This is a genomic window from Chishuiella changwenlii, from assembly GCF_900142565.1.
Classification (GTDB): Bacteria; Bacteroidota; Bacteroidia; order Flavobacteriales; family Weeksellaceae; genus Empedobacter; species Empedobacter changwenlii.
This window is the reverse complement of the sequence record NZ_FRBH01000006.1, coordinates 1-57,671: the sequence shown is the minus strand read 5'-3', so window position 1 is coordinate 57,671 and position 57,671 is coordinate 1. Positions and strand designations below refer to the sequence as shown.

Annotated in this window: 48 protein-coding genes and 1 rRNA gene (1 of these 49 running past the window's edge); 21 read left to right on the top strand and 28 right to left on the bottom strand. The window is 29.5% G+C overall.

Annotated features, from left to right (window positions below):
* Window positions 1–287, bottom strand: the beginning of a protein-coding gene (locus BUA86_RS08135; protein WP_072931588.1) for a metal-dependent hydrolase. 394 nt of this gene lie to the left of the window's left edge; 287 of the gene's 681 nt are visible here — the first part of the coding sequence; the start codon lies at window positions 285–287; its stop codon lies off the left edge, out of view.
* A gap of 14 nt (window positions 288–301) precedes the next feature.
* A complete protein-coding gene (menA, locus tag BUA86_RS08130; RefSeq protein ID WP_072931586.1) occupies window positions 302–1,228 on the bottom strand; it encodes a 1,4-dihydroxy-2-naphthoate octaprenyltransferase in 927 nt (308 codons plus the stop codon).
* A gap of 88 nt (window positions 1,229–1,316) precedes the next feature.
* On the opposite strand from menA, the gene BUA86_RS08125 reads away from it, so the two are divergent.
* Window positions 1,317–2,153, top strand: coding sequence for a glycoside hydrolase family 25 protein (locus BUA86_RS08125; RefSeq protein WP_072931584.1), 837 nt, complete (start codon window positions 1,317–1,319; stop codon window positions 2,151–2,153).
* 173 nt (window positions 2,154–2,326) lie between these two features.
* On the opposite strand, the gene BUA86_RS08120 is transcribed toward BUA86_RS08125, so the two are convergent.
* The 6 genes from BUA86_RS08120 to BUA86_RS08095 all read right to left on the bottom strand — a co-directional run bounded on the left by BUA86_RS08120 (window position 2,327) and on the right by BUA86_RS08095 (window position 9,826).
* The gene (locus BUA86_RS08120; RefSeq protein ID WP_072931581.1) at window positions 2,327–2,950 is read right to left on the bottom strand and encodes an SGNH/GDSL hydrolase family protein; all 624 of its coding nucleotides are present in this window, start codon (window positions 2,948–2,950) and stop codon (window positions 2,327–2,329) included.
* A 28-nt stretch (window positions 2,951–2,978) separates the two neighbouring features.
* Window positions 2,979–3,803 (bottom strand): hypothetical protein, encoded by an 825-nt coding sequence (locus BUA86_RS08115; RefSeq protein WP_072931580.1) that lies wholly within the window; start codon window positions 3,801–3,803, stop codon window positions 2,979–2,981.
* A 104-nt stretch (window positions 3,804–3,907) separates the two neighbouring features.
* Window positions 3,908–4,804: a hypothetical protein gene (locus BUA86_RS08110; protein ID WP_072931578.1), complete on the bottom strand. Its 897-nt coding sequence runs from the start codon at window positions 4,802–4,804 to the stop codon at window positions 3,908–3,910.
* Window positions 4,805–4,982: 178 nt separating this feature from the next.
* A complete protein-coding gene (locus tag BUA86_RS08105) occupies window positions 4,983–5,648 on the bottom strand; it encodes a hypothetical protein (RefSeq protein ID WP_143147275.1) in 666 nt (221 codons plus the stop codon).
* Between the two features lie 141 nt (window positions 5,649–5,789).
* Complete coding sequence (odhB, locus tag BUA86_RS08100) at window positions 5,790–7,028, bottom strand: 2-oxoglutarate dehydrogenase complex dihydrolipoyllysine-residue succinyltransferase (protein WP_072931574.1); 1,239 nt, start codon at window positions 7,026–7,028, stop codon at window positions 5,790–5,792.
* 11 nt (window positions 7,029–7,039) lie between these two features.
* Entirely contained in the window at window positions 7,040–9,826 is a 2,787-nt protein-coding gene (locus BUA86_RS08095; RefSeq protein WP_072931572.1) for a 2-oxoglutarate dehydrogenase E1 component, read from the bottom strand.
* A 158-nt stretch (window positions 9,827–9,984) separates the two neighbouring features.
* Here BUA86_RS08095 and BUA86_RS08090 point away from each other — a divergent pair, with 158 nt between their 5' ends.
* Window positions 9,985–11,136 carry a sensor histidine kinase gene (locus tag BUA86_RS08090; protein ID WP_072931570.1) on the top strand — a complete coding sequence of 384 codons (1,152 nt, stop codon included), beginning with the start codon at window positions 9,985–9,987 and terminating at the stop codon, window positions 11,134–11,136.
* Between the two features lie 34 nt (window positions 11,137–11,170).
* Here BUA86_RS08090 and BUA86_RS08085 read toward each other — a convergent pair whose 3' ends face one another.
* Window positions 11,171–12,544, bottom strand: coding sequence for a hypothetical protein (locus tag BUA86_RS08085; protein ID WP_072931568.1), 1,374 nt, complete (start codon window positions 12,542–12,544; stop codon window positions 11,171–11,173).
* 314 nt (window positions 12,545–12,858) lie between these two features.
* Here BUA86_RS08085 and BUA86_RS08080 point away from each other — a divergent pair, with 314 nt between their 5' ends.
* Window positions 12,859–13,107: a type B 50S ribosomal protein L31 gene (locus tag BUA86_RS08080; RefSeq protein WP_072931566.1), complete on the top strand. Its 249-nt coding sequence runs from the start codon at window positions 12,859–12,861 to the stop codon at window positions 13,105–13,107.
* Between the two features lie 135 nt (window positions 13,108–13,242).
* Window positions 13,243–14,415, top strand: coding sequence for a proline dehydrogenase family protein (locus BUA86_RS08075; RefSeq protein WP_072931564.1), 1,173 nt, complete (start codon window positions 13,243–13,245; stop codon window positions 14,413–14,415).
* 55 nt (window positions 14,416–14,470) lie between these two features.
* On the opposite strand, the gene BUA86_RS08070 is transcribed toward BUA86_RS08075, so the two are convergent.
* Together BUA86_RS08070 and BUA86_RS08065 are read right to left on the bottom strand one after the other, a co-directional pair.
* On the bottom strand, window positions 14,471–15,409 hold the full coding sequence (locus BUA86_RS08070) for an SDR family NAD(P)-dependent oxidoreductase (RefSeq protein WP_072931562.1): 939 nt from the start codon (window positions 15,407–15,409) through the stop codon (window positions 14,471–14,473).
* Window positions 15,410–15,422: 13 nt separating this feature from the next.
* Window positions 15,423–15,815, bottom strand: a complete 393-nt coding sequence (locus BUA86_RS08065; RefSeq protein ID WP_072931560.1) for a VOC family protein — start codon at window positions 15,813–15,815, stop codon at window positions 15,423–15,425.
* Window positions 15,816–15,892: 77 nt separating this feature from the next.
* Here BUA86_RS08065 and BUA86_RS08060 point away from each other — a divergent pair, with 77 nt between their 5' ends.
* Window positions 15,893–17,071: an MFS transporter gene (locus tag BUA86_RS08060; RefSeq protein WP_072931558.1), complete on the top strand. Its 1,179-nt coding sequence runs from the start codon at window positions 15,893–15,895 to the stop codon at window positions 17,069–17,071.
* A gap of 3 nt (window positions 17,072–17,074) precedes the next feature.
* Entirely contained in the window at window positions 17,075–17,824 is a 750-nt protein-coding gene (locus BUA86_RS08055) for a DeoR/GlpR family DNA-binding transcription regulator (protein WP_072931556.1), read from the top strand.
* Window positions 17,825–17,905: 81 nt separating this feature from the next.
* Here BUA86_RS08055 and BUA86_RS08050 read toward each other — a convergent pair whose 3' ends face one another.
* Window positions 17,906–18,202 carry a cupin domain-containing protein gene (locus BUA86_RS08050; RefSeq protein WP_072931554.1) on the bottom strand — a complete coding sequence of 99 codons (297 nt, stop codon included), beginning with the start codon at window positions 18,200–18,202 and terminating at the stop codon, window positions 17,906–17,908.
* A gap of 93 nt (window positions 18,203–18,295) precedes the next feature.
* Between BUA86_RS08050 and priA the strand changes: the two genes are divergently transcribed.
* Window positions 18,296–20,821 carry a replication restart helicase PriA gene (gene priA, locus BUA86_RS08045; RefSeq protein WP_244891554.1) on the top strand — a complete coding sequence of 842 codons (2,526 nt, stop codon included), beginning with the start codon at window positions 18,296–18,298 and terminating at the stop codon, window positions 20,819–20,821.
* Window positions 20,822–20,880: 59 nt separating this feature from the next.
* On the opposite strand, the gene BUA86_RS08040 is transcribed toward priA, so the two are convergent.
* The 6 genes from BUA86_RS08040 to BUA86_RS08015 form a co-directional block, all read right to left on the bottom strand.
* Window positions 20,881–22,212 carry an ankyrin repeat domain-containing protein gene (locus tag BUA86_RS08040; RefSeq protein WP_072931552.1) on the bottom strand — a complete coding sequence of 444 codons (1,332 nt, stop codon included), beginning with the start codon at window positions 22,210–22,212 and terminating at the stop codon, window positions 20,881–20,883.
* Window positions 22,213–22,216: 4 nt separating this feature from the next.
* Window positions 22,217–23,419 carry an ankyrin repeat domain-containing protein gene (locus tag BUA86_RS08035; protein ID WP_072931550.1) on the bottom strand — a complete coding sequence of 401 codons (1,203 nt, stop codon included), beginning with the start codon at window positions 23,417–23,419 and terminating at the stop codon, window positions 22,217–22,219.
* Window positions 23,420–23,706: 287 nt separating this feature from the next.
* Window positions 23,707–29,787, bottom strand: coding sequence for an alpha-2-macroglobulin family protein (locus BUA86_RS08030; RefSeq protein ID WP_083580325.1), 6,081 nt, complete (start codon window positions 29,785–29,787; stop codon window positions 23,707–23,709).
* Window positions 29,788–29,942: 155 nt separating this feature from the next.
* Entirely contained in the window at window positions 29,943–30,455 is a 513-nt protein-coding gene (locus tag BUA86_RS08025; RefSeq protein WP_072931546.1) for an IS1096 element passenger TnpR family protein, read from the bottom strand.
* Between the two features lie 3 nt (window positions 30,456–30,458).
* On the bottom strand, window positions 30,459–31,880 hold the full coding sequence (locus tag BUA86_RS08020) for a CCA tRNA nucleotidyltransferase (protein WP_072931543.1): 1,422 nt from the start codon (window positions 31,878–31,880) through the stop codon (window positions 30,459–30,461).
* A gap of 31 nt (window positions 31,881–31,911) precedes the next feature.
* Complete coding sequence (locus tag BUA86_RS08015; protein WP_072932024.1) at window positions 31,912–32,460, bottom strand: L-threonylcarbamoyladenylate synthase; 549 nt, start codon at window positions 32,458–32,460, stop codon at window positions 31,912–31,914.
* Between the two features lie 43 nt (window positions 32,461–32,503).
* Here BUA86_RS08015 and BUA86_RS08010 point away from each other — a divergent pair, with 43 nt between their 5' ends.
* Complete coding sequence (locus tag BUA86_RS08010) at window positions 32,504–33,496, top strand: glycosyltransferase family 2 protein (RefSeq protein WP_072931541.1); 993 nt, start codon at window positions 32,504–32,506, stop codon at window positions 33,494–33,496.
* Window positions 33,497–33,657: 161 nt separating this feature from the next.
* On the opposite strand, the gene BUA86_RS08005 is transcribed toward BUA86_RS08010, so the two are convergent.
* The 3 genes from BUA86_RS08005 to BUA86_RS07995 form a co-directional block, all read right to left on the bottom strand.
* Window positions 33,658–34,701 (bottom strand): glycosyltransferase, encoded by a 1,044-nt coding sequence (locus tag BUA86_RS08005; protein ID WP_072931540.1) that lies wholly within the window; start codon window positions 34,699–34,701, stop codon window positions 33,658–33,660.
* A gap of 3 nt (window positions 34,702–34,704) precedes the next feature.
* Window positions 34,705–35,529 (bottom strand): DUF5672 family protein, encoded by an 825-nt coding sequence (locus BUA86_RS08000; protein ID WP_143147274.1) that lies wholly within the window; start codon window positions 35,527–35,529, stop codon window positions 34,705–34,707.
* Between the two features lie 196 nt (window positions 35,530–35,725).
* The gene (locus BUA86_RS07995) at window positions 35,726–36,841 is read right to left on the bottom strand and encodes a glycosyltransferase (RefSeq protein WP_072931536.1); all 1,116 of its coding nucleotides are present in this window, start codon (window positions 36,839–36,841) and stop codon (window positions 35,726–35,728) included.
* Between the two features lie 111 nt (window positions 36,842–36,952).
* On the opposite strand from BUA86_RS07995, the gene BUA86_RS07990 reads away from it, so the two are divergent.
* Window positions 36,953–37,732, top strand: a complete 780-nt coding sequence (locus tag BUA86_RS07990) for a lipopolysaccharide kinase InaA family protein (protein WP_072931534.1) — start codon at window positions 36,953–36,955, stop codon at window positions 37,730–37,732.
* On the opposite strand, the gene BUA86_RS07985 is transcribed toward BUA86_RS07990, so the two are convergent.
* From BUA86_RS07985 to BUA86_RS07970, 4 genes are all read right to left on the bottom strand, one after another.
* The gene (locus tag BUA86_RS07985; protein WP_072931533.1) at window positions 37,733–38,638 is read right to left on the bottom strand and encodes a GYDIA family GHMP kinase; all 906 of its coding nucleotides are present in this window, start codon (window positions 38,636–38,638) and stop codon (window positions 37,733–37,735) included. It lies immediately after the preceding gene.
* Between the two features lie 4 nt (window positions 38,639–38,642).
* A complete protein-coding gene (gene fabD / locus BUA86_RS07980; protein ID WP_072931531.1) occupies window positions 38,643–39,521 on the bottom strand; it encodes an ACP S-malonyltransferase in 879 nt (292 codons plus the stop codon).
* A 74-nt stretch (window positions 39,522–39,595) separates the two neighbouring features.
* On the bottom strand, window positions 39,596–40,657 hold the full coding sequence (locus BUA86_RS07975; RefSeq protein WP_072931529.1) for a glycosyltransferase family 9 protein: 1,062 nt from the start codon (window positions 40,655–40,657) through the stop codon (window positions 39,596–39,598).
* Between the two features lie 169 nt (window positions 40,658–40,826).
* On the bottom strand, window positions 40,827–41,642 hold the full coding sequence (locus BUA86_RS07970; protein WP_072931527.1) for a 2,3,4,5-tetrahydropyridine-2,6-dicarboxylate N-succinyltransferase: 816 nt from the start codon (window positions 41,640–41,642) through the stop codon (window positions 40,827–40,829).
* A 92-nt stretch (window positions 41,643–41,734) separates the two neighbouring features.
* Here BUA86_RS07970 and ruvX point away from each other — a divergent pair, with 92 nt between their 5' ends.
* The 12 genes from ruvX to lysS all read left to right on the top strand — a co-directional run bounded on the left by ruvX (window position 41,735) and on the right by lysS (window position 54,437).
* Entirely contained in the window at window positions 41,735–42,148 is a 414-nt protein-coding gene (ruvX, locus tag BUA86_RS07965; protein WP_072931525.1) for a Holliday junction resolvase RuvX, read from the top strand.
* A gap of 43 nt (window positions 42,149–42,191) precedes the next feature.
* Window positions 42,192–42,767: a peptide deformylase gene (gene def / locus BUA86_RS07960; protein WP_072931524.1), complete on the top strand. Its 576-nt coding sequence runs from the start codon at window positions 42,192–42,194 to the stop codon at window positions 42,765–42,767.
* Window positions 42,768–42,787: 20 nt separating this feature from the next.
* Entirely contained in the window at window positions 42,788–43,384 is a 597-nt protein-coding gene (locus BUA86_RS07955; protein WP_072931522.1) for a DUF5606 family protein, read from the top strand.
* 10 nt (window positions 43,385–43,394) lie between these two features.
* Window positions 43,395–44,159: a nucleoside triphosphate pyrophosphohydrolase gene (gene mazG, locus BUA86_RS07950; RefSeq protein ID WP_072931520.1), complete on the top strand. Its 765-nt coding sequence runs from the start codon at window positions 43,395–43,397 to the stop codon at window positions 44,157–44,159.
* 346 nt (window positions 44,160–44,505) lie between these two features.
* Window positions 44,506–46,500: an excinuclease ABC subunit UvrB gene (gene uvrB, locus BUA86_RS07945; protein ID WP_072931519.1), complete on the top strand. Its 1,995-nt coding sequence runs from the start codon at window positions 44,506–44,508 to the stop codon at window positions 46,498–46,500.
* Window positions 46,501–46,519: 19 nt separating this feature from the next.
* Window positions 46,520–47,323: a DUF4846 domain-containing protein gene (locus tag BUA86_RS07940; RefSeq protein WP_072931517.1), complete on the top strand. Its 804-nt coding sequence runs from the start codon at window positions 46,520–46,522 to the stop codon at window positions 47,321–47,323.
* 95 nt (window positions 47,324–47,418) lie between these two features.
* Window positions 47,419–48,579, top strand: a complete 1,161-nt coding sequence (locus BUA86_RS07935) for a cysteine desulfurase family protein (RefSeq protein WP_072931515.1) — start codon at window positions 47,419–47,421, stop codon at window positions 48,577–48,579.
* Window positions 48,579–49,097: a CvpA family protein gene (locus BUA86_RS07930; RefSeq protein ID WP_072931513.1), complete on the top strand. Its 519-nt coding sequence runs from the start codon at window positions 48,579–48,581 to the stop codon at window positions 49,095–49,097. The genes BUA86_RS07935 and BUA86_RS07930 overlap by 1 nt, the downstream gene beginning before the upstream one ends.
* Before the next feature lie 109 nt (window positions 49,098–49,206).
* Window positions 49,207–50,583, top strand: a complete 1,377-nt coding sequence (locus BUA86_RS07925) for a DNA recombination protein RmuC (protein ID WP_072931511.1) — start codon at window positions 49,207–49,209, stop codon at window positions 50,581–50,583.
* Between the two features lie 32 nt (window positions 50,584–50,615).
* Window positions 50,616–51,554, top strand: coding sequence for a hypothetical protein (locus BUA86_RS07920; RefSeq protein ID WP_072931509.1), 939 nt, complete (start codon window positions 50,616–50,618; stop codon window positions 51,552–51,554).
* 68 nt (window positions 51,555–51,622) lie between these two features.
* The gene (locus BUA86_RS07915; protein WP_072931507.1) at window positions 51,623–52,630 is read left to right on the top strand and encodes a hypothetical protein; all 1,008 of its coding nucleotides are present in this window, start codon (window positions 51,623–51,625) and stop codon (window positions 52,628–52,630) included.
* A gap of 103 nt (window positions 52,631–52,733) precedes the next feature.
* A complete protein-coding gene (lysS, locus tag BUA86_RS07910; RefSeq protein ID WP_072931505.1) occupies window positions 52,734–54,437 on the top strand; it encodes a lysine--tRNA ligase in 1,704 nt (567 codons plus the stop codon).
* Window positions 54,438–54,539: 102 nt separating this feature from the next.
* Here the strand turns inward: lysS and BUA86_RS07905 are convergent, their stop codons facing one another.
* The 3 genes from BUA86_RS07905 to rrf all read right to left on the bottom strand — a co-directional run.
* Window positions 54,540–55,937 (bottom strand): alkaline phosphatase, encoded by a 1,398-nt coding sequence (locus tag BUA86_RS07905; RefSeq protein ID WP_072931503.1) that lies wholly within the window; start codon window positions 55,935–55,937, stop codon window positions 54,540–54,542.
* A gap of 29 nt (window positions 55,938–55,966) precedes the next feature.
* A complete protein-coding gene (locus tag BUA86_RS07900; RefSeq protein WP_072931500.1) occupies window positions 55,967–57,172 on the bottom strand; it encodes a GTP-binding protein in 1,206 nt (401 codons plus the stop codon).
* Between the two features lie 411 nt (window positions 57,173–57,583).
* A 5S ribosomal RNA gene (gene rrf, locus BUA86_RS07895) occupies window positions 57,584–57,671 on the bottom strand; the annotation flags it as partial.

The following is a 57,671-nucleotide window of genomic DNA, read 5'->3' as shown; positions in this document are numbered from 1 at the left end:
GAAAACTTTCCTCCAGTGTTCATTCCATGTGCTTTTAATCCTTTTACTGCATAATATCCTGCTATTTCTGCATTAGAAATAATCGTTGCATCAGTTAATTTTGCTAAAGCTTCAACATCATATACATGATCTTGATGTGCATGTGTAACAACAATGTAATCTGCTTTTAGTTGATTAAAATCTATATGCTTAGCTAATTCATTTGGTGTAATAAATGGATCAACAATAATATGTTTTCCATTCGCTTCAATTGCTAAAGAAGCGTGCCCTAAATATTGTATTTTCATATTGTATTATTTAATTAACGAATTAATGTATCGATAAATTCAAAACCAATTAAGCTATATCCTAACAAAACTGCAAAGAATAAAGCTAACATAGCTACTTGTTTAAGAAACGGATCAAAATCTTTTGGATTTTTAACTGCAAATATTTGACGACGAATAGCATTTGCAAAAAAGATTAAAACCAAAAATACAAAACCAGATATTTTACCAGATTTTAATGGAGACATTGTTACGTACAAAGCACTAAAAACAAAAGGCAATGTCATTAAAGTCATTTGGTAATATTTACTTCTCTGAAAACCTAATCTTGAAGCGACTGTAATTTTATTATTCTTAATATCATTTTCAACATCTCGCATATTGTTTAAATTTAGAACAGCTACGCTCCAAAATCCCATAGAAGCTGCTGGTAATAAAATTTCCCACTGAAAAGATTTCGAATATAAAAACTCTCCTCCTGTTACAGCTAAAATCCCGAAAAATAAGAATACAAAAACATCTCCTAACCCAATATAACCGTAAGGCTTTTTTCCCATTGTATAAGCCATAGCAGCTAAAATAGAAGCAACACCTAAACCAAAGAATATATAAATGTAATTTAAATTATCTGGATAAAATGAGACATACAATAATGCACATACACAAATAATAGAAATGATAACCATAATCGCAATTGCAGTTTTCATTTGTCCTTTTGTAATTAGACCAGAGGCTACAGCTCTTTGTTCTCCAATTCTATTGGCATCTGTTCCTTTTACTGCATCTCCATAATCATTAGCAAAGTTTGATAATATCTGAAAAGCTAATGTTGTAAGAAGTGATAAGAAAAATATATCGTTGCGGAAAATCCCTTCTGATTTGGCTATAAATCCTGCCAATAATAATCCACTTAAAGAAAGTGGTAATGTGCGAAGCCTTGCGGCTAAAATCCATTTTTTCATAATGAACAAATATAATGAAGATTTCTTTTTTCTATCATTGATTTTTGTACTAATATTGTATAAGTAATATCTATTTCATCTGCCAAAAATGTCACGTAAAAAACATAGAGGAACTCCTCTCTATAAACAAATTAGTTTATCTACTTATTTTATTGGTTTTCTTATTTTATGTCTTCTTTATTTTGCTTACAGATACAGACATGGAATTCATTATTACATGACTATTATAGAAAAGACATTTAAGGGAGAAAAAATTGCAGATGATAAGGTCACCAAATATGATATTCGAAATATTGAGGTGATGGATAATTATTATTTAAAAACTTTTGGTATTGATGTTTCGCATTATCAAGGCGAAATAGATTGGAACAAGATGCACACGATTTATCAGCTTTATCCTATAAATTTTGCTTTTATACGTTCAACAATGGGAACTTCTTCTATTGACGAAACTTTTGAAGAGAATTGGAAAGGTGCTAAAGAAAATAATATTTTACGTGGTGCTTATCATTTTTATCGACCAGATGAAAACTCGACCTTACAAGCTCAAAATTTCATTAAGCAAGTACATTTAGAAAGTGGTGACTTACCTCCCGTTTTGGATATTGAAACTTTGCCAAGAACACAATCTATGGAAAGGTTAATTGAAGGAATTAAAAATTGGTGTAGAATTGTAGAAGAACATTACAATGTAAAACCGATTATTTATACGTCTGACAAATATTTTGAAGATTATTTAAACGAGCATTTTAAGGAACACTACATTTGGATTGCGAATTATAATTTCTGGACAGAAAAAATGAAAGGTCATTGGGATTTTTGGCAATTCACAGAGAAAGCAACTATAGAAGGAATTAAAACCAATAAAGTTGATGTTAACATCTACAATGGTACTATAGACGATTTGCAAGGAATTACTTTGTAAAAGTTGTTATGTTTTTTATGTTGTAAAGTGTTTAGGTTATTTAAATAATGTTATCTATTCTTATCGCGTTGAGTCTTTCGAAACGTTATAAGTTCTTTGTATAATTAGGTTTTGTTTTTACATAAAAAACCATAATAAACTTTTAAGTCTTTAAATCTTATGTCCTAAGTCTATTAAAACAAATACTCTCTTACAATTGGCTTTATATATTCTGCTATTAATTTGTAACCAACTTCATTTGGATGAACTCCATCTTTAGAAAGTAAACTTTCTTTATCTTCTTTGAAAAGAGTATAAACATCCAAGAAATTTACTTTTTCTTCTTTTGCTATTTTCTCTATTGATTGATTAAACAACTCTATCTTTCCAGTTGATCTAAATTTTCCAGATGGTACAATTACGCCATCTATTTGTTTAGAAATTGGAATAATACTTATTAAATAAACTTTATCCGTGTATACTTTTGCTTTCTTTACAGTCAATTGCAAATTAGCTTCAAAATCATTTAAAGAAACCAATTCTTGATTATCTTTTATCGCTAAATCATTGGCTCCATAAAAAAGAAAAACCAAATTATTATCGGGAGATAAACGTGCTTCAATTTCTGTGGTAAATCTATTTAATAATCCAAAAGTTGTCTCACCTCCTATTCCTAAGTTAAAACAATTTACTTCTTCTGCATTATTTGTGTAGTATTCTGTATGACAAAATCTTTTTAAAAAATCTACATATCCGCCCAAAATACCATCGTATTCACCGTACGTAATACTATCGCCAAAAAATAAACAGTTTGTCATTATTTCTTCTTATTAAATATTATTATAGTTATTTTTTTAAATCAACTTTACTATTAATATAGTGATAATCTAGTTTATAATAATATGTACTTTCTAACTTATTATCTACATATTCTTTTATTGTGACTTTTGTAAAGTTATTTTTTGATAATGATCTATCAAAAAATTCATCTAATAAGAATAATTGTTTAAATGGATTTGATGAATTGTCATAATCTTCTAAAATTTTTACAGATTTATTTTTTAATCTTGATGAAACTTCATAAGTATTCAAATCATTATCAACGACCACATTTTGTTTTACTATACTATCCAAATTTCCAACAGAATTAAAATAGAACAACCTTTCTATCCCCTCTTTTTCATAAGTTTGCTTTTCAGGATATTTATTGTAAGTTAAAATTTTAGCTAGTTGATTATTATGATAAGTATACTTTTGATATTTTTTTATACCACTTTCATTATTAATACTATCTTCTACAGAACTGATAACAATATTACCATTCATTATAAAATTAGTCTGTGTAGGATACTCGTAATTTCTTAAATTATTTCTAGATTTTCTCAAAATATTATTGCTAGAATAAGTGAACTCAGTTAATTTATTAAAAATAAATGTATAGTTTGCACTGTAAGGATCTGCAAAACCTCCTCCTTCAAATCTATTCAATTTACCATCTTTATAAGATAACTTCAGTTGATTGTTTTCTCCAGGAACTATGATATAAAAATTATTTTCAAATAAATATTTTACATGAATTGAAGTTGGTAAATTATTTTCTTTATTTGAATTACTATCATCATCAGTACAAGAAAAAATTAAAAATGGAATAAATAATAAAAGTTTTTTCATAGGAAAATTAATAAGGCGCAAAATTAATTTAAAATTCAAAACTATAAAAGTCGTTATGGCGAATAACTAAATTATAATTTTATAATCTAATTAAACCCTATCTTCTATTCCCAAATTTTCACATATAGATCTTCGTATTCTTCAACATCTATTACTTCGAAGCCAACTCTCTCTAAAAAGAACTTTTTACCTTGAGAAATAGGCTTTTCATTTCTTTTATACAGATACCAACCTTTGTGTTTTCTGTTTGGAAACTTCTTAAAATATCTAAATCGTTCAATTAATAACCATCGCAAGAAAGTTTCATTTTCTCCTAAATCTAATCCGAAAATAAACAAAGACTTATTGAAAATAATATGAAGCCAAGTCTTATAACCATTCCAAAGTTCAGCATTTTTCCCACTATACAATCTTCCATCTTTTCCTCTGTGAATAAGATTTCTGGCACGTTCCACACTTCCCATGTAATGACCTAAACCAAGTCGAATACTTCTATGATAATTAATCATTCCATTGATGTACCATATTCCAAAACCACTAATAGGAGATTCGAGCTTTTCTAAACCATGATAAGTTGACCATGGATAGAAATCTGTAAACGAAGTATCATCTATCTTGAATAATTCACAATTTATGGTTTTTGACATTGTATCTTCAAAATTAGTCGTTAATAGTGGAGCATTAAGATCAGCTATTTTTTCTGTTATTAATTGATGATGAGTAAGAGGTTCCCAATCTGTCAATAAATTTGTTACTTTTTTCTGTAAATTTAAATCCTTTACATTTTCTAATTCTAATATATCATAAAACTCGGTTGTGGAAATTCCTTCTGGCCGAATAGAAAGAGTATGTAAAGAAACTTGGTGCCATAATTCAATTAGTAAATCTTCCCAAGACAACGCATTTGGATTATTAGGATAACGGTTTATTCCGTTTCCTATAACAAAAGCAATATCTGTTCTATTGTTATGAATAATATTTTTTATTGTAGTGGTTTTCATAAAGTTTCTAATGAAAAAATTTATTTAAGCAATTTACTTTAATATCGTTAATAATACAAAATAGAAAAATTTATAAAATTTTCCACTCATTACTCGTTACTCATTACTCATTACTTAAAATGTAAAGCACAAAAAAAGCCATTCTTTCGAATGGCTAAATTATAATTATGTGATAAAATTATTCTTTTTTTGATAAGTCTACTAAATAACGCAGTTCTAGTCCAAAACCAAGACCTTGATTACCGTATTTTCCTATACTTGAATTCATTTTAGAAATTCCTGCATCTCCATGAAAATCTACAAAAGCTAAAAGTTTATTTTGGATAATAACACGTTCTACTCCTATTTGATATAAGAAAGCAACTTCACTTTCTTTAGGTACTATATCATAACTTAATTTATGAAAATAATAGAATTGTGGAGCTTCATCATTATAATAATTTTTAGTATCCATTTTATTAATTCCAATACCTATATTCATTGTTAAAATCCAATTTGTAGTGACCTCTCTTGCTACACCAAACATTAACCCAAAACCATCAGTATTAATTTTTATTTGTTTACTAGAATCATATTCACTTCTAGAACCTTTTTGTTGATTATTATAAAATGCTGTCAATCTATAATTCATCACCTCACTTGGTTTTCTAAAATTATAAACAGCTTGGAAACCATATTCAACATCCCAAAGAGCATCTCCAATAACTGCTCTTCGTCTTTCACCGACTTCTCTATCTACAATATTATTAAAACGGTACCCTATAGTTGGTCCAAATTCTATTTGTTGTGCTTTTAAATTTGATAATGACATTAAGCACAAAAATGTAAGTAAAATTTTATTCATAAATTTCTTTCTTAAAACAAGGCAAAAGTATTAAATAGAAATAATATTAATTGTTATTTAAATAGTTATCTTTTTTACACAAAAAAAGCCATTCTTTCGAATGGCTTTTATATTTATGGATTTGTTAGAATCGTATTCTTATTATAATTCTAAAGCACGTTTAGCATCTCCACCCATTAATAAATTTAATGGATCTTCAACAGCTTCTTTTACGGCAACTAAGAATCCTACAGACTCACGTCCGTCAATCACACGGTGATCGTAAGATAATGCAACATACATCATTGGAGCAATAACAATTTGTCCGTTTTTAACAACTGGACGCTCAACGATATTGTGCATTCCTAAGATACCAGATTGTGGTGGGTTGATGATTGGTGTAGACATCATAGACCCAAATACACCACCATTAGTAATTGTAAATGTACCTCCTGTCATTTCATCAACAGAAATTTTTCCGTCACGTACTTTGATAGCTAAATCTTTAATAGATTGCTCAACACCACGGAAACTTAAATTTTCTGCGTTACGTAAAACTGGAACCATTAAACCTTTTGGTCCAGATACTGCAACAGAAATATCTTGGAAATCGAATTTTACTTGGTAATCTCCATCAATCATAGAGTTTACATCTGGGTATAATTCTAATGCACGCGTAACAGCTTTTGTAAAGAAAGACATAAATCCTAATCCTACTCCGTGTTTCGCTTTAAAAGCATCTTTATATTCGTTACGTAAAGCAAAGATTGCAGACATATCAACTTCATTAAAAGTAGTTAACATTGCTGTTTCGTTCTTAACAGAAACTAAACGTTGTGCAATTTTACGACGTAATACTGACATTTTTTTCTCAGATTGAGCACGGTTTCCAGAAACTGGAGCTGTACCCATTGCTGGAGTAAAACGTACTGCATCTTCTTGTGTGATACGACCGTCACGACCAGAACCAACTACTTGAGAAGCATCAACTCCTTTTTCGTCTAATACTTTTTTAGCCGCTGGAGATGGAGTACCTGTAGCATAAGTTGCAGTCGGAGCTGGAGCAGCAGCAGCTTTAGGAGCTTCTTCTTTCTTAGGCTCTTCTTTTACTTCTGCTTTAGGAGCTTCTGCAGCAGGAGCACTTCCTCCTTCTGGTTTAGCTGCTGATGTATCAATAAGACAAACTACTTGTCCTACTTCCACTACATCACCTTCTTCTGCTTTTAATGTAATGATACCGCTTTCTTCAGCTGGTAATTCTAATGTTGCTTTATCTGAGTCTACCTCTGCGATAGCTTGGTCTTTTTCTACGTAATCACCGTCTTTTACTAACCAAGTAGCGATCTCAACTTCTGTGATTGATTCCCCTGGTGATGGGACTTTCATTTCTAACATATCTATTAGCTTTACTTTTAATTGAATACTTTATTAATTACCTCTTCGAAAATTGCAGCCCAACGTTTACTAGAACCTGGAGCTGTAGCAGCACTTTCTGATGGAGAAACCACGTCGAATGGATATTTTCTTAATTTACGTAAGATATATGTCCAAGCTCCCATGTTTTCTGGCTCTTCTTGTGCCCAAATTAATTTAGCTTTACCGTATTGAGAAATGATCTCTTCAACTTTCTTTTCATTTAAAGGATATAATTGCTCTAAACGAATAATTGCTGTTTCTTGATCACCTAACTCTTGACGTTTTTTATCTAAATCGTAGAAGATTTTTCCTGAACAGAAAACTACTTTCTTCACTTTTTTAGCATCTACAGTAGCATCATCTATAATTTCTTGGAATGTTCCTGTTGAGAAATCTTCTAATTTAGATACTGCTAATGGATGACGTAATAATGATTTTGGAGACATTACTACTAATGGTTTTCTGTAATTTGTAACAACCTGTCTTCTTAATAAATGGAAGAAGTTTGCAGGAGTTGTAATGTTTGCGATAAACATATTATTACTTGCACACATTTGTAAGAAACGCTCTAAACGTGCTGATGAATGCTCTGCTCCTTGACCTTCGTAACCATGAGGCAATAACATCACTAATCCGTTTTGTAATCTCCATTTGTCTTCTGCAGCAGAGATATATTGGTCGATAACAATTTGTGCTCCATTTACGAAATCACCAAATTGAGCTTCCCAAATAGTTAAGGCTTTAGGATTTGCCATTGCATATCCATAGTCAAAACCTAATACTGCATACTCAGATAATAATGAGTTGTAAATTCTTAATTTACCTTGCTCATCATTAATATTGTTTAATAAAATAATTTCTTCTTCTGTGTCTTCAGTTTTTACAACTGCATGACGATGAGAGAAAGTTCCACGTTCTACATCTTCTCCAGATACACGAACATTTCTACCATCTGTTAAGATAGATCCAAAAGCTAAAGCTTCACCTAATCCCCAGTCGATTTTATCTTCGTCAATCATTTTTCCACGTCCTTCTATCAAACGAGAAACTTTCTTGATTAATTTTTTACCTTCTGGAACAGTTGAAATAGTTTTTGCTATTTCTTTTAATTTTTCAATATCGTAAGCTGTATTTGCTGCTTCAAAAACCTCTGTATCTCTAGCAATTTCAAAACCTTCCCATTCTTCTGGCATAAAAGGAAAGATACGGTTACGTTCTATTTCTTTTGATGCTTCAAAATTAGTTTCTAATAATGCTTTAAACTCAGCTTCTTTCTGCTTAACAATTTCCTCGCCAATTACACCTTCTTTTAACAATTTTTCTTTGTAAATTTCACGTGGATTTGGGTGCTTAGCTATAATATTGTATAATTTAGGTTGCGTAAATTTAGGCTCATCACCTTCGTTATGTCCGTATTTACGGTATCCTAATAAATCTATAAAAATATCAGATCCAAATTCTGCACGGTAATCTGCTGCAAAACGGAATGCGTGAACAACCGCTTCAACATCATCAGAATTTACGTGCATTACAGGAGACAATGTTACTTTAGCTACATCTGTACAATAAGTTGATGTACGTGCATCTAAATAGTTCGTTGTAAAACCAACTTGATTGTTTACAACTACGTGTACTGTTCCACCTGTTTTATATCCATCCAATCCTGCCATTTGCACAACTTCGTAAACAATACCTTGTCCAGCAACAGCTGCATCACCATGAATAAGAATTGGAATAATTTTAGAATAATCTTCGTTATAATCTTCTTCTGCTTTAGCACGAGCAATACCTTCTACAACTGCATCTACAGTTTCTAAGTGAGATGGATTTGGTGCTAAATTAATTAAGATATCTTTCCCGTTATGAGCTTTGATTGTATTAGAAGATCCCATGTGATATTTAACATCACCAGCAACTAAGTCTGTATCAAAAGCTTTTCCTTCGAATTCAGAAAAGATTTGAGAATAAGATTTTCCAAAAATATTAGCTAAAACGTTAAGACGTCCTCTGTGCGCCATACCAACGATAACTTCTTCAACTCCATGCTCAGCAGATTTGTTGATTAAAGTATCTAATGCAGGAATTAAAGATTCGTTTCCTTCTACAGAAAAACGTTTTTGTCCTACATATTTAGTATGCATAAAGTTTTCGAAAGCAGTTGCTTCGTTCAACTTTTCTAACACACGTTCTTTTTCCTCTTTTGATAATTTTGGTTGATTTAAATTTTGGTTTAACCAGTTTTGAATCCAACCAATTTTTTGAGGGTCTCTAACATACATATACTCAATACCAATAGATTGGCAGTACATGTTATCTAAGTGTCCAATGATTTCACGTAAAGTGATTGGCCCACCAATACCTAAAATTTCTCCAGCATTGAATGTTAAATCTAAATCAGCATCAGATAAACCAAAGTTCTTGATGTCTAAAGAAGGTTCAAAAATTCTACGCTCTCTAACTGGGTTAGTTTTAGTAAACAAATGTCCACGATTACGATAAGCATCAATTAAATTGATTACTTTAAACTCTTTCTGTACATTATCAGGAACCTGAGAGACAACAGTTGGATTTACAACTGCTTGTGCTGTTTGGCTACCTTTGTTTACTGTTTGAGCTGCTGGTGCAAATAATGGCTCTCCATCATATGTTGCATTTGCAAAGTCATATCCTTGGAAAAAAGCTTTCCAACTCGGTTCAATACTATCCGGATATTGGATGTATTGATCATATAAGTCGCCTATAAACTCTAAATGAGCGGCATTTAAAAACGAAAAACGATCCATAAATTTTACTCTCTATGAGATTTAGTTACAAAACTAAACTATTTAAGGTTTTAAAAAAAATTACTTTTATCATATTTATCTTATGTAGCCATAAAAATATATTATAGTCAAATAATTATTACATTTGATAAATATTTATGAACGATTTAAACATTTAGATGCAAAACTTTATAACAAAAGGGCTAAACAACAGATGGATTGGGTTTTTTATTATTTTTATTTTTTTTGTTATAACAATTTGGTCAAGTAACAAAATTGTCCAAGAGTTTAAAAAAGAAGAGCATCAACGTGTCGAAAATTACGCAAAGTCTTTAGAATTAATAACTTCAAGTGATTTTTTAGACTCAAAAACACAAGATTTTCTGTTTAAATTGATCGAAGATAATAAAACAATTCCTGTCGCTTTAGTTGATGAAAAAGGTAATATTTCTGATACAAAAAACATAGATCGATCGATTACGGAAGATTCTGCTCGATTGAAACACTTTGTTAATGAAATGAAAAAATCTGATCAGATAATTGAGGTCGAATTAATCGGAAGTAAAAATTATGTTTATTTCAAAAACTCTAAATTACTTAATCAATTACGATATTATCCTTTTATTATTATCCTTTTAATTATTTCCTTTTTCGGATTTACTTACTGGTATTTTAAAACTGTAAGAGAAACAGAAAAAAGTTTCTTATGGGCTGGTATGGCAAAAGAAACGGCTCATCAAATTGGTACACCCTTATCTTCTTTAATGGGTTGGGTAGAATTGTTAAAGTTAGAAAATATTGATCCGACAACTGTTGATGAAATCGAAAAAGATGTTGATCGTCTGAATCATATCGCAAATCGTTTTTCTAAAATTGGATCAAGATCAGAGCTTACTAAAAATAACATTGTTGGTACAACTCAGCAAACGGTAAATTATATCTCGCAACGTATTTCAAAAGGAATTGAAGTTAATTTTAAGACAGATGTAGAAGAGTTTAATATAAAATTAAACGAATCACTTTATAGTTGGGTGATTGAAAACCTGATGAAAAATGCAGCTGATGCTATGCAAAATAAAGGTGTACTAGATATTATAATTTATACACAAAATAAGTACGTAGAGATTTCTATAAAAGATACTGGTTCTGGAATCCCATCTAAATTACAAAAGAAAATATTTGAACCAGGTTTTACAACAAAAAAACGTGGTTGGGGATTAGGTTTGTCTTTGGCAAAAAGGATTATAGAAGAATATCACAATGGAAAAATATTTGTTGCTAAATCCACTAAAGAAACTGGAACTGAATTTAAAATTTTACTTAGAAAATAAAAAAAATGCTTAGATAATTCTAAGCATTTTTAGTTTATTGATATGCACCTATTGTTGGTGCTGTTGTTCTAGGATTTCCATTATAATCTAACGGATAGTTTTGTGCATAAACTAATTTTCCAGCATTCTTAGCAGGAGAATCTTCCTTTACAGCCAGTTTATTTGCATTATAAGCTGGGTTTGTAAAAATAGGATCCAGTTTTATAGAACCCATAAAATTAGGCGCTGTTGATACATCTAACGTAGAGATATCTGTATTATGAATAATATTTGTATCAAATAAATAGTTAAAGCTTGCACCTTCTGCTCTATCAAAAACAATTGCATTTGGTGTTCTTTGGTTATAGAAAATACAGTTACCAAAAGTTGCTTTTACTAAAGGAAATGTATTTTTATCTTCATCAACATTACTCAAATATAAAGAACGAGCTGGTCCAGCTCCAGTTCCTAAATTAAAGTAGTTAGCAAAAGTAGAATGATAAAATTCGTAAGAACCTCCTCCTTCTATTGCTAAAGTTGATAAATTACTATTATTCATTACTAAATTGTATCCTTTAATTGTCGCATTAGTTGCTAAAATTCCATACGATTGATTATTCACTATTTTAGAGTTGCTAATTTCTAATTGTGCATGATTTACATGTAAACCTGTATTTGCTCCAATTACTTTTGCATAGTTAATTGTTGAAGTACTATTAGGAGCCAATTCAATTTTTTGCCATTGATCTGGTATCGAATCATATTTATTATCATGACGAGCAGAACGGAATTTTACTTCTTCATTTAAAGCTCCATTTACAGTTAATTTAGCATTAGATGCAATTGTTAAGCTTGCTCCTTTCTTAAAATATACCTTTGATCCTTTATCAATTGTTAAATTACTTGTAACCGTTAAATTTCCATCAATAACTTGTGCTTCGTTAGCATTCCAATTTTCAGAGGTAATTGTTGCATCTTTAGGATGGATTTTAGCCTTTTCTATCCAAGATAATAGTTTAATTTTCTTTGTAGAATTTGTTGTTTCAAACGTAATTTCATCATCGTATAATGGATTAGCTGGTGCTTCTTTTGCAGAAACCTCAACAAAAATAAATAAACTATCTTTTTTACGAATCGGAACATTTTCAAAACTTGTTCCCGATTTCCCATCTACATTGATGTTGAAAAAAGATTGTTCTCCTCGTGATAAATATATTTTAGGAATTACTCTATTATCATTTTCTGGATTATAAACTTTTAGTACATAAGTCTCCGATTTTGAGAAATTATAAACCGTATCTACAGAAACTGTATCTCGGTTAAAACTTAACTCAGAAGAAATAGGATCATAATCAAAATCTTCTCTACAAGAATGAAATCCTACCAACGATACTATACCTAATCCAAAAATAAATGTCTTTACATTCATGCTAAATAATGCTTCAATATAACAACAAACAATATTTAAAAGCTTTTATTGTTCTTAAATACAAATATACCGTTTTGATTTTTATAGATAGAAACTTCTAAAAATAGTTGTGTAAATAAGTAAAATGTTTATCTTTGCACACGAAAAAATTGTGTACAAGAAGTGCAGATTTAATTTTAAGAAGCCCATTACACTCGAAATTAAATTTGCTTAACGTATTAATTTAGAATAATATTATCATTTTTTGATTGTAAATTTCTATAAATAATATTATCTTTGCACTCCAATAGAATTAACAAGAAGATTTTAAAGAAATGAAAAAAGATATCCACCCAACAAATTATCGTTTAGTAGCATTTAAAGATATGTCTAACGAAGAAGTATTTATTACTAAGTCTTGTGCAGATACTAAAGACACTTTAGAAATTGACGGAGTAGAATACCCATTAATCAAAATGGAGATTTCTTCTTCTTCTCACCCATTCTACACAGGAAAATCTAAATTAGTTGATACAGCTGGTCGTATCGATAAATTTAGAACTAAATACGCTAAAAAAGGATAATAAAATAATTAGCGAATATTATTTCGTTATTTTTTATCATAAAATATATAGAAAACCTGTAAGAAATTCTTACAGGTTTTTTGCGTTTAATTCGGTTTTAAGTTTAAATTTGTATCGCTAAAAAAATATCATCGTATGTCATTATTCGACAATACTCAATTTGCATTCGAATCTAAATCGGATAAAGATTTAAAGAAGGCATATTATTTATATAAATTAATAGGAAGCCCTACTTTAACAAGCTTTGGAACAAGCTTTTTTAAATTACCTTTCGCTGTAGATTTACCATTTGTAAAAACTGCAATACGCGAAACAATATATAAACAATTTGTTGGAGGAGAAACTCCAGAAGAAAGTGTTCTTGTTGCAAACAAATTATTTAAATATCATGTAAGTTCTATCTTAGATTATTCTATAGAGGGATTAACAGAGGAAAAACAATTTGATGAAGTACGAAATGTTATTTTACATTTAGTAGATGTAGCAAAAGACAATCCTTCTATTCCTTTTGTTGTTTTTAAACCAACTGCATTCGGAAAAATTGATTTATTTGAAAAGGTCGGAAAAAAACAAACTTTAACTCCTGAAGAGGAAAAAGCTTGGAGTAACGTTCGCCAACGTTTCGAAGCCGTTTGTCAGAAAGGATATGATTTAGATGTTAATATCATGATTGATGCAGAAGAAACTTGGATGCAAGATGCTGCTGATGATTTAACAGATGAAATGATGGTAAAATTCAACACAAAACGTGCGTTGATTTGGAATACATTACAAATATACCGTCATGATCGTTTTGCCTACTTAAAAGAAATGTTTGCGAAAGCTGAACGTGAAAATTACTACTTAGGTTACAAAATAGTACGTGGTGCTTATATGGAAAAAGAACGTGCTCGTGCGCAAGTACAAGGTTACCCTTCTCCTATACAACCAAACAAAGAAGCATCGGACAGAGATTACAATGCTACTTTAGAGTTTATTACTGCTAATCATAATCGTTTTGGTTTATTTGCAGGAACACATAATGAAGAAAGTTCTGAACTGTTAATTAAATTAATGAATGAGCACGGAATAGCGAAAAATAATCCAAATTTCTGGTTTGGTCAATTATTCGGAATGAGTGATAATATTTCTTTTAATTTAGCTCATTTAGGATATAATATTGCTAAATATTTACCTTACGGTCCTATAAAAGAAGTAATGCCTTACTTAATGCGTCGTGCACAAGAAAACACTTCTGTTGCTGGACAAACAGGTCGCGAATTATCTTTGATTGAAAAAGAATTAGAACGTCGTAAAAAATCTAAATAATTAAGATTTCTTAATAAAATATAAAACCACTCCTATTTGAGTGGTTTTTTTATGATTAAAAATCTATTTCTAAAGAGATTCCTGTTAGCTCTTCACTTAATTGCCAAAGTTTTTGAGCAGTTACTTGATCAAGAGAATACCTTTTAACTCCAGTAGAAAATGTATTATAATTATTAAGTGTATCATCTAAATCTAAAGGAGCTATATTTACATTTTCACAATACAATCCTCCAATATTATCTAACATAGAATTTGTTGCACACCATATTATTGTTAAAAATTCTTCTACTATAACTTTTTTTGGAGATAATTCTATATTATTTCTATCTACAAGAATGTAAGGATTTACAGCAAAACTTCTTATGTTATGTTTCTTACCTAATTCATCTAAAGCTATTGTAAATAAATTCATTGCTGTTTTGGATTGTGCATAAGCTTCTACATCATTAAAATCTTTATAATGATAATTTGGATCACTAAAATTGAACATACTAAATTTATGTTGATAGGAAGATAAATTTATAATCCTAGCTCCTACACTCTCTTTTAATACTGTCCATAATCTTAGTGTAAGATGAAAATGTCCTAAATAATTATGAGACAAATGCAATTCGTCTCCATAATCGTCTTTATAATAATTATATAAACTTATTTCTTCATTATTTATAAGTAAATCCAATGATGAATCTGTCTGTAAAAAATCATCTGAAAAAGCTTCTATATTTTTTAAGTTTGTTAAATCAACTTCTTCAATCTGAATATTTGGAAAATCTATCAAGTTCATTTTTGCTTGTTCCAAATTTGGAGTTGTAACAATTACATTCGCTTCTAATTGTGCTAATGTTTTTGCAACTTCCAATCCTCTTCCTTTACATCCTCCAGTTATTATTACTGTCTTTTCTTTTAAATTAATTCCATTTGTTATGTCATTAAGATGAGATAAGTAATTAAACTTTGTATCTAAAGGTTTTTGTAGAATAGATGAATTTTTCATAATTACAATAATTTTATTCAGTTATCTCAATCCAATTTCTTTCAGGATCTTCAACAATACTTTCATAATAACCATCTCCAGTAGTTCTTGGCTCACCAATTACTGTATAACCATCATTTCTTAATTTATTCGTTAAGTCATCTACTTTTTCTTTACTCCCTACAGAAATTGCTATATGTGCAAAACCTTGTAACATATCTCTCTTAAATTCATTCAAAAATAGATCTGGTTTATGCATCAGCTCTATCCTAGTTTTATTTAGACCATTAAAACTTAAAAAATATGATTGAAAATGCTTTGCAATATTCATATATTTTTTTCCACTAGACATCTCAAAATAGGTTTCATAAAAATTTTTCATCAACTCTAAATCGCTCACCCATATCGCTATATGTTCTATTCTCATAAATAATACATTTTACATGTTGCAAATTAATGCAAATTTGCATTAATTTGCAACATGTAAATACGAATAAAATTTTTATGAATTCTTTAAAAAAAATAAAAAAAGCGAAAATAGCAACACAACTAATTTTTTTAGTCTGTGGATTAGGATTATCTAGTTGGGCACCAATGGTACCGATTGTAAAAAATAATCTAAATCTGAATGAAGCTAATTTAGGTGTTGTATTACTAATGTTAGGACTAGGAGCACTTATTATGATGCCTATTTCTGGGTATTTAATAAATAGATTTGGCAGTAGAAAAATTATAGCAATAGGGACAATTGTAATAGCAATAACATTACCTGTTTTATTAATTACACCTTCGTATTATGGAATACTTCTCACTTTATTTGTTTTTGGTTGCGGTGTAGGAACTGTTGATGTAGCGATGAATTCGCATGGTATACAAGTACAAAATACTTTTGAAAAGCAAATTATGTCTTCGCTTCATGGTCTATTTAGTGTTGGAGGAATAATAGGTTCTTTGGGATTGGGTTTGTTAATTAAAATGGGGTTATCTCCTCTGTTATCAGCAATTGTAATTTCTATTACTTTAATAATATTAATTATAAGTCAATATAAAAATCTATTTGATTATCAATTTGAAAAAGATACGATTAATCGATTTATAGAGAAAACTGAAAAAGAAGAAAACAATAATTCAAAAAGCTTCCAATGGTTAAATAAAACAGTATTGTTATTAGGATTTATGTGTTTTACAGTATTTCTTTCAGAGGGAGCAATGCTAGATTGGAGTGCTCTTTTTCTTAAAAACACAAAGAGTGTAGCTGTTGAGTTTGCAGGAATTGGTTATGCTTTTTTCTCTATTTCTATGGCAATAATGAGATTATTAGGAGATAAGCTAGTCGAAAAATTAAACTCTAAAATAATTGTTATTGGAGGAAGCATTCTATCTATTATAGGATTATTTTTTATGGTTTTTTCTTTTTATATTCCTCTTGTTTTAATTGGATTTGTATTACTAGGTATTGGAGCATCTAATATTGTTCCTATATTTTTTAGTGAAGGCGGTCGTATCTCAGGAATATCGCCAAACATTTCAATTCCAGCTATAACAACAATGGGCTATGCAGGTCAACTTGTAGGACCAGCATTATTAGGTTTTATAGCACATCTTTATACGATGGAGATTGCATTTATAACTATTGCAGGGCTTATGCTTTTGGTGGCAATAATTTACAGTTTAAAAAAATAAAACATGCTAAAGGAAGAGCGTTTTGAAATAATATTAAAAAAATTAGAATTAGAAGGTAATGTAACTTATCAAGGATTTACATCGGTTTTAGATGTTTCCGAAGATACTGTTAGGAGAGATATTGATTATTTACATAAAAATGGGCTTTTAACGAAAGTAAGAGGAGGTGCATTATTAAGAAGTAAAGATCCATTATCATTTCAAGAAAGAGAATCTATTTCTACAAAAGAAAAAGATGTTATAGCATTAAAAGCGCAACAGTTTATTAAAAATGGAATGACAATTTTTATGGATGGTGGTACAACTATTTGTGCAATAGTCAACAACTTGGCAAAAGACACAAACATTCGAGTTATTACTAACAATCCTAAATTAATTCCAATAATTGTAGATTTCCCTCATATCGAGCTCATTATTTTAGGTGGTAAATATTATAAAGATCCTGCGGTTACTGCTGGTGCTGGTACGTGTTTAGAAGTAAATAACTATATCGCAGATTTATATTTTTTAGGGACATGCGCTCTTAATCATCAAGAAGGTGTAACTGCCATTTATAAAGAAGATGCGGAAGTTAAACGAATTATGGTAAAATGCTCTAAAAAAGTAATTGCTTTAGCGGATGAGAATAAACTAAGATCAAAGGAAACATTTAAAGCATGTGATATAGAACATATAGATACAATTATTACTAATCTTCCTAGTAATGATGAACAATTGAATGACTTTAGAGGTTTAGATATACAAATTGTATAAAATAAAAACTTTACTAAAAGCAATCATTCTTTATTTGAAGTATAAAAGCCGTTACAAAATTAGTGACGGCTTTTATTATTATTAAAAATCTAATATTATAAAAATCATAGAATCTTCTTCTGCTGTAACTTGATGAATAACCTTTGGAGGGATTATGTATTCATCAAATTCATTTAAATCTACTTCTTCTATTTTCGAGTCTAAATGGATTGAACCTTTTATCATAATTATTCTTGCTTGCGCAGGTAATTGATGATCAATCATTTTTAATCCTTTCTTTAATCCTACAACCACAACGCGAGTATCTTTATTTCTAAATAAAATTTTCACGATTGGTTTGTCCTTAAATTCTATATTATCTAAAATGGTATGTAACATAATTCTAATTTTTGTGGAATGAAAAAATTTAACTCTTAATCAATTTTTACAATACAATAATTTATCCATATTTATCTGAATAGAAAAATATCAATGTTAAATTATTTAAGTTTGAATACAAGCGTTGCTTTTCTTAACTTGCTAGCTCAATACAATAAAATGAATACGACTTATTTTGCTGAAATTATTTTACCTCTTTCGTTAGATGGAACGTTTACGTATCATCTTTCTGAAACAGATTTACAGCAGATAAAAATTGGACAACGTGTTTCTGTTCCTTTCGGAACGCAAAAACTATACACGGGAATTGTACATTCTATTCATCAAAACAAACCCGAATTATATAAAACAAAAGCTATTCATGCTTTTTTAGATGATGAACCATTGGTAACACAAACGCAGATTAATTTTTGGGAATGGATAGCCAATTACTACGTTTGTTCTTTGGGAGATGTTTTCCGAAATGCTTTTCCTTCTGCTTTAAAATTAGAGTCGCAAACTTTTGTTCGTTTAATTAATCCTAATTACGAAACAATAGAAGAATTAAACGATTACGAATTCTTAGTTTTTGAGGCTTTAAAATTACGTGAGATTATTTCGGTAGAAGAAGCAGCTTTAATTGTAGATGATAAATCTGCAATTCCAACATTAAAACTATTAATTGATAAAGGAATTATTAGGTTAGATGAAAAACTAAGCGAAAAATATACGCCAAAAATTGATAATTATGTTCGATTACATCCCGATTTAAAAGGGAATGAGCAGCAATTTATGGAAGTCCTAAATCAGTTGAGTAAAGCTCCAAAACAACGTGAAGCATTATTACAATTAATTACTTTAGAAACTCAATTACAAGATAAATTATTAAAAGTTGCTGATTTTGTAAAACAAGGAGCTACAAATGCTGTCATTAAAAGTTTAGCCGAAAAAGGAGCTGTAGAGATTTATCAAAATCAAACTTCTCGTGTAGAAAATGAGGAAAAAGATATTACAGAAATTTCACAGTTAACTTTAAAACAAACTGAAGCTTTTAATCAAATAAAAGAAGAGTTTAAAACAAAATCAACTGTTTTACTTCATGGTGTAACATCTAGTGGAAAAACAGAAATCTATTTAAAATTAATAGAACAGGTTATCGCAAAACGTAATAAAGTATTGTATTTGTTACCCGAAATTTCGGTTACCACACAAATTGTTCATCGAATAAAAAAACATTTCGGAGATAAAGTTGGAGTGTATCATTCTAAATTTAATCAGAACGAACGTGTAGAACTTTGGCAAAAAACCTTAAATGGTGATTTTGATATTATCATTGGTCCACGCACTGCTCTTTTTTTACCTTTTGATAATTTAGGACTTGTTATTGTAGACGAAGAACATGAATCTTCTTACAAACAAATGGATATAAAACCATTTTTCCACGCACGCGATATGGCAATGTTATTGGGTGGAATGATGAATGCCAAAACCTTGTTGGGTTCTGCTACTCCTTCTGCAGAAAGCTACTATAATGCAAAAAATGGTAAATATGGTTACATCGAATTAAATGAACGTTTTGGACAAATTAAATTACCAGAAATTAATTTAATCGATTTAAAGAAAGCGCAAAAAGAGAAAGAAATAACCGAAGATATTTCGCATACTTTACGAGATGAAATTTTTGAACAACTGAACCATAAAAAGCAAGTTATTCTATTTCAGAATCGTCGTGGTTATGCTCCTATTATGGAATGTAAATCATGTGGGCATACTCCAGAATGTCCAAATTGTGATGTTAGTTTAACCTACCATAAATTCTCTAACCAATTAAAATGTCATTATTGTGGTTATGCACAAGCTAAACCATTACGTTGTGTAAGTTGTGGCTCGCATGAGTTAAATACAAAAGGAATTGGAACAGAACAAATAGAACAACAGATACAGACCATTTTTCCAGAAGCAAAAGTTAGAAGAATGGATGTAGATGCTATGCGAGGGAAATTTGCTTATGAAAAATTAATAGAAGATTTCGAAAATAAAGAAATTGATATCTTAATTGGAACACAAATGATTACCAAAGGTTTTGATTTTGGTAACGTAAATTTTGTTGGAGTTATACGTGCAGATTCTTTGCTTAATTTTCCTGATTTTAGAGCGCATGAAAAAGCTTTTCAATTGTTAACACAAGTTGCAGGAAGAGCAGGAAGAAGAGATGAGCAAGGAAAGGTATTAATACAATCTTTTCAGCCCGAACATCAAATTTTACAGAATGTTACAACGTACAGCTATGCGCCAACAATGAAGGATATTTTATACGAACGAAAAGAGTTTTTATATCCTCCTTATTCTAGATTAATAAAGCTTCGTTTTAAACATAAAAACAAAGAACGATTAGATAAAACTGCTGAGCAATTGGTTATTTTATTAAAATCTAATTTTGATGCTCGTTGTTTATTAGGTCCAGAAGCTCCATCAATTGGTCGAATTAATAATTTGTATATAACAGATGTTATGATAAAAATTCGTCCTAATCAATCACCTCAAAAAGTGAAAGATTTAATTCGAGCAAAAATTAATCAGTTGCATACAATCGCTGCATTTCGTTCAGTTAGAATAGATGTAGATGTAGATCCAGTATAAGTTTATATATTCAATAAAAATTAAAAAATCCTTACAACAGAATTGTAAGGATTTTTTAATTAGGCTTCTAATATTTTCTTTTTTTCTACATCAAATTCTTCTTGTGTAAGAATACCTGCATCTAAAAGTTCTTTTATATCTAAGAGCGCCTTTTTCTTATCTGATAAATCTTTAATTGTTGGTTGAACAGGTTGACTAACCACTCCATCTTCTATGGCGTTCGTCTTTGCTCCAAACTCAATTAAATTACTCGTAATCTCATTATATCCATTCATATTCGAGTAATCAATTGGTTTTTGCTCTAGTACATTTGCAATATCAGTTTTTGCTCCATTTGTTAAGAGAAAACGTAAAATATCTTTCTTACCATAAGCAGCTGCATAATGTAAAGCTGTATTACCAGACGCATCTTGTTTATTTACATCTGCTCCGTTATCTAATAATAACTTCACTAACGAAAGATAACCCAATTTAGAGGCTGTTTGTAGCAATGTTTCACCTGCATAATGAGATTCAAAACCAAGTATAAAAGTTCTTGTTCCTGTATTCGCAATTAATTTTTGAATATAATTCCCATCTTTTCCGTCCCATGCATCAACACTTCTAGCATAATCTGGCGATAGGCCTTTGTTTAAAAATAATGCAACTAATTCTTTTAAATTTGCTCCAACAGCATACCAAACGGGTGAAATTCCTTCTCTTGATTCTGTAAAAATATCTGCACCTTGTTCTATTAATCGCTCACATACTATACGGTTTCCTAGTTTAGCTGCTAAAAGCAAAGGGCCTTCGTTTAAATCATTTAATTGGTTTACTTGCGATCCGTTATCCAACAGAAGCGAAACAATTGGAATACTGTTTAGTTGTATAGCTAAGTTTAATGGCGTATTTCCATTTTTATCTGTATAATTACTATCTGCTCCATTTTGAATCAATACTTTTACTACAGGTAAAAATTTATGTTCTATTGCAATTAATAAGGGTGAAATAGCATTTTGATTAAGTCCATTAACATCTAACCCTAAAGAAATTAATTTTTCTGCGATATCCTGCTGACCAGTTTGTGCTACAATATGCAATAAAGAATTTCCTTTGAAATCGTTAATTTCCCAATTCGCTCCTTGATCTAATAAATAATTAGATGCCTGTTTTTGTTTATTAATGATAGAAAAAAACAAAGGAGTTTCACCGTTGTGATCTTCATAATTAATATCTGTACCATTTTCTACAAGTTTTTTTACAATATCTGTATAACCTTGATAAGCGGCATAATGTAAAGCTGTTCTTCCTTTTTCATCTGTATATTTTACATCTACTTGATTATTCTCAAGAAGAATTTCTGCGATTTTTCTTTTTCCTCCTTCGCAGGCTACTAAAAATGACTGTGACATAGTATTATTTTTCGAGTAAGGTTTCTACAATTTTTGATTTCATATTATCTCCCATCGCATAATCAATGGCTTTTTTATCAAACCTATCTTCTATTGACGAGTCAGCTCCTGCTTTTAATAAATACCTTACTTTTCTGTATAAATCTTTTGCTACCGCTTCTTCATAATTCGGATTTATTTGACAAACTTTTATTAGAATGGTTTGCCCATCGTTATTAATTTCATTTACATCTATTAAATCTTTATCCAATAAAAGCTTCAGTAATTCTGATGGTTTTTCTATGACCCAGTCTAACCCAGATTTTTCTTTATCATAGTATTTTGATGTCGCAGATAAAGTTGCTCCATTATCTAATAAAAGCATCAACATTTCATTATCTGTATCACTTGCTTGAGAATATTTTAAGAAACCATTTAATAAATTTTCTCCTTCTTTATTTAATAGATTAAAATCTGGTGTACCATATTCTAAAAACAATCGTAATAATTCTAGATTTTTACTGTAAGCACTTACGTAAAATAGTGGCGATATTCCTTTATTATCCACAGCATTTACATCTGCACCGTTATCTAATAATAATTTTATTGTTTCAGGCTTTACAATATAATTGTTTTCTAACGCAACATATAATGGTGTTTTTTTAACGATGTCTTCTTTGTTAACATCGATTCCATTGTCTATTAGAAAAGAACTAATGTAATGTGTGTAATTTTCTGTTCTATTTTGTCTTTGAGACAAAGCGATGTGTAAATAGTTTTGCTCTGCTCTATTATGGAAATCTTGTTTAATTCCATTTTGAAATATTGCTTCAACAATCTCTAGTGGGAAACCATTTTCTAATGCGTAAGACAAAATGTTATATCCTGCTAACTCTTCATTAATATCGTCTAATGCATTTAAAAACTTTTCAAAATGAGGAAGATATTCTGCTAAATCATCAGTATTAAAATATTTTGTTTGAGAAATAATTGGACTCAATAATCTATCATCAAAAGAATCATATTCAAATAATTCTGTATTTATTAATTCATGGTCTATCATATAATCAAAGACTTTCCACTTTTTGTTTTGCATGACAGTAGTTAAGAGTTGTTCTCTTTTATCTGCTGGAATAATTTTATAGTTTTCTGTTAAATATAGAATTAATTCTTCTTCAGAATCATTGTATATCGTATTGAAAAAGTTTTGTTGATTGAATTCTGACATTTTCTTATATTTTTTATACTTTTTGTAAAAAATGAACTCTATGCAATTTACAAAACAATATTAAAAATGGTTAATCAACGGTTTTACGAAACGGATATAAAACTGAAAATTAAGTACTTCACAAAAACATCAACTACTTAATTAACAACAATATAAGACAGGTAAATAATAAAAAGTTAAAGTTGTGCTAATTATAATATTACTCGAAATAACGTTTATTGAAGTAATAAAAAAATCCGCCTCTTACAAAGTAAAAGACGGATTAATTAATTAAAAATCTAATTAGATTATTTTATCTGAACACGAATTCCTTCGCTTTGCGCACTTAATTCTGGTGCATACATATTTTGCATAGAAGTAATTCCATTAGAGAAATTACCTGCATTGTTTGCTTTTAAATCATATTCGAAAACATAAGTTCCTTTACGCATATAATCTGAGAAGAAGTTTGTTGCAGCATCACGTGTACTTTCATAATAACCGAATTCTCCTTTCCATTTATAACCAGAAAGAACATTTACTGGTTCAAAACCACTTGCTCTCATATCTTTAATATGAACAAATTGCATATTTCTATCAATTGAAATCTCTAAACGAACTGTAACAACATCACCAACTTTTATTGGCGTTTGAGCTGTAATTTCTTTTAGAACTGGTCCATTAGCAGAATTTTGTTTTAGATATAATTTCTTATTAAACTTAACACCTGTTTCGGCAGTTTTAATTTTATCTAAATCTTCAAAATATTGCCAATACATTGCTCCCCATGCTACACCTGGAGATGTTTTAGAAACTTCTACTTTCCCCATATCAGATTTTACTTCTTCTTTATTCCAAGAAGTTTTTACATAACCAGATCCGGCTTGAGCATTTTTATCTAAATCTATTGTTTGGTTTCCTAATTTTACAGTGATTCCTTTGTCTGCATCTACCCAAGATTTACCAAAATTCATTAAGGCATAAACTGCTTTTGTAGTTGCTTTTGTTGAATTCCATTGATTTGTTTGACGGTTTTTTAATAACCAAACTTTCATTTCTTCAACAGATTTTTCATCTTTTAAAACCTCATCAAATGCTTCAATTAACATTGCTTGCGTTTCTACTGGAGCTTGGTACCAGAACCATCCAGATTGATTTGCTTTCCAATACATTCCCATCTCGTCTGAAAGAACTGCTTTCTCTTTTACAGCATTCATTGTAATTTTTGCTGTTGGTTGCATTCCAAAACGATTCATTACAATTGCAGCCATTGCTGTTTGTTGCAATGATAAATCTAATTTTTTATCATTCAGATTTTTCAACATCGCCGTTTTCATCTCTTCCAACTCTTTCGACATTGGTACTTCATTTAAGAAGAAAGAGCGAGCATATAAGTAATGTAAACCATCTGAGTAAACAATATCTTTAAACGATTTTTGGTCTTTCTTAAATTCTTTAAATCGCTTTAAGTTTTCTGCATCAATATACTGAATTGCTTTTTTAACCAATGGATTAACGTCAATTCCAAATGTATTAAAATTAACATCCATTTTCTTTAAATTACCAAATCCAGCTACAATATGCGTTGTGATATATTCGTTTGGACGACCACCTTCAAACCAAGCGAAACCTCCATTTTCTTGTTGTTTATCTGATAATTTTTGAAAAGCAGATTTCATTTCATTTTGCATTTGGTTTAATTGGAATAAAACCGCAATTTGTTTCATTTGCTCTTCTTCACTTTCTGCATTCTTAACCCAAGGAGTTTCTTCTAAAATGATATTTTTTAATTCTTGGTTCAATTGTAATTTAGATTTCAATTGTCCTTTTTTATTCCAATCATCAAAAACAGCTTTTATTTTTGGATTAGAGTTAATCACTTTTTCTGAAATCATATTTCCATATAAACGAGAGAAAACTTGTTCTGCACATTCGTAAGGATACTCACGTAAATAAGGCAAAGAGAAAACAGCATACCAAATTGGGTTAGTAGTCATTTCAAACGTTAATTTGAAATTATCTAACGATGTCGATTTGTTATTGATTAAATTATCAAACTTAAATGTCTTGTTTTGTCCTTCTTTTACATAAATAGGTAAAGTTTCTGTTACCAACATTCTATTTGTTAAGATAGGTAATGCCGATTCTTCTCCATCTGAGAAATCTCCTGCAGATGCAACTACTCTGTAAACAACAGCAGAAATATTTTTAGGAACATCTATTGTCCAAGTAACTTGGTCTGATTTTCCTTTTTCTACTGAAAAGTTTTGTATTGCATTCGTTAAACTAAACTTAGCATCTATTGGTTGATTTGTAAATGCATCAAACAACATTAATTTTGCTGAACCAACTAAAGTTTTGTCAGATAAATTATTAATTTTTGACGAAATTGAAATCTTATCACCTTCTCTTAAAAATCTTGGCATATTTGGAACAACCATTAAATCTTTCTGTGTACGAACATTTTGTTCTAAATATCCAGTCTTAAGATCTGTTGTATGTGCCAACGCCATAAATTTCCACTCTGTTAAACTTTCTGGTGTTGTAAACTCTATAATTACATTTCCATTTGCATCCGTTTTTAAATTTGGATAAAAGAAAGCTGTTTCATTAAGATTTGTACGCGCTTGTACATTATCTAATGCTTTACTTGCTCCTGCTTTTGTTGTAATAATAACTACTCCATTCGCTCCTCTTGCACCATATAATGCTGTTGCAGAAGCATCTTTTAATACTTGTATATTTTGTACATCTGCTTCTTTAAAATCTGTAGGAATTTTATCAAACGGAACTCCATCTATAACATACAATGGATTATTCCCATTTTCTGATAAAGAAGACAGTCCACGAATAATAAATTTATCAGCAGATCCTGGAGCACTAGAAGCCGTCACTACCTCTTGTAAATCAATCCCATCAACACTTCCTGATAATTGATCTGAAAGAGACATTTCTGCTTGTTCAGATGCATTTGGCATTACAGCAGATTTTCTCATCATCATTGTTCGATTCATTCTGTATTGGTTGAAAGTAAAATCGAACAAGTTTAAACTTAAACCATTGTAAGCATTTTGGTAAAAATTGTACTTATTCTGGTAATAAATTGTTCTTGATGTATTCGTTGCATAAAAATTAGATAAATAATACTGGTAATTACGACGAGGATTAGTAATGTTATATACATTAAAATCTAACGAATTAGACGCAAATTGGTCTAAAGAAGCATCATACATTCCTGCTAAAACCTCAGCGGAAACTTTATCTTTAGTTGCTCCTTCAATTTTTAATTGCCATTTTTCTTTTGCTCCTGGCGTTAATTTATCTCGCAATACTTCAGCCGTAACTTTTAATTCTTTATTTGTAAAAGGAACTGGTAATGTTAAACCTCCAGATTGTACATCATTAAACTTAGTTAAAACATAATTTAAATAAATACCTCCTCTATACTCTTCTTTAATCGGAATTTCTATTCTAGATTTTTTATCTACATCTAAGTATCCTTTTTCTATTACTTTTTGATTTGCTTCTATTTCATAATAAACTGTTGTTCCTTTAGAACCAGATTTAAAATCAATTTTTGCAACATCACCTGGCTGGTAAGATGTTTTATCTTGTGAAACGGCTAAGATTGTTTTAATCTCGTTTGCTTTCTTTTCATTAGAAATATAAACTAAACGTTCTACTTCTACTTTTTGTGTTCCGTCTAAAACAAAACCTTTTACAACATAATACCCTTCTTCTAAATTAGTTGCTCCACTAAACTTTATTTCATTAGAAACTTTTGTATCAAAATCTGCTTCGAAAACTTTTTTATTCGTTGTCCACTTTTTCGAATCCATCTCGTCTCCATAAGGCTCGTTTGGAAAGATTTTCTTAAATTCTTCTTTTGTATAAAAATTATAATCTGTTACAAATTTCTGACGACGAACAACTTCTTTTGGTGCATTTAAAGAATAAATTTCTACATGCCCTTTTCCATCTAATTTTTCATCGTTTAGATTTTTAACATCAACTTTAAATGATTTTAATTGTTCAACATTTGTTTTATCTGCAATGTTAACATTTAATACCATTCTTGTATCACCTACTTTTACAACAGAAGAAGTAGATTGTGTTTCTCCGTTAATATCCGTTACAGAAACTTCTATAGAATAAGAATATATTCTTAATTCATCTTTCTTTTTCTCTGAAGCTGGTTTTGCATCAAACGTAAAATTAAATTTACCTTCTGCATCCGTTGTAGCTTCTCCAACCTTTATTTCTTCTCTTTGTCCACGATTGTTTGGTATAGATCTATACCATGGCCAAAATGTAAATAATTCTTGACGGAAAACTCGGTAGCTTACTTTTGCGTTGTCTATAGTTGCTCCTGAAAATGCTATTGCTTTTCCATCAACTTTTACTTGATCGTTTAAACTATAAACTCCTTTATTTTTTTCTATCTCAACTTCAAATTTTGGACGTTTATATTCTTCAACTAGTATTGAGTAATAACCATAATCATTGTCATCATCTTCTGCAGTAATAACAAAGCTTCCTGTTAAACCAGAAGCTGGTAAAACAAAACTTCCATTTGCAGAACCAAATTCATTTGTTGTAACATCTACTTTTGATACTTCTTTATCATTTACATCTTTTAAAACAAAAGTTATGCTTTTGTTTGGTATAACATTTCTGGTTTTATCTTTTAAACTGTAAAAAATTCCTTTAAAATAAACTGTTTGTCCTGGGCGATAAATTGCTCTATCAGTAAATATTTTCACATCTTTTTCTACTCCATTGTCAGAACCGTATCTATTTCTATAAAAAGAAGATGAATAAACAGCATGCTCATTTTTTACACGAAATTCAAAACCTCTCCAATCTTCTGGAAGTATAATCTCTCCATTTTTATTAGATACGAAAGTTTTTGTTTCCTTTTTATTATAATTCGTCGTATTTAAAACCTCAACAGAAATATTATTTTCTGGTTTACCTGTTTCTCTATTTACAACAAACAACTGATTGTTTATAGGATTAATTGCATATTTAGAAACTCCAATATCTATAAAGTCAATATCATCATCTTTTGTAATTTTAAAAGAAGCATCATTAGAAAACAAAATAATATAACGTCCACTAGCTAATGGGTTTAATTTTGCAACTGTAGAGTGAGATTGATAATCATCAAAAGATTTTAAATCTATTGCATACTCTTCTACAACTTTTAATCTATTTAAAAATTCTTGTGCTTGACGAATACGATTGTCATTGTAAACGTATAATGACTGTTGTTTTGAATCATCTTCAAAACCTACATTATATGCTAACACTTTTACATAAATCTTATTAAAATTTTTGTGAGTTATTTTAATAGGAGAGTTTTTATTCTCTATTAAATATTTCTCTGCATCAACTTTAAATTCTTTCGATTTTATTTTACCTACTAAATTATCTAATTGAGTTTTCTCACTAGAATTCGGAAAGTTTTTTGTTACATCTTGCTGAATAGCAAAAATTTGATTGATATTTTGTAATTTACTTTCATCTAACGCATACAAATCTGTTGCTAAAGAATATTGGATATAAGCTGTAAACCAAGCTGTTGGATACTTTTTTACTAAAGCTTCCTTTTGTTTGATGAAATCTGCTGTAGAAAACTCTGATCTTCTACTATCCAATAAATTCAATTCATTGTATAAAATAGCATTCGGATTATTTGCTTTTAAATTAATCCCTACTAAATCACTGTATAGTTCTTTTATTTTAACCTGACCATCTTCTCTTTTTAGATAATTGATGTACTCGTAAACTAAAACATCATAAACAGTTGGTGTTAAATCTATTTGTTTATTATCAATATTAGTATTATCAACATCTTGCAAAATCATTTTATAATCTATTGATTTTGCTTTAACTAATTCATTTTTAACAGAAATTGATTTTGAAAAATAATCCACAATTGTTTTCTTAAATGTTTCTTCTGTCCAGAAGCGAACATCATTAGATGATTGATTTTCTACATTTGTTCTGCTATCAATTTTCCAACGATTTTCGTTGTAATAAGCATTATACAATTGTGCCAAATATGAATTTACAATAGCATCATTGACTTTTGATTTTCCTGTTAATTCTTTTTTAAACAAATCAAACACAAAATTCACATCGTCTTTTTCGTCTGTTGTTGCAAATTTTATCTTTGATTCGTAAAACAAAGCTTTTAAATAACTTGCTTGGTTATTTTCTTTTCGAGATAAATCTTTGATTAAATCTATTTTGGGTTGAAGAGATTTAAATTGACCATTCTGCAATTCTAATTCAACTTCCTTCCATTTTTGATCAATCGATTGGGACTGAGCCATAAGCATCGTATTGGTTAAAATGAATACTAAATACAAAATTTGTTTCATGATTGTTTACTTTATAGAGTAGATGCAATATACGGAAAAAAGGTTGCTTTGACATGTAAAAAAAATGTCAAGTTGCTGAAAATCTGTTTAAAAAACATAAAAAAAACCTGAATGTTTCCATTCAGGTTTTTCTTAAAATTTTAAAAAATTATATTTTATAAATCTTCGACATCCATGTCGTCATCGATTTGTAAGTCATTTAAATCAGAATCATTATCAAAATCCATGTCATCATCTTCATCTAAATCAACAACAATATCCTTTTTAGGAGCTTTTAATGGCATTGATCCGAAACGATAAACTGTTAAAGGATAATTAAGAACCGCAGGTTTATCTTCTATTGCAATTAATTCTGCAACGAAAGTCCACATTTCGAAAAAATCGTACACAAACATCATGCGATCTCCAACTTCAGCAAAAGCTTCTTTGATATAAAAATCAGCCATTGTTTCGTCGGTTCCATCATCAGACATATCTTCTAATGGAATTTCTTTTCCTTGATTTCCTTCTTCGTCCAAGTTATAGAAAGAAGCTAATTCTTCTCCTTGTAAACTAAAAGCACTTATAATACCTTTATATAACGTGAATAAAGTTTGTTTTTCTTTAATTTCTATGTCTCTAAATACATCCTCCTTTGCATCAAGGAAAACACGAATTTTATATATCACTTTCTAAATATTTTTCGGTTCCAAATTTAAATCTTTTCCTAAATTAATTACAAATTTTAGAGCAGAATTATAATTATTTTCTACTTCTCCTTCTAAAATTGCTTCCTTTATAGCATTCTTAAGAATACCAATTTCTTTTCCTGGTTGAATATCAAAAATTTCCATGATTTCTTCTCCAGTAATTGGTGGTTGAAAATTACGAACTCTATCTCGTTCTTCAACATCTTTTATCTTTTGCTCTACAACTTCAAAATTTTGTTTAAAACGTTTCTGTTTCTTTTCGTTTTTAGTTGTAATATCAGCTTTACAAAGTGTAATTAAGTCGTCAAAATCTTCTCCAGCATCAAATAATAAACGTCTTAAAGCAGAATCTGTTGCATCATCTGTAACAACTGCTATTGGACGAGAACTCATCATGACCATTTTTTTGACAAATTTCATTTGATTACTCATTGGTAATTTTAATCTTCTAAAAATTTGTACAACCATTTTAGATCCTACAAATTCGTGCGAATGAAAAGTCCAACCAACTTTTTTATCAAAACGTTTTGTTACAGCTTTTCCTACATCATGTAATAAAGCTGCCCAACGTAACCAAACATTATCAGTATTAACAGATATATTGTCAACCACTTCTAATGTATGATAGAAATTATCTTTATGTTTTTGTCCCTCAACCTCTTCAATTCCTTTTAAGGCAATTAATTCCGGTAAGATATGTTGTAATAATCCCGATTGTTCTAACAACAATAATCCTACCGAAGGTTTATCTGTCATCATTATTTTTTGAAATTCGTCCATTACACGTTCAAAAGAAACAATGTTAATGCGCTCTGAATTATCAATAATTGCTTGAAAAGATTTTTCTTCTATTTCAAAATCTAATTGTGCAGCAAAACGAATAGCTCTCATCATTCTTAATGGATCATCAGAATAAGTAACGTTTGGCTCCAATGGAGTTTTTATTATTTTCTTATTTAAATCTTCTACTCCATTAAATGGATCTATTAATTCACCAAATGTAGCTTTGTTCATTGAGATTGCTAACGTATTAATGGTAAAATCTCTACGTTTTTGATCATCTTCTAATGTACCATCTTCTACATGTGGTTTTCTGCTATCTTCTGAATAACTTTCTTTACGAGCACCAACAAACTCTAAGTCTGTATCTTTATATTTAAACATTGCTGTTCCAAATCTTTTAAAGACTGAAACTTGGGATGTATTTCCTAATGTATTTGATAATTCTTTTGCTAATAAAATTCCGTTTCCAACGGTTACAAAATCTATATCTTTTTTATGACCACGATTTAATAAATAATCGCGAACAAATCCTCCTACAACATAAGTTTCCTGGTCGATTTTTTCGGCAACCTCGGCAACGCTTTTAAAAATTGGATTTGATACAGCTTCTATTATTTTCATTCTGCAAAAGTAAACGATTTGATGAAAAAAACTACTCTCTGATAACTTTTACTTGATTATCTAATCCTAATTTTATAATTGTTGAGGCAGTAAACTGAGGCACAAACGTTTTCGCTTCATCTACAATATAATCTACTATCTTAATTATTTCTTCACTCACTTCTTTAAAAACCTTAGGAGAAGACTCTCCTGATAAGTTTGCCGAAGTAGAAACAATTGGTCCTCCTAGTTTTCCTATTATTTTCTTACAAAATAAATCATCTGTTAATCGGATTGCAATCGTATTGTCTTCTGCAACCAAAGATGCTGGTAAACCTTTCGGATTATCGTATATAATAGTAATTGGTTTCTCATTTAAATCTATCAAATCCCAAGCTAATTCTGGAACCTCAACAATATCTTGTAACATTTTTGGAGAATCAACTAAAATAATCAACGATTTTGAAGATGGTCTATTCTTGATTTGATAAATTTTTTCGATCGCATCTTCATTCTTTGCATCACAACCTAATCCTAGAATAGTATCTGTAGGATATAAAATAGTCTCTCCTTCTTTTAGTCTTGCTACAATTTCGTTTATGTCTGACATTTTGTTGTAATTTTGTTACAAATATAACCGATTTATGAAACCAAAAACCAACAAAATAAGCATTATATTGCCTGTCTATAACTCGTACCCGTACTTAAGGCAGTGTATAAGATCTATTTTAAAACAAACATATAAAAATTTTGAATTAATTATAATTAATGATGGATCTACAGATGAAAGCTTAGAAATTTGCCAAGAATATAAAACATTAGACGAAAGAATAATCCTTATCAATCAAATAAATAAAGGTATTTCCTCATCTAGAAATTTAGGATTAAGTAAAGCAACTGGTGAATATATATACTGGATAGATTCTGATGATTGGATTGAAGAAGATACTCTTGAAATTTTATATAATGGTATCAATAAATATTCATCTGATATAGCAGTTTGCGGATATATAGAAGAATTTGAATCCTATAAAAAAGTATTTAGAGATGATCAAAATATAAAAATTTTAAACAAAAACGATTTCTTTGAAAAGATAATATTTGACGAATCCATAAAAAGTTATTTATGGGATAAATTATACAAAAAGGAGATATTTGAAAATCTTCAATTCCCAGAACAAAGATACTTTGAAGATTATTCAATTTTCTATAAAATAGCTTATAAAACAAATCGAATTATTTTAATAAATCAAGCTAAATACCATTACCGACAACACAATGAAAGCATATGCAGGATAGCAAATTCAAAAAAAGAATATGATTTTTACCTTGCAATAAGAGAAAAAATGGACTTCTTATCTACAAATAGTCAGTTAAATGAGTTAGGTGAACGTTATAAAATAAAGGCAATAAAAAAAATATTTAGAACTTTAAAAATAATTCTTATTAATAACGATAACGAAGACTCTATTTATAAAGATCAGATTATTAACTTCCTAAAACCATATCTATCATTTGCAAAACAAAATTTCTCTTATTGGAGCTTTATCAAATTCTATCTTGCTATTTATTATACAGGCTTTTATTCTTGGTTCTTATCAATAACTAAAAATAAAAAAACATATCAAAAAGTATAATTAAATTCCTACAAACGCTTATTATCTATTTAAAGATATTGGTAATACCTTTTCAGCAAATGTTAAGTTATTTTCTACTGTTTTTTGTTGTATCTCATCATTTTATTAAAGAAAAGATAGAATTCATTAAACAAAATGTAATTATAGATAATTGTTATTTTTTAATTACTTGTATTAATTAATCTTTGCCAAATATTCATTATATCTTTTTCTTCTATGAAAATATTATAATTTTCTCTTATATAGCAAGAAGCTAATTTTCCTTTATCTTTAATTTCTAAAGAATTAGCATTATAAATTTCAACAATATTTTCTATTTCTCTTGCAAAGTCTAAAATATTTCCACTCTCTATACTCGATGAAAATTCTTTTTTGAAATATTCTTTTCCTCCATTTCCTGTATAACCTATTACATAACATCCGCAAGCCATAGCTTCTGCAGGAGGCAAACCAAACCCTTCTATATGATTTGTACTTAAATAGATTGCACTTTCTTTTAAAATTTCGGCAACTTCACATTCTGTTTTATTATCAATTGCAACCCAATTCCAATCCTTAAAGATTGCTTTATTTTTTAATAGTAATCTTAGTTGTACTAAATCAGTTGGTAATTTTCTTGGCATAAAAGCAATCTGCTTTTTCTTTTCTTCATTGTAACAAAACTTATCATTGATTCCAAGACTAATTCTAACAATAGATAAATCATCAAATTTATACTCAAGAAACTCTTTAGAATCCTGAGACACAACAATTGTTAATAAAGTTTTCTTATCTTGATAAATCTCGTAATTGGTTTTTCCTTCCTTGTATTCATTAAAAGTATAATAACAATTTTGATTAAAAATAACCTTTTCTTGTTCGAATAAATGTGGAGGAATATGTGTGACTAAAGTTTCTGGAAATACTAGAATACTATCTAATTCTGGCATTTTTTTATTCATTAAAATACCTTTAAAAAAGTACTTTAATTTATAAAAAGGCTTTGTTTTTCTCTGCTTGTCTATTTTATGAAAAATGTTAGGAAAGTATTTTATAGGAACATTATTCTGAAACCAATTGGCTTTAAAACCATTTTTCCTATGAACGACGAATGCATTGACATCATTTTTCCTTAAAATTTCTACTTGCCTATAAATTTGCTTAACACCACCAACTGGTATTTTTTTATCAGGACAAATAAAATAAATCGGTCTTTCTTTACACATCGGTTAAAAATTAATATATTTTTTCCAAAAACGTGCTGGATTGGGTTGATTAAACCTATGACATGCCATTGGTAGTTGATTATTATTCAAATTTAGTGCCTTTTTAGGTTTTCTATCAATACAAAAATTTAAAGCTTCTTTCCAACCAGGAATTTTAAAGTCTTTATATTTTTTTGGAACATAAAGTGACCAAAAAACATCTTCTACATGATATTCTGTTTCTGGTTTAGTCTTTAAAAATAATTCTATCTCTCCTTTTTGCTCTTTTGTTATAAGAATAAATTTTTCTACTTTTCTTAAAGAAAAACCTCCATTTCCAACTTTAAAAAGTATTTCAGTATTTTTTATTGCTTTTCCTTTTAACTTTCTAATTGAACGATTAAACTTTTCGAATGTTAAATTTATAAAGTTACGAGAGCTTCCTATCCACGGAGCTCCTACATAATCATAACCTTTTTGGCACCAAGCAAGTAAATCATTTTTAAAAACATAAACATCTAATTGACAGATTAACATATATTCATATTCTTCGAAACACTTGTAAAATAGTGTATCCAATAGCAATTTATTATAAGCATCTATAGATATAAAACAATCTGAACTAAAATATTTTAAACGCCAATTATTTAGTTGAGAAAAATAATTTTCGTAAGATTTTGTAGTCATTCCATTTGGTGCAACAAAAACAATCTCAAATTCATTAAAATGACGAATGATACTGTCTAAAGATTTTTTTTCAAATTCATCTAAAAAATCTTGATATATCGGGATAACGATTATAACCTGCTTTAAATTAACCATACGACTGTCAGCAATAATTTTCAACAAAAATAAACATATCTTTGACAGATGGATATAAAATATAGATTAAATCTATGATTACTATAAGATTTATAAAAATAAATTAAACCCTACTTCAGTAAGTTTAGAATTCATTACCATTCGCAATAAAATTTCTAGTAAACAAAATTCGAAATAATCAATTTAATTTAAACAAGTTAAACACTTCAAAATTAAAGATATATCAAAAATCTAATTGAGATTTTATTTCTAAGGATTTATAAAATTTGTAATAATTTTCTTCCAAATTTTTCAAATCAAAATTAGATGAGACAAGATTAAAAGCTTTTTCAACTATTTCTTTTCTCAACTCGTCATTGTCTAAAAGTGTCAAAATTTTACTTGATAGAGCATTACTAGCACCTACTTCTGCTAAAAATCCAGTTTCATTATCAATAATTACTTCTGAAATTCCTCCCGCTTTTGTTGATACAATAGGTACTTTAGACGCAAAAGCCTCATAAACAGATAGAGGCAAACCTTCTGTAAGAGATGTAATTAATAAAACATTCAGTTCAGGCAATAATTCATTCACATTATTTCTAAATCCTAAAAAATGAATTTTATTTCCTAAATTTAAACTATCTACGTAATCTTTTAATTCTTTCTCTAATTCTCCTCCACCTATTAGAACAAACTCTACTTTATTTTGTATTTTTTCAAGAACTAATTTCGCAGTATCTACAAACGTATTAATGTCTTTTTGTTTTGATAAAGAACAAATGTTGCCAATAATTAGCGTATCATCTGAAATGTTTAATTCTTTGTGGATAATATTTTTTGATTTATTACCTGTAAATTTACTTACATCAATAGCATCATAAATGACCAAAAGTTTACTTTGATTCATTTTTATATCTAAATAAATTTTCTCTACAGCTTTAGAGACACAAATAATTTTCTCTACATAGGAGTTATCATATTTAAGTTTACTAAAAAAATTGTCTTTAATACGATTATTTCTTTTTCTAGAATAAATAATTTTAACTTGGATCTGAGTAAACATTTTAGCTAAAATTGCTGCTGATAAAGCACTAGAATCATGAATATGTAGAACATCAATATTTTGTTCCTCTACAATCCTTATAATAGGAGAAACCAAGCTTTTAATTTTACTCTTTTTTTTATAAGTAAAATAATCAGCATTATCATGCTTACATTTTTCAGCTAACAAAGAGTTTTCTGGGCATAAAATATATTGCTTGATGTCTTTATACTTGTTTAATAAATTATAAATTGTATACATTTGCGCGTCTCCGCCACGCCATTCTACAATGGAAGTTACGTTTAGAATTTTCACGTTGGGTTAAGGTTTTTGGTTTGGTTTGGTTTATTTACATCAAAAATAAACATATCTTTGACAGTAAATATAAATATAGATTAAATCTATAAATACTATAAGATTTATACAATGTCATCAAAAATCATTCTTAATAATCAATTTCCTACAACAGAAAGTGAAGTTGAATCAATTATAAAAAATTTCGCTTCAATTGATGATTATATCGCGAAAGGAACAAGAAATTCGATAAAAAAAGTGACACTAAAATGTGGAAAAACTGCTACAATAAAGTCGTTTAAAATTCCGAATATTATCAATAAAGTCGTTTATCGTTTTTTTAGAAAATCTAAAGCAGAACGTTCATTTGAGTATGCAAATAGATTAGTAGATTTAGACTTTAAGACGCCTTTTCCTATTGCTTACATCGAAAACAAAACAGCTTTTACATTTCTAGATAGCTATTATTTGTGTGAATTGGTTGAAGCTGACCTAACTTACCGCGAGTTGGTTGAAATCCCAGACTATCCAAATAAAAATGAAATACTTAAACAGTTTACACAATTTACATATAAATTACATGAAGCTGGAATTGAATTTTTGGATCATTCACCAGGAAACACATTAATTAAAAAAATTAATGAGAATGAATATGAATTTTATTTAGTTGATTTAAATAGAATGAATTTCCATGATAATATGGATTTTGATTTGAGAATGAAGAATTTTTCTCGACTTACACCACAAAAAGGTATGGTTGAAATTATGGCAAAAGAATATGCTAACTTAATTAATCAACCAGCACAAAAAGTAATTGATACGATGTGGGATAAAACAGAAGAATTTCAAGAAAAATTCCATGAAAAACAACGTAGAAAAAAGAAATTAAAAGCCTTAATTGGCAAAAAATAATTATAAAATCATTTCACGAAAGGGTACAATTGTAGTGTATCCTTTTTGTTTAAAATACTCTTCGAATCCTTCTCTTTTAGTAACTAAAACAAAATCTCCTCCCCAAGCTCCTAGACTTTTTACGGAACCTTTATAATCAGAAAAATATAAATCTTTTACTTTTGGCTGATGCATAAAGTCTGCTAATTTATCTTGATATTCATCTAAAATACTTTCTAGTTCATTTAACGATTCAACTTTAGTTGCTTGCTCAACTAAATCTGATAAATAATGAATCAAATCCCAATTTTTCTCTTTGTTTTTATAATGATTCCCTACAACAGCTTGTGTATCTTGCTTTTGATTAAGATATACAAAATATAAATCATCAATAAAATTCCAATTCAGATCAATTAATTGAGTAGTTATTGGATTATTTGAAAATAAGATAGGTTGTGAGTGATGCGCACATGCAACATCATAACCACTTGTATTAAATGTTAGTTTATTTAATTCGAAAGGATTAATTTCTACCCATTTTGCGATTAAATCAATTAAAGTAGAACTACTACCCAACCCCCATTCTTGCGGATATTCTAATTTTGTTTCACATTTAAAACTTAAATTAGAATTAAAAAAAGATGGATTTAAACTTTTAGCCTGAACTAAAATTTTCTGTAAAGATTCACTTAATTTCTGATTAGAAGTTTTAATTATAGTTAATGAACTTAACTCAAATTGAGCTTCGAACCAAAGTGAATCATCGTGTTTTTTTGCTTTCCAAGAAATAAGATTTTCTTGGTTAAGATTTTCTTCTACAAAAAGACATTGCCCAAACTTTGTGGGCAATGCAAATGCTTTGGCTCCATCCATTACGATATATTCCCCGATAAGGAATAATTTTCCATTAGAACGGAATTCTTTCATTTCTTTATATACTTGCAGAAGAAGTTGAAGCTTCTCTATTAATTTTCTTTACTAATCCTTGTAATGTATTACCTGGACCTACTTCAATAAACTCTGTTGCACCATCTGCAATCATGTTTTGTACAGATTGTGTCCATTTTACTGGAGCAGTTAATTGAGCAATTAAGTTTTTCTTAATTTCCGCAGGATCTGTAACAGCAGTTGTTGTTACATTTTGATAAACTGGACAAATTGGAGTATTGAAAGTTGTTTCCTCAATCGCTTTTGCCAATTCTTCTTCAGCTGGTTTCATTAATGGAGAGTGAAATGCTCCACCAACAGGTAAAACTAAAGCACGTTTTGCACCTAATTCTTTTAGTTTTTCACATGCTAAATTTACAGCCTCTATTTCTCCAGAAATTACCAATTGTCCTGGACAATTGTAATTTGCTGCAACTACAACACCGTCTATTTCTGCACATGCATTTTCTACAATTTCATCTTCTAATCCTAAAATTGCTGCCATTGTAGATGGTTTTGCTTCACAAGCAGCTTGCATTGCTAATGCACGTTTGTAAACTAATTTTAAACCAGATTCAAAATCTAATGTTTGGTTCGCCACTAAAGCAGAGATTTCTCCTAAAGAATGTCCTGCAACCATTTCTGGTTTAAAATCAGCTAAAGTTTTAGCTAAAATTACAGAATGTAAAAATACTGCTGGTTGTGTAACTTTAGTTTGTTTTAAATCTTCTGCTGAACCTTCGAACATAATTGTTTTGATATCAAAACCTAATATTTCGTTAGCTTTTTCAAATAATTCTTTTGCTATTGTAGAATTTTCGTACAAGTCCTTTCCCATTCCTGTGAATTGAGCGCCTTGTCCTGGAAAAACATATGCTTTCATGGTGTTATTTTTATATCGTTACAAATTTAGTATAAAATCTTAAACTAGCTTATTTAGTGAAACTTTTAGATTTATTATAGATGTTGGTTTAAAAATGTAAATAATTTATCTTTAAACAATTCAAAATCAAACATCGAATAATATTCATCTACTTGCTTTTTTATTTGTTTGTTATTTAATCCATCAAATTTTTCAGGAAAATAATCTTTAAGATGGACACTTGTATGTAGAATTCCATCTTCAAAAGTTGCCCAAACTTTTTTATCTATCCAAGGAGAAAAAATAATAAATGATTTTTTACCAACAGCTTTTGCCATGTTAATTGCTCCTCCATCATTTCCTAAAATTAAATCACATTCATTGGCGATTGCAATAAAAGAACGAAGATCACTCCCCAATAAATCAAAATAAAGATTTTTCTTCGCTTTTTCTGATAATTGATTATAAACTTGCTGTGCTTGTGCCGCCTGCTTTGGAAAATAATTAAATAAAATATTGACATTATAATTACTTCCTACAAAATCTACCATCTCTGCCATCTTCTTCAATGGATAAGTTTTAGACATATCTGAGCCTAATAAACTTATCATTACCGTTTTTCTTGAAGAGTCTACATTATGATGTTTAAATAATTCTTTTGCAGCAGAAATTTCTTCTTCTTTAAGATACAACTTTGGCTCAGTAGCTAAAGGCTTCTTAATTCCAATAGGGCTTAATAATGCTAGTCTATGTTCTATTGCTAAACCTAAATAAGAATGTGGTTCTGTATGCTTTTCTACATTATCAGTATATAAAAAAGTTCTTCCCACTTTTTTATACGATATTTTTTGAGGTGCATTATTGATGTAAACATCCACCCAACTTTGTATTTTAGAGTAAGCGTCTATAACAATATCATATTTATTTTGATTAACTTTTTTAGAAAACTGAATTAATTTTAATAATCCTTTATTCTCTTTTTCATCAAAAATAATTTTATGGTCGATGTACGGATTGTTCTCCAAAACTGGTAAAGTATTCGTATTAATAAGATAATCAACTGTTGATGTTGGAAAAGCTTTTTTGATATTTTCGCACAATAATGATGTTATTAATACATCACCTATCATCTTATGCTGGATAATCAAAATTTTCATATAAATCTGCTATGTTAGATAGCAAAATTACTAAATAAATGATTGGTAGAAGACAATCAAAAAAAATAAATCATAACAGAACTAATTCTGTTATGATTTAATATTATTTTCAAGTATTATATAATTAAGGTTACCTTTTTAAAATAATACTTTATAAAATTTAGTTTTATTATACAGCTACATTATGTTCGCGTAAAGCATCATTTAATGAAGTCTTTTTATCTGTACTTTCTTTACGTGTACCAATAATTAAGGCACAAGGAACTTGAAATTCTCCTGCAGCAAATTTCTTCGTGTAAGAACCAGGGATAACAACTGAACGATCTGGAACATAACCTTTAATTTCTACAGGCTCGTCTCCAGTAACGTCTATAATTTTTGTTGATGCAGTTAATACTACATTCGCACCAAGAACAGCTTCTTTACCAACACGTACTCCTTCTACAACTATACAACGAGAACCAATAAATGCATTATCTTCAATAATAACTGGTGCAGCTTGTAAAGGCTCTAAAACTCCTCCAATACCAACACCTCCAGATAAATGTACATGTTTACCAATTTGCGCACAAGAACCAACTGTAGCCCAAGTATCAACCATTGTTCCTTCGTCAACATAGGCACCAATATTTACATAAGATGGCATTAAAATAACTCCTGAAGAAATGTAAGCACCGTAACGAGCAACAGCGTTAGGAACAACACGAATACCTTTTTCAGCATAATTACGTTTTAATTCCATTTTATCATGGTATTCAAAAATTCCAGCTTCTAAAGTTTCCATTTTTTGAATAGGGAAATACATTACAACTGCTTTCTTTACCCATTCGTTTACTTGCCAACCGTCTGCAACTGGTTCTGCACAACGTAATTGTCCATTATCAATTAATTCTATTACCTCACGAATTGCTTTTTGAGTAGCCTCTTCTTGTAACAAATCTCTATTGTCCCAAGCTTTTTCTATAAGTTGTCTTAAGTTCTCCATTTTTAATAAATATTGTCACAAATATAAAAATTAAATATGAAGCCTTTCCATAGAGATTGTTTATTATTGTATCGTTTTTATAAATTTGCAAAATGTCGAGAATATTAGCATTAGATTACGGAGGAAAAAGAACAGGAATTGCAGTTACGGATGAATTGCAAATTATTGCTTCCCCTTTGGATACAATTGAAACTTCTAAATTATTAGAATTTTTAAAACAATACATCGCAAAAGAAAACGTTTCTGATCTGGTTGTTGGTTTATCTGTAAGATTTTCGGGAGAATTAAATGACATTGAAAATCAAATTCAACCCTTTCTTCAAAAGTTTTCTGTAGAGTTCCCTACAATTAAAGTACATAGAGAAAACGAAATGTTTACATCTAAAATGGCATCACGTGCTATGTTTGAGGGTGGAATGAAAAAAAAGAAACGTCAAGAAAAAGGAATGGTAGATAAAGTAAGTGCTGTAATAATTTTGCAATCATTTTTGTCGCATAAATTGTAACAAATTGTATCTTTGCCGTTAAATTAAATAAAAAGACCAAAAAATGGTACTACCAGTTGTAGCTTACGGAGATCCTGTCTTACGTAAAGTTTCACAAGAAATAGATCAAGATTACAAAAATTTAAACGAGTTAATCGAAAATATGTACGATACAATGTACGACTCTAATGGTGTTGGTATTGCAGCTCCACAAATAGGGAAAGATATTCGTTTATTTATTGTAGACTGTTCTCCTTTTGAAGAAGACGAAGATTATGAAGATATTAAAGATGAGTTAAAAGACTTTAAACGTGTTTTCATCAATCCTAAGAAAGTAGATCATTCTGAAGGTGACGAATGGGCATTTACAGAAGGTTGTTTAAGTATTCCTCATATTCATGAAGAAGTTACAAGACCAGAATCTGTAACATTAGAATATTTTGATGAAAATTGGGTAAAACATACCGAAACTTTTTCCGATATTCGTGCTCGCGTTATTCAACACGAATATGATCATTTGGAAGGAAAGCTTTTTATTGATTATATTTCGAACTTTAAAAAGAAGTTAATAAGTAATAAATTAAAAAATATAACAAAAGGGAAAGTAACGACAAGTTACAAAATGAAATTCCCTTCATAGACCCTTAAACATAATAAAATATGGATTTATCAAGAGTTATCGCTATTTCAGGAAAACCAGGATTATACCGTTTAATCTCTCAAACAAGAGCTGGTTTTGTTGTTGAAGATTTAGAAAAAGGTAAAAAAATCTCAATCGCTTCTAACTACAATGTTAGTTTATTAGATAATGTTGCTATTTATGGTATTTCACAAGAATTTCCTTTAGCTGAAGTTTTCTTTAGAATTTACAAAAAAGAAAATGGTGGAGAAACAATCGACCACAAATCTGGCGGTGCAGAATTGCGTAAATACATGGAAGAAATTTTACCAGAATATGACGATTCTAGAGTTTATGATTCTGATCTTAAAAAATTATTCCAATGGTATAATATCTTACACAAAAATGGTTTATTAAACATTGACTTAGCTGCTGTAGAAGCTGCTATTGCTGCACAAGAAGCACAAGACGCTGAGGTTGCACAACAAGTTGAAGAAACTAAAGAAGAAGTTGTTGCTGAAGAGAAACCAAAAAAGAAAGCTCCAGCAAAAAAAGCTGCTGAAAAAACTGCTGAAGAAAAACCAGCAAAGAAGGCTGCTGCAAAAAAAACAACTAAAAAAGAAAAAGACGCTGAATAAATTTTAGAAGATGAGCACACGTAAAAATCAATTACAAGCTTTCGAAAGATTGTTAGATATTATGGATGAATTACGTGAAAAATGTCCTTGGGATCGTAAACAAACAATGGAATCGTTACGCACGTTATCCATAGAAGAAATTTACGAACTTTCGGATGCCATCATCGAAAAAGATTCAGATGAAATAAAAAAAGAACTAGGTGATGTATTTCTTCACCTAGTTTTTTATTCTAAAATAGCTGCAGAACAAAATCAATTTGATGTTGCAGATGTTTTAAATAGTATTTGTGATAAATTAATTCATCGCCATCCACATATATACGGTGATGTAAATGCAGATACAGAGGAAAAAGTTCTTCAAAATTGGGAACAAATAAAATTGAAAGAGGGAAATAAATCTGTTCTTTCTGGTGTTCCTACTTCATTACCTGCAATGGTAAAAGCATACAGAATCCAAGATAAAGTAAAAGGCGTTGGCTTTGAGTTTGAAAATTCTGAGCAAGTTTTTGATAAAATCCAAGAAGAGATAATCGAATTTAAACAAGAAGAAAATTCTATTGAAAAAGAAATGGAATTTGGGGATATTTTATTTTCATTAATCAATTATGGTCGTTTTATAGGAATCAATTCTGAAGATGCTTTAGAGCGTTCTAATAAAAAATTTATCAGTAGATTTCAGAAATTAGAAGAAATTGCAAAAGAAAATAATCAAAACATAGCTGACTTAACGCTTTCTGAGCTAGAAATCCTATGGAATACAGCGAAAATTCGCTAGTGTAATAAAAACACTATAAGTTGCTTTGAAAAATACAAAACTTCTATTTTAAAGCACTTTATACACATTATAAGAAACGCTTATCAACACCAATAAAACAAAGTATTACACTTTATTGCTAAGAGTGAGAAAACCGACATATATTTGTAATGGTTATAGCGAGCAGTAGCTTGTAATAATGGAAGGAAGTTTGTTTACTTTGTAAACAGTTTTCTCATTTTTTTGTGGTTTTGATGAAAAGGTGACTAATTGTCGCCTTTTTATTTTTCTTCTTAAAATCATATACCTCCTAATTTAACAACACTCAATTTTTACTTTTTAGTATTTTTTTTAATAAATTTGTAAAATGCAGTTTCAATTAAACTCGGAATTTAGTCCTACTGGTGATCAACCAAAAGCAATAGAAGAATTATCGAAAGGTATTCTTCAAAACGATCGTTATCAAACACTTCTAGGTGTAACTGGTTCTGGTAAAACATTTACAATAGCAAATGTTGTGCAAGACATACAACGTCCCACGTTGGTTTTAGCACATAATAAAACATTGGCAGCACAATTGTATATGGAGTTCAAAGAGTTTTTCCCAAACAATGCTGTTGAATATTTTGTCTCATATTACGATTATTATCAACCAGAGGCATACATTCCTTCTTCGGGAACATATATCGAGAAAGATTTATCTATTAACGAAGAAATTGAGAAACTTCGTTTAAGTACAACCTCTTCCCTACTTTCAGGACGAAGAGATATATTAGTTGTAGCATCTGTTTCTTGTTTATATGGTATCGGAAATCCAAACGAGTTTCATAAAAATGTTATTCAGATTGAGATAGGACAAATTATTTCTAGAACTGCTTTTTTACATAAATTAGTTCAAGCTTTATATTCTAGAACAGAAGGTGCTTTTCAACGAGGTAACTTTAGAATAAAAGGTGATACGTTAGATATTTTTCCTGCATATGCAGATGATGGAATTCGAGTAAACTTTTTTGGAGATGAAATAGAAGAAATCTCTGTTTTTAATGTTGAAACGGGAAAAACAACTTCTAAACTAGATAAAATTAATCTATATCCTGCTAATCTTTTTGTTACGTCAAAAGACACTTTAAATGGTGCAATCGAAAGCATTCAGCTCGATTTAGGTAAACAAGTAGATTATTTTAGAGAAATAGGAAAAGGATTAGAAGCAAAACGCTTACAAGAAAGAACCGAATTCGATTTAGAAATGATAAAAGAATTGGGTTATTGTTCTGGAATAGAAAACTATTCTCGCTATTTAGATGGTAGAGAACCAGGTACTCGCCCTTTCTGTTTATTAGATTATTTCCCAGAAGATTATTTAATGGTTATTGACGAATCTCACGTAACTGTTTCTCAAGTACATGCTATGTATGGTGGAGATAGATCTCGTAAAGAGAATTTGGTTGAATTCGGATTTAGACTTCCTGCTGCAATGGACAATCGCCCATTAAAGTTCGAAGAATTTGAAGCTTTACAAAACCAAGTAATTTATGTTTCTGCTACGCCTGCTAATTACGAATTAGAAAAATCTGAAGGTGTTGTTGTAGAACAAGTTATTCGCCCAACTGGTTTATTAGATCCAATAATTGAAATTCGTCCAACACAAAATCAGGTTGATGACTTGATGGAGGAAATTAATAAACGCGTCGAATTAGATGAACGTGTTTTAGTTACCACTCTTACAAAACGAATGGCAGAAGAATTAACGAAATATTTAACCAAATATGGTGTTCGCTGTCGTTATATACATTCTGATGTTGATACATTAGAGCGTGTTCAAATTATGGCAGATTTACGTTCTGGCCTATTTGATGTTTTAGTTGGTGTTAACTTATTAAGAGAAGGTTTAGATTTACCTGAGGTTTCTCTTGTTGCTATTTTAGATGCAGATAAAGAAGGATTCTTACGTAGCCATCGTTCACTTACGCAAACAGTTGGTCGTGCTGCAAGAAATATAAATGGTTTAGCAATTATGTATGCTGATAGAATTACAGATAGTATGCAGTTAACAATTGATGAAACCAATCGCCGTAGAGAAATTCAAATGAAATATAACGTAGAACATAACAAAGTTCCACAAGCACTTAACAAGAAAATTACAAAATTAAGTTTAGCTGCTGCTGAATTTGAAGAAAATCCATACGAACAAAAACATATCTTACAAGAAGCTGCCGAAATAAACGAAAATTATTCAACAGAAGATAAAGAAAAGATGATAGAAAAATTGCAAAAGGAGATGGAAAAAGCTGCAAAAAACCTCGATTTTTTGAAAGCCGCAGAATTAAGAGATCAAATCCAAATTTTATCGCAAGTAAAGTAAAATCATCAATCTTTTTATAATGAAGTTTTCAGTTTTTATATTTTCTATCGTTCTTTTATTTTCGTGTAATTCTCATATTTTCAAATCTTCATCTAACAGTGAATTTGCTGATACGAATGAAACTAAAATTATTAGATGCAAGGAATTAAAAATTTTTACTCGGTATCAAACACCAGTAAATTATAATCGAAATAAAGATTTATCATCATTTGCAAAATGGTTAAATGATATTTCGTTGAAGAATAGTAAAATTCCTGTTTATACATTTGATGAAATAAGAAAACCTAATCCTAATATTTATGTTGGTGTTTTAGATTTGGATCAACCTAAAAAGAATGTTCAGTTTAATGCAAATGCTATTATTAGACTTCGATTAGAATATTTTTATCAAAATAAAAAATACAATGAAATGGATAAAATGGCTAATATTGAAACGAAGCCTACTCCATACACAAAATTTGCAAAGGGAGATTTATCTAAAGCAACTTTCGACAGCTATTTAATTTATTATTTAGAAAATACAACTTCAAATACAATAAAACAACTCTTAAAACCAATCCAATTTGAAAATATAGAAATTGGAGATGTTTTCTTTCAGACAGGAAATATAAGAAATCATGCGGTTATTATAATCGACATGGCAAAAGACGCAAATGGAAATAAAATTTTCATTCTTGCACAAGGATATTATCCAAGTCAAGATATTCAGATTTTAGTTAATCCTAGTAATGATAATATTTCTCCTTGGTACGAAGCTAAAACTGGTATTCTTTTTACACCTGAATGGAGATTTTCTACTTCGGATGTAATGCGTTTTAAATAAAAAAATCCTTTCTTAATCTCTTCATTTTTACTAAATTTGTTGATTACAGCTAAAAGAGCTTTAATAAAATAATAGTCAGAGTAAAATATCATTACATGCAAAGAGTATATTTAGATAACGCAGCAACAACAGCAATTCGTCCAGAAGTAGTTGACGAAATGGCAAATGTTATGAAAAATGTTTTTGGAAACCCATCTTCTACACACGTTTTTGGTAGAGAAGCCAAGGCACTTATAGAGTTATCGAGGAAGAATATTGCTCAACGATTAAATGTTTCTCCTGCAGAAATTTACTTTACTTCTTGCGGAACAGAGTCCAATAATACAATTATTCGTTCTTGTGTAAATGATTTAGATGTAACGCGAATTATAACAACAGATTTAGAGCATAAATGTGTTATAGAAAGTATTAAAGATATCGAATACAGAGGTAAAGCCGAAGTAATTCGTTTAAATATCTTAAAAAATGGAAATATAGATTATCAACAATTAGAAGAATTGTTAAAAGATCAATCTAAAAAAACATTAGTTTCTTTAATGCACGCCAATAATGAGATTGGAAATTTAACGGACGTTAAATATATCTCTAAATTATGTCAAGAAAATAATACATTATTCCATACTGATACAGTACAAACTGTTGGTCATTATGATTTAGATTTTCAAGATTTAGGAGTTGATTTTGCGTCATGTTCTGCACACAAAATTCATGGTCCTAAAGGAGCTGGTTTTCTTTATGCAAAAAAAGCTTCACATCTTAAAGCATTAATTTCTGGTGGTGGACAAGAAAGAGGTTTACGTTCTGGTACTGAAAATGTATATGGAATTGTAGGTCTTTCTAAAGCATTTGATCTTGCTCTTGACGAATTAGATGAGCATGTACAACACATTAAAGAAATTAAACAATATACTATTCAACAATTACAAGAAGCAATTCCTGGAGTTGGTTTTAATGGATTATCTGCAGATTTAGACAAAAGTTTATATGCTTTATTAAGTATAAAATTACCTTTTCATGATGCATTAATCGGTTTTGAATTAGAGTTAGCTGGTATTGCAATTTCTCAAGGAAGTGCTTGCAGTTCTGGTGCCGCAAAAGTTTCTACTGTAATGTCAACAATTTATAACGAAGATGAAATTAGTCAAATGACACCTTTACGTGTTTCATTTTCTTATGAAACAAGCAAAGAGGATATTGATACTTTAATCAATACGTTGAAAAAAATTGCCGCTAAACATCAATTACAAAATGCATAATGCCAGAATTTAATCAACTTGATGTTCTTATTTTAATTGCATTAGTTTTTGGATTTGTTAATGGTTTTTTTAAAGGTTTTATTTCTCAATTAATTGGTGTTGTAGGATTTTTTATTGCTATTTGGTTAAGTTTTAAATTTTATCAAATGGTAGAAGTTTTTGTAAATGATTACAATATCGTAGCCGACGGATTAACATCTTTAGTTGCATTAGTCTTAACATTTGGAATCGCTTTTTTTACCATAAAAATAATTTCTAGTCTAACCCAAAAATTGGTAGAGGCAATTGGTCTAGGATTGGTTAATAGACTTGGTGGAGCTGCTTTAGGTTTAGTTTTATACCTTATGTTATGTTCGAGTGTCTTATATTACGTTAATCCTATTTTAGAATTAGGCTTTAAAGAAACCAAAGACAAAAGTAAGATTTTACCTCTCTTAACAGAAAGTGCCGAGTTTATAAAGAATTCAATCTTTGAAACAAATAATAATTTAAGAAAAGATTCACAAGAATCTATTTAATATAAAGAAAAGGATTCGCAAATTTGTGAATCCTTTTTTATTTATATTTTTTCATATAAACGACATGTTTTGTCGTAAAAAGTAATTTCTTTGTTTAAAATTTTCAACCATGGATAGTTCAATTATTCTTACAGCCATATTATTTTTTATTATAGGAGCTGTTATTAGTTTTTTATATTCCAAGTCAAAAGCTAATTCAGCTATTATAGGGAATGAAATTAAATATCAAGAGCTTCTAAAACAACAAGAGAATTTAAAAAATGAGTTTTTAGAAGTAAAAGATGATGCTAATTTTAATCTTGATCAATGGCAAAAAGAACGAGAAAAAAATACTGAATTATCTGTTCGCTATCAAGAAACTTTAAAAACCATAGATGAGCAGAAATTGTTTATACAAGAAACGAATGAAAGATTAAAAGAACAATTTGAATCTTTATCTGCTCAAGTTTTAAAAAATAATAATGAACAGTTTTTAGATTTAGCAAAAACAACATTAGATAAACATTTTTCAGATTCTAAAAATGATTTAGAAAAACGTCAACAAGCAATAGATTCATTAATAAAACCATTAAATGAAAGTTTAAATAAATTTGATGGAAAAATATCTGAAATAGAAAAAGCACGAGAAGGCGCATATTCTGAAATAAAATTCTTTTTAGATGCCATGAGAGGAACAACAGACAAGTTGCAAAAAGAAACCAATACATTGGTTTCTGCTCTTAAAACATCGCATACGAGAGGAAAATATGGAGAAATTGGTTTACGTAGAGTTGTTGAATTTGCAGGAATGTCAAGTTTTTGTGATTTCGAAGAACAAACATCTGTACAATCAGAAAATGGTCTGCTACGTCCAGATTTAATTGTAAATCTACCTGGTAACAGAAAAGTCATAGTTGATTCTAAAGTTCCTCTAAATCAATATATGGCGGCTTTTGAAACGGAAGATGAAGACGCACGTAAAAGACATTTACAATTGCATGCAAAAGCAGTAAGGGAACATTTAAGAAATTTGAGCTCTAAAGCTTATTGGAATCAGTACAAAGATGCTCCAGATTATGTAGTTATGTATTTACAAATAGAAAGTTCTTTTGGTGCTGCACTAGAATTGGAACGAACATTGATTGAAGATGCATTGAACAATCGTATTATTATTGCAACACCTACAACGTTAATTACAATGTTAAGAACAATTGCATTTAGCTGGCAACAATTAAATGTTGCAGAAAATATTTATCAAATGCGAGATGCAGGGATAGAATTATACAATCGTGTAAATGTATTAATTCAGCATTTTTCATCTGTCGGACATAATTTAAATCAAGCTACACAGAGCTATAATAAAGCAATTGGCTCTTTGGAAAATCGTTTTATTCCACAGGTAAAAAAGTTAAAAGAAATAGGTGGGTCATTAATGGAAAAAGAAATTTCAGAAACCAAGCCAATAGATACTATGATTCGTTCAATAAATAATCAAGATATTCAATAATCCTTATATATTTGTATTACTATTTAAACATAATGAAAACACATCTATTTACCTTGATTTTACTTTGCTCTCCAGCAATTTTTGCTCAAGTAAATGTCGAAGAAAAATCGGTTCAGGTAAAACCAAATTTAGAATTAAATAAAGTTTATAATTATTCATTTACAGATCAAAATTTTTCGATTTCTGTAAACGATACAATATCCAAAGTAGTCAACAATTCATTAAAATCTTTAGAATTGATTGACAAGAATGATTTTGCCAATAAATTTGAGTTTGTAAACGGTAAAAACAGCTCTAATGACCCTGATGCTTTTTATAGGGATTTCATCAATAATTCTGAAGGAATAAAATATCAGTTTACAACAAATCCAGCAGGAGAATTTTTAGAGTTATTAAATGTTTCAGACATTGAAAATAATTTATTAAAAGTAACGGAGAGATTAGGTAAACAGAAAAAAAAGTCAGAAGATTACAAAGCTAATATTACGCACATAGAGGAAATGGTAAAATCTAAAACTTATGTTCCATATATTTTTGAACAAGAGTTGCATGTTTTTAACTTCTTCAACGGTCAATATTTTAGATTAGGTGAATACTATGAAGGAAAATCTATGCAAGAAAACATTTTTGGTTTTCCTATTTCATCAACAACAAATACTTATTTAAAAGAAATAAATTTAGCAGATGGTTCTTATACAATTGTATCTGATCAGAATTTAAGTAAAGATGATTTTGAGAAATTGTGGGAGGAAATGGCTTACTATATGTTGCATGATGCAAAACTTAACTTAACACAAGAACAGGTTAAGAAAGAGATTAAAAAATATTCTGAAACTGTTGAACTTAAGGTAAAATACGAGAATACTTACGACTTAAATTCTATCCTGTTAAAAGCAGATTATTTATTTAGTTTAAATATTGGCTCTAAAAAAACTGTTAATAAATTAACTATCAAAAGATTGGATGATTAAATTTTACTTTTGTATCAATAATTAAGATTATTTGCATTACTTTTGACTTCCTTTATGATTATTTATAAATGAAATTTCAACTAACATATTATCTATTTTTTATAGTTTTCGCAACAAAATTAGCCGCACAAAATCCTGTTAAAGACAGTATACCTGCACCTATAAAAGATAGTATTACTCCTATTGTACAAGCAGATTCTATTTTTGTAAAAGAAGATACTATTCAGACTGTTTTTCCTAAAACATATTGGAATATTAACGACAAAAAAAGATATAATGTTACCAACAACGAAGTAAAATTAGTTGATGACACAATTGCAAGTCAAGAGCAATACAGTTATAATGTTATTGTAGAAGTACAAAATGTTTATCAAAACGAAACAGTTATTAAATGGAGTTTTAGAAATGTACAATTCAATTCGAAATCATTTTTAAGTAATCCATTTACATTGGTTAACAATGTTTCTATTTCATTTAAAATAGATCAGGATGGAAGATTCTTAGGTTATACAGATTTAGATCAGACCTTAAAAGAAATCGTACTTTCTTCAGAAGATTTAGAAAATAAATATTTAGATAATCCTGCTGCTTTAGCTTTAATAAAAAAGAATATTCAGCATTATTCTACTGAAGAAAATGTAACAAAACTGTTTGAAAAAGATATTCGTCAATTTCATCAATTTTATGGGAAAAGTAAATTTACTTTAGGAAGTGAACCTTATGTTTACGAATCTTATATGGATAATTTATTTAGTACATCTCCTACTCCTGCAAAAACAGCAATTAAATTGAATGAGATAAGTGCTTCGCAAACAAACTACATTATGTCTAGTATGCAAGAAGCTAATCAAGAATGGTTATCTAATTCTTGGTATACTTATTTAAAAGAACTTGCTGTTAAGCTTAAAACAGAAGAACCTTCTGAAGCTCGTTTAAAGGACGAAATCAAATATTATGTAAAAACGACTTCTCGTATTAAAGATAATGGATGGATTTCTTATAGTATTGAAACAAAGAAAGTAAAATTCCAAGATACTGATTATACATTAGAACGTCGTTTCGAATTAGTTGATTAACATCAGCTTCTTACATTTCAAGGTTAATTATTCACATCAAAACTTCGTGATTCAGGATTATTTTTCATAGTTTTGCAATCATTTTATATAAATTATATTCACTATGCAATTGTCTGAACAAGAAATTATTCGTAGAGAAAAACTACAACAATTAAGAGACTTAGGCGTTGAGCCTTACCCTGCCGAAGAATTCGTGGTAACTTCTAATTCTAAAGAAATAAAGGATAAATACGAAGACGGAAAGGTTGTCAAGCTTGCTGGACGATTGATGAGTGTTCGTGTAATGGGAAAAGCTTCTTTCGCAGAATTACAAGATAGCGAAGGTCGTATCCAAATCTACATTTCAAGAGATGATATTTCTTCTACAGAAGAAGGAATTGAATACAATACTATTTTTAAGAAATTAATGGATATTGGTGACTTTATAGGAATTGAAGGTTATCAATTTAAAACTAAAGTTGGTGAAATTTCTGTTCATGTTACTAACTTAAAAATGTTATCAAAAACATTACGTCCTTTACCAGTTGTTAAAACTGATGAAGAAGGAAACGTTTTTGATGCGTTTACAGATCCAGAATTACGTTACCGTATGCGTTATGTAGATTTAGTTGTAAATCCACATGTAAAAGAAATTTTCTTAAAACGTACACGTTTATTTACTGCAATGCGTAATTTCTTTAACGACCGTGGATACATGGAAGTTGAAACTCCAGTTTTACAATCTATTCCTGGAGGAGCTGCTGCACGTCCATTCATTACACATCACAATTCTTTAGATATTCCTTTATACATGCGTATTGCAAACGAGTTATATCTAAAAAGATTAATCGTTGGTGGTTTCGAAGGTGTTTACGAATTCTCTAAAAACTTCCGTAACGAAGGAATGGACCGTACACATAATCCAGAATTTACAGCAATGGAAATCTATGTAGCTTACAAAGATTACAATTGGATGATGGATTTTACAGAGCAATTATTAGAGCATTGTGCTATTTCTGTAAACGGAACTTCTAAAACAACATTCGGAGAACACGAAATTGACTTTAAAGCGCCATACAAACGTGTAACAATGCGTCAATCTATTATAGATTTCACAGGATTTGATATCGAAGGAAAATCTGAAGCAGAATTATTTGAAGCTGCTAAAGGAATGGGTATTGAAGTGAACGAGACAATGGGTGTTGGAAAATTAATCGATGAAATTTTTGGTGAAAAATGTGAAGGAAATTACATTCAACCAACTTTCATTACAGATTATCCAAAAGAAATGTCTCCTTTAACAAAACAACACCGCGATAATCCAAACTTAACAGAGCGTTTCGAATTAATGGTTTGTGGTAAAGAGATTGCTAACTCATATTCAGAGTTAAATGATCCTATAGATCAACGTGAGCGTTTTGAAGAGCAATTAAAATTATCTGCAAAAGGTGACGATGAAGCTGGAGAATTTATAGACGAAGATTTCTTAAGAGCATTAGAATTTGGTATGCCTCCAACAGGTGGTTTAGGAATTGGTATGGATCGTTTAATTATGTTCTTAACAAACAACCCATCTATTCAAGAAGTTTTATTCTTCCCTCAAATGCGTCCAGAAAAAGCAGCACCTGCTTACGAATTAACAGAAGAAGAAACTCAAATTATTGCTATTTTAAAAGCAAATGATAACATTGATTTAAATGAATTAAAATCTCAAGCTGCGCTTAGCGGAAAAAAATGGGATAAATCAATGAAAAACTTATCAAAATATAACTTAACAAAAGTTACTGTAGATGGAGACATCAAAACAGTTTCATTTTTAGGTGAATAATATAACTCCATTTCACAAAAAAGCTCAACTTAATGTTGAGCTTTTTTTATGCAATATATTATAAATTGTAAGATATAATAACGTATCAAAACAACTAATTGACTATTTCCCTAAAGCATTTTGCATTATCTGATGTACATCTGTATTTTTAACAAATGGTTTTAATTGTTCACTTCCTGGACCATACATAGCCAACTCAACATAGTCTGAAGAATGATCCATACTCATCCATCCTACTGAATTATGTTTCTTTTGAATTTCTGAGAATAGTTTATAAGGTAATTTTTTATAATTATAAAGACCATCTTCTTTTTCTAAACCGTTATAAAAACTTAATAGCTCTAAAGCTTCTTTATCAGTTAAACTAAATTGATTCATTTCAAAAACTAGATCTTTAATTTGTTGTAAATTAAAATCACTATGCAATGAATTTAAAAGATATTCATTAGAAAATTTATAATTAGATATACTCTCAAATTTCTTTGTAGCATCTGCATCATAAATAATTCCTGGATTTGCATTACCATGATCTGTTGTAATAATAACAAGTGTATTACCATCTTTTTCAGCAAAATCCATTGCAACCTTAACAGCTTCGTCAAATGCTAACTGGTCATGAATTAATGCAGGAATATCATTGGCATGCGCAGCCCAATCAACCTTTCCTCCTTCTATTTGCAATAAAAACCCTTTATCATGATCCTTCATTTGATCTATTGCAGTTTTAGACATTTCTGCTAAAGTAGGTGTATTTTGAAAAGATTTATCATTTACTTTATCTATAGAATATGGTAAAGCACCAGTATTAAAAATTCCCAATAAAGGTTTATTCTTTTTTATATTTTGTAAGTCTGATTTGTTTTTAGCTATCTGATAATTCTTTTGGCGATAAGTTTCATAGACATCTTTTTTATCTTCTCTTTTTAAAGGATTAAAAAATTCATCTCCTCCACCCATCATCACATCAAAACCAATTTCAGCATACATCTCTGCTATTTCTGGCTCTGCATTTCGACTAGATGAATTGATACAAAAACCTGCTGGAGTAGCGTGCGTAATAGTAACGCTCGTAACACAACCTGTTTTTTTACCTTTTTTCTTCCATTCTTGCCAAATAGGTAAATGTTTTTCTCCATTAGCTCCTATATTTAAAGTTCCATTCTTAACACGAATTCCTCCTCCAAAAGCAGAACTTGCAGCAGAAGAATCTGTCACAATAGAGCTAGCAGAGGCAGTATCCATAAGCGCTCTCGAAACTTTATTTTCTGTATATAAGTTCATCCAATTGGTACTTCTTCCAAGCACATTTTTTGAATAGAGATTAGCCATTGCCAATGTTCCAGAACTCATACCATCACTAATCATAAAGATTATATTTTTGGCTTTACCTTTTGTGCCAGAAATAGATTTTGCATCTGTATTAGCAAAAGTGTCAATTGGATTAAGAGCAAGAAGTCCAGATAATAATGCTGATCTCTTTAAAAATTTACGCCTATTCATTCTTTATAGTTTTTTATAATAATTATTTTTTAAATATTTACAGGAAATGGATCTATAAATTTAAAATTATTTTCGAATAAATAATTCTCATCGTCTCTTAACAAACATTCTTCCAAATTAGAAATCATCTTATCTTTCTCTATGTATTGACCAATAAAAACCAATTCATTCATTCGATCTCCCCAAAATTTGTCCCATTTATTTTCTATATACGCTTGGTTTTCTATAAAAGAATTATACATTAAACGCTCACTCATGGGCATACTACACCACCATACTCCTGCTCTTTCTAAACGAGAAGAACCACCTGCTTGAGAAAAATTTAAAGCCTCTTCTGGTCGAGAAGCTAACCAAAATAAACCTTTAGCTCTTATAACTGTATCTGGATATTCTGTATTTAAATAATTCCATAAACGCTCTGGATGAAAAGGTTTTGGATTTCTAAAAACAAAAGAACTAATTCCATATTCTTCTGTTTCTGGTGTATGATTTTCTGCTTCTAATTCTTTTTGCCAACCAGCTGATAATTGAGCCGTTTCGAAATCAAAAAGACCCGTATTCAATATTTCATTTGGATTAACTTTACTAAATTCAGATTTAATAATCTTAGCATCTGGATTCAACTTATGTAACGTAATTTCTAATAGTCCTATTATTTCATCTGAAACAAGATCTGTTTTATTTAATATAATCACATTTGCAAATTCTATTTGATCTGTTAACAAGTTTACTATCGTTCTATAATCTTCTTCCATATCCGTTAAATCTCTGTCAAGTAAAAGTTCATTACTTGAGAAATCATTAAAGAAATTTAAACAATCCACAACAGTTACCATTGTATCTATATAACTAAATTTAGAAAGATCTATTTCATTTTCTTCATCAATAAATGAAAAAGTTTGAGCAACAGGAATAGGCTCACTAATTCCAGTACTCTCTATCAGTAAATAATCGAATCTATTTTCTTTGGCTAACTTTTCAACTTCTATCATAAGATCTTCCCGAAGTGTACAACAAATACAGCCATTACTCATTTCAACCAATCTCTCTTCTGTTCTAGAAAGTGTATTTTGATTTTCTACCAACCGAGCATCTACATTAATTTCGCTCATATCATTAACGATTACAGCTACTTTTAATCCATCTTTATTATGTAGAATATGATTTAATAAAGTAGTTTTTCCAGCTCCTAAAAAGCCACTAAGTACAGTGACTGGAAGTTTTTTATTTTGCATAAGTATTCTAAAGAATTATAATTTAAATCGATAAATATTACTATTCCTACTCTACTATATATCTAGTATAATATGAAAAATATTTAATGCGATTGAATCGCAAATATATAAAAAACTTTATTAATGCATTATAATCGCATTAATAAATTAAAATCATTTAATTATTAAATTTTCTTTAGCTTGGATATAAGATTTAAGATTATTAGGTATAAGGATTGTTAAGTTGGAAACTCGAAGTTAGAAATTGGAGGTTGGAGGTTAGTTTTAAGAAGTCTAAGCTACATTGTACTCTTTACATTGTACATTATACTTTTTACATTGTACAATAATCTCCTATCTAGTTTCTACTATCTCAAAATCTCTATGAACACAAAAAAGCCTCAAGTTATTCACTTGAGGCTTTTAATTAAAAACTGGCGACGACCTACTCTCCCGTAGTAACAGTACCATCGGCGCAGGCAGGCTTAACTTCTCTGTTCGGAATGGGAAGAGGTGAGCC

What these genes read in the sequence shown, in the direction of transcription:
- menA (WP_072931586.1), bottom strand. Translation starts at nt 1,228, where the DNA reads ATGAAAAAATGGATTTTAGCCGCAAGGCTTCGCACATTACCACTTTCT.
- BUA86_RS08125 (WP_072931584.1), top strand. Translation starts at nt 1,317, where the DNA reads ATGTCACGTAAAAAACATAGAGGAACTCCTCTCTATAAACAAATTAGT.
- BUA86_RS08120 (WP_072931581.1), bottom strand. Translation starts at nt 2,950, where the DNA reads ATGACAAACTGTTTATTTTTTGGCGATAGTATTACGTACGGTGAATAC.
- BUA86_RS08115 (WP_072931580.1), bottom strand. Translation starts at nt 3,803, where the DNA reads ATGAAAAAACTTTTATTATTTATTCCATTTTTAATTTTTTCTTGTACT.
- BUA86_RS08110 (WP_072931578.1), bottom strand. Translation starts at nt 4,804, where the DNA reads ATGAAAACCACTACAATAAAAAATATTATTCATAACAATAGAACAGAT.
- BUA86_RS08105 (WP_143147275.1), bottom strand. Translation starts at nt 5,648, where the DNA reads ATGAATAAAATTTTACTTACATTTTTGTGCTTAATGTCATTATCAAAT.
- BUA86_RS08095 (WP_072931572.1), bottom strand. Translation starts at nt 9,826, where the DNA reads ATGGATCGTTTTTCGTTTTTAAATGCCGCTCATTTAGAGTTTATAGGC.
- BUA86_RS08090 (WP_072931570.1), top strand. Translation starts at nt 9,985, where the DNA reads ATGCAAAACTTTATAACAAAAGGGCTAAACAACAGATGGATTGGGTTT.
- BUA86_RS08085 (WP_072931568.1), bottom strand. Translation starts at nt 12,544, where the DNA reads ATGAATGTAAAGACATTTATTTTTGGATTAGGTATAGTATCGTTGGTA.
- BUA86_RS08080 (WP_072931566.1), top strand. Translation starts at nt 12,859, where the DNA reads ATGAAAAAAGATATCCACCCAACAAATTATCGTTTAGTAGCATTTAAA.
- BUA86_RS08075 (WP_072931564.1), top strand. Translation starts at nt 13,243, where the DNA reads ATGTCATTATTCGACAATACTCAATTTGCATTCGAATCTAAATCGGAT.
- BUA86_RS08070 (WP_072931562.1), bottom strand. Translation starts at nt 15,409, where the DNA reads ATGAAAAATTCATCTATTCTACAAAAACCTTTAGATACAAAGTTTAAT.
- BUA86_RS08065 (WP_072931560.1), bottom strand. Translation starts at nt 15,815, where the DNA reads ATGAGAATAGAACATATAGCGATATGGGTGAGCGATTTAGAGTTGATG.
- BUA86_RS08060 (WP_072931558.1), top strand. Translation starts at nt 15,893, where the DNA reads ATGAATTCTTTAAAAAAAATAAAAAAAGCGAAAATAGCAACACAACTA.
- BUA86_RS08055 (WP_072931556.1), top strand. Translation starts at nt 17,075, where the DNA reads ATGCTAAAGGAAGAGCGTTTTGAAATAATATTAAAAAAATTAGAATTA.
- BUA86_RS08050 (WP_072931554.1), bottom strand. Translation starts at nt 18,202, where the DNA reads ATGTTACATACCATTTTAGATAATATAGAATTTAAGGACAAACCAATC.
- priA (WP_244891554.1), top strand. Translation starts at nt 18,296, where the DNA reads ATGTTAAATTATTTAAGTTTGAATACAAGCGTTGCTTTTCTTAACTTG.
- BUA86_RS08040 (WP_072931552.1), bottom strand. Translation starts at nt 22,212, where the DNA reads ATGTCACAGTCATTTTTAGTAGCCTGCGAAGGAGGAAAAAGAAAAATC.
- BUA86_RS08035 (WP_072931550.1), bottom strand. Translation starts at nt 23,419, where the DNA reads ATGTCAGAATTCAATCAACAAAACTTTTTCAATACGATATACAATGAT.
- BUA86_RS08030 (WP_083580325.1), bottom strand. Translation starts at nt 29,787, where the DNA reads ATGAAACAAATTTTGTATTTAGTATTCATTTTAACCAATACGATGCTT.
- BUA86_RS08020 (WP_072931543.1), bottom strand. Translation starts at nt 31,880, where the DNA reads ATGAAAATAATAGAAGCTGTATCAAATCCAATTTTTAAAAGCGTTGCC.
- BUA86_RS08010 (WP_072931541.1), top strand. Translation starts at nt 32,504, where the DNA reads ATGAAACCAAAAACCAACAAAATAAGCATTATATTGCCTGTCTATAAC.
- BUA86_RS08005 (WP_072931540.1), bottom strand. Translation starts at nt 34,701, where the DNA reads ATGTGTAAAGAAAGACCGATTTATTTTATTTGTCCTGATAAAAAAATA.
- BUA86_RS07990 (WP_072931534.1), top strand. Translation starts at nt 36,953, where the DNA reads ATGTCATCAAAAATCATTCTTAATAATCAATTTCCTACAACAGAAAGT.
- BUA86_RS07985 (WP_072931533.1), bottom strand. Translation starts at nt 38,638, where the DNA reads ATGAAAGAATTCCGTTCTAATGGAAAATTATTCCTTATCGGGGAATAT.
- fabD (WP_072931531.1), bottom strand. Translation starts at nt 39,521, where the DNA reads ATGAAAGCATATGTTTTTCCAGGACAAGGCGCTCAATTCACAGGAATG.
- BUA86_RS07975 (WP_072931529.1), bottom strand. Translation starts at nt 40,657, where the DNA reads ATGAAAATTTTGATTATCCAGCATAAGATGATAGGTGATGTATTAATA.
- BUA86_RS07970 (WP_072931527.1), bottom strand. Translation starts at nt 41,642, where the DNA reads ATGGAGAACTTAAGACAACTTATAGAAAAAGCTTGGGACAATAGAGAT.
- ruvX (WP_072931525.1), top strand. Translation starts at nt 41,735, where the DNA reads ATGTCGAGAATATTAGCATTAGATTACGGAGGAAAAAGAACAGGAATT.
- def (WP_072931524.1), top strand. Translation starts at nt 42,192, where the DNA reads ATGGTACTACCAGTTGTAGCTTACGGAGATCCTGTCTTACGTAAAGTT.
- BUA86_RS07955 (WP_072931522.1), top strand. Translation starts at nt 42,788, where the DNA reads ATGGATTTATCAAGAGTTATCGCTATTTCAGGAAAACCAGGATTATAC.
- mazG (WP_072931520.1), top strand. Translation starts at nt 43,395, where the DNA reads ATGAGCACACGTAAAAATCAATTACAAGCTTTCGAAAGATTGTTAGAT.
- uvrB (WP_072931519.1), top strand. Translation starts at nt 44,506, where the DNA reads ATGCAGTTTCAATTAAACTCGGAATTTAGTCCTACTGGTGATCAACCA.
- BUA86_RS07940 (WP_072931517.1), top strand. Translation starts at nt 46,520, where the DNA reads ATGAAGTTTTCAGTTTTTATATTTTCTATCGTTCTTTTATTTTCGTGT.
- BUA86_RS07935 (WP_072931515.1), top strand. Translation starts at nt 47,419, where the DNA reads ATGCAAAGAGTATATTTAGATAACGCAGCAACAACAGCAATTCGTCCA.
- BUA86_RS07930 (WP_072931513.1), top strand. Translation starts at nt 48,579, where the DNA reads ATGCCAGAATTTAATCAACTTGATGTTCTTATTTTAATTGCATTAGTT.
- BUA86_RS07925 (WP_072931511.1), top strand. Translation starts at nt 49,207, where the DNA reads ATGGATAGTTCAATTATTCTTACAGCCATATTATTTTTTATTATAGGA.
- BUA86_RS07920 (WP_072931509.1), top strand. Translation starts at nt 50,616, where the DNA reads ATGAAAACACATCTATTTACCTTGATTTTACTTTGCTCTCCAGCAATT.
- BUA86_RS07915 (WP_072931507.1), top strand. Translation starts at nt 51,623, where the DNA reads ATGAAATTTCAACTAACATATTATCTATTTTTTATAGTTTTCGCAACA.
- lysS (WP_072931505.1), top strand. Translation starts at nt 52,734, where the DNA reads ATGCAATTGTCTGAACAAGAAATTATTCGTAGAGAAAAACTACAACAA.
- BUA86_RS07905 (WP_072931503.1), bottom strand. Translation starts at nt 55,937, where the DNA reads ATGAATAGGCGTAAATTTTTAAAGAGATCAGCATTATTATCTGGACTT.
- BUA86_RS07900 (WP_072931500.1), bottom strand. Translation starts at nt 57,172, where the DNA reads ATGCAAAATAAAAAACTTCCAGTCACTGTACTTAGTGGCTTTTTAGGA.